43 protein-coding genes and 7 pseudogenes are annotated in these 44382 nt (G+C 66.6%); 17 read left to right on the top strand and 33 right to left on the bottom strand.

Features of this window, described 5'->3' with window-relative positions:
• Positions 1-319 (top strand): hypothetical protein (locus ACFPZ3_RS64690; RefSeq protein WP_379524316.1); only part of this gene is annotated, 319 nt, incomplete at its 5' end.
• Positions 312-2372 (top strand): NACHT domain-containing protein, encoded by a 2061-nt coding sequence (locus ACFPZ3_RS64685; RefSeq protein ID WP_379524315.1) that lies wholly within the window; start codon positions 312-314, stop codon positions 2370-2372. The genes ACFPZ3_RS64690 and ACFPZ3_RS64685, both read left to right, overlap by 8 nt.
• A 479-nt stretch (positions 2373-2851) precedes the next feature.
• Here ACFPZ3_RS64685 and ACFPZ3_RS64680 read toward each other — a convergent pair.
• The 3 genes and pseudogenes from ACFPZ3_RS64680 to ACFPZ3_RS64675 all read right to left on the bottom strand — a co-directional run.
• Positions 2852-4135, bottom strand: a pseudogene (locus ACFPZ3_RS64680) (DUF6603 domain-containing protein); the annotation flags it as partial.
• A 37-nt stretch (positions 4136-4172) separates the two neighbouring features.
• A pseudogene (locus ACFPZ3_RS70390) lies at positions 4173-4721 on the bottom strand (DUF6603 domain-containing protein); the annotation flags it as partial.
• A gap of 205 nt (positions 4722-4926) precedes the next feature.
• Positions 4927-5343 carry a hypothetical protein gene (locus tag ACFPZ3_RS64675; RefSeq protein ID WP_379524314.1) on the bottom strand — a complete coding sequence of 139 codons (417 nt, stop codon included), beginning with the start codon at positions 5341-5343 and terminating at the stop codon, positions 4927-4929.
• Positions 5344-5564: 221 nt separating this feature from the next.
• On the opposite strand from ACFPZ3_RS64675, the gene ACFPZ3_RS64670 reads away from it, so the two are divergent.
• Positions 5565-5744, top strand: a complete 180-nt coding sequence (locus ACFPZ3_RS64670; protein ID WP_379524313.1) for a hypothetical protein — start codon at positions 5565-5567, stop codon at positions 5742-5744.
• Positions 5745-5858: 114 nt separating this feature from the next.
• Here ACFPZ3_RS64670 and ACFPZ3_RS64665 read toward each other — a convergent pair whose 3' ends face one another.
• The 4 genes and pseudogenes from ACFPZ3_RS64665 to ACFPZ3_RS64650 all read right to left on the bottom strand — a co-directional run bounded on the left by ACFPZ3_RS64665 (position 5859) and on the right by ACFPZ3_RS64650 (position 7644).
• On the bottom strand, positions 5859-6416 hold the full coding sequence (locus ACFPZ3_RS64665) for a hypothetical protein (RefSeq protein WP_379524312.1): 558 nt from the start codon (positions 6414-6416) through the stop codon (positions 5859-5861).
• A 126-nt stretch (positions 6417-6542) separates the two neighbouring features.
• A complete protein-coding gene (locus ACFPZ3_RS64660; RefSeq protein WP_379524326.1) occupies positions 6543-6755 on the bottom strand; it encodes a phospholipase D-like domain-containing protein in 213 nt (70 codons plus the stop codon).
• A 50-nt stretch (positions 6756-6805) separates the two neighbouring features.
• Positions 6806-7093 (bottom strand): annotated as a pseudogene (locus ACFPZ3_RS64655) (transposase); the annotation flags it as partial.
• Between the two features lie 176 nt (positions 7094-7269).
• On the bottom strand, positions 7270-7644 hold the full coding sequence (locus tag ACFPZ3_RS64650) for a hypothetical protein (protein ID WP_379524311.1): 375 nt from the start codon (positions 7642-7644) through the stop codon (positions 7270-7272).
• Between the two features lie 152 nt (positions 7645-7796).
• Here ACFPZ3_RS64650 and ACFPZ3_RS64645 point away from each other — a divergent pair, with 152 nt between their 5' ends.
• Positions 7797-8036 carry a hypothetical protein gene (locus ACFPZ3_RS64645; RefSeq protein WP_379524310.1) on the top strand — a complete coding sequence of 80 codons (240 nt, stop codon included), beginning with the start codon at positions 7797-7799 and terminating at the stop codon, positions 8034-8036.
• A 163-nt stretch (positions 8037-8199) separates the two neighbouring features.
• Here ACFPZ3_RS64645 and ACFPZ3_RS64640 read toward each other — a convergent pair whose 3' ends face one another.
• From ACFPZ3_RS64640 to ACFPZ3_RS64630, 3 genes and pseudogenes are all read right to left on the bottom strand, one after another.
• Entirely contained in the window at positions 8200-8952 is a 753-nt protein-coding gene (locus ACFPZ3_RS64640) for an MFS transporter (protein ID WP_379524309.1), read from the bottom strand.
• A gap of 36 nt (positions 8953-8988) precedes the next feature.
• Positions 8989-9615 carry an AAA family ATPase gene (locus ACFPZ3_RS64635; protein WP_379524322.1) on the bottom strand — a complete coding sequence of 209 codons (627 nt, stop codon included), beginning with the start codon at positions 9613-9615 and terminating at the stop codon, positions 8989-8991.
• A 201-nt stretch (positions 9616-9816) separates the two neighbouring features.
• Positions 9817-9945, bottom strand: a pseudogene (locus ACFPZ3_RS64630) (hypothetical protein); the annotation flags it as partial.
• A 374-nt stretch (positions 9946-10319) separates the two neighbouring features.
• On the opposite strand from ACFPZ3_RS64630, the gene ACFPZ3_RS64625 reads away from it, so the two are divergent.
• Both ACFPZ3_RS64625 and ACFPZ3_RS64620 read left to right on the top strand, forming a co-directional pair.
• Positions 10320-10679, top strand: a complete 360-nt coding sequence (locus ACFPZ3_RS64625) for a hypothetical protein (protein ID WP_379524308.1) — start codon at positions 10320-10322, stop codon at positions 10677-10679.
• Between the two features lie 118 nt (positions 10680-10797).
• Positions 10798-11325, top strand: a complete 528-nt coding sequence (locus tag ACFPZ3_RS64620; protein ID WP_379524307.1) for a hypothetical protein — start codon at positions 10798-10800, stop codon at positions 11323-11325.
• 433 nt (positions 11326-11758) lie between these two features.
• Here ACFPZ3_RS64620 and ACFPZ3_RS64615 read toward each other — a convergent pair whose 3' ends face one another.
• Positions 11759-12052, bottom strand: a complete 294-nt coding sequence (locus ACFPZ3_RS64615) for a hypothetical protein (RefSeq protein ID WP_379524306.1) — start codon at positions 12050-12052, stop codon at positions 11759-11761.
• A gap of 9 nt (positions 12053-12061) precedes the next feature.
• Between ACFPZ3_RS64615 and ACFPZ3_RS64610 the strand changes: the two genes are divergently transcribed.
• Both ACFPZ3_RS64610 and ACFPZ3_RS64605 read left to right on the top strand, forming a co-directional pair.
• Positions 12062-12262: a hypothetical protein gene (locus ACFPZ3_RS64610; protein WP_379524305.1), complete on the top strand. Its 201-nt coding sequence runs from the start codon at positions 12062-12064 to the stop codon at positions 12260-12262.
• Positions 12263-12420: 158 nt separating this feature from the next.
• Positions 12421-12762, top strand: a complete 342-nt coding sequence (locus ACFPZ3_RS64605) for a hypothetical protein (RefSeq protein WP_379524304.1) — start codon at positions 12421-12423, stop codon at positions 12760-12762.
• On the opposite strand, the gene ACFPZ3_RS64600 is transcribed toward ACFPZ3_RS64605, so the two are convergent.
• The 5 genes from ACFPZ3_RS64600 to ACFPZ3_RS64580 form a co-directional block, all read right to left on the bottom strand.
• Positions 12746-13051 carry a hypothetical protein gene (locus ACFPZ3_RS64600; RefSeq protein WP_379524303.1) on the bottom strand — a complete coding sequence of 102 codons (306 nt, stop codon included), beginning with the start codon at positions 13049-13051 and terminating at the stop codon, positions 12746-12748. The genes ACFPZ3_RS64605 and ACFPZ3_RS64600 overlap by 17 nt on opposite strands.
• A gap of 110 nt (positions 13052-13161) precedes the next feature.
• Positions 13162-13842, bottom strand: a complete 681-nt coding sequence (locus tag ACFPZ3_RS64595; protein WP_379524302.1) for a DUF998 domain-containing protein — start codon at positions 13840-13842, stop codon at positions 13162-13164.
• Positions 13843-13888: 46 nt separating this feature from the next.
• The gene (locus ACFPZ3_RS64590; protein WP_379524301.1) at positions 13889-14131 is read right to left on the bottom strand and encodes an SRPBCC domain-containing protein; all 243 of its coding nucleotides are present in this window, start codon (positions 14129-14131) and stop codon (positions 13889-13891) included.
• Positions 14132-14708: 577 nt separating this feature from the next.
• Positions 14709-15329, bottom strand: coding sequence for a hypothetical protein (locus ACFPZ3_RS64585; RefSeq protein WP_379524300.1), 621 nt, complete (start codon positions 15327-15329; stop codon positions 14709-14711).
• Between the two features lie 178 nt (positions 15330-15507).
• The gene (locus ACFPZ3_RS64580) at positions 15508-16317 is read right to left on the bottom strand and encodes an endonuclease/exonuclease/phosphatase family protein (protein WP_379524299.1); all 810 of its coding nucleotides are present in this window, start codon (positions 16315-16317) and stop codon (positions 15508-15510) included.
• A gap of 295 nt (positions 16318-16612) precedes the next feature.
• On the opposite strand from ACFPZ3_RS64580, the gene ACFPZ3_RS64575 reads away from it, so the two are divergent.
• Positions 16613-17314: a helix-turn-helix domain-containing protein gene (locus ACFPZ3_RS64575; RefSeq protein ID WP_379524298.1), complete on the top strand. Its 702-nt coding sequence runs from the start codon at positions 16613-16615 to the stop codon at positions 17312-17314.
• A gap of 10 nt (positions 17315-17324) precedes the next feature.
• A complete protein-coding gene (locus ACFPZ3_RS64570) occupies positions 17325-17678 on the top strand; it encodes an integrase core domain-containing protein (RefSeq protein WP_379524297.1) in 354 nt (117 codons plus the stop codon).
• A gap of 51 nt (positions 17679-17729) precedes the next feature.
• On the opposite strand, the gene ACFPZ3_RS64565 is transcribed toward ACFPZ3_RS64570, so the two are convergent.
• On the bottom strand, positions 17730-18668 hold the full coding sequence (locus ACFPZ3_RS64565) for a hypothetical protein (RefSeq protein WP_379524296.1): 939 nt from the start codon (positions 18666-18668) through the stop codon (positions 17730-17732).
• Positions 18669-18733: 65 nt separating this feature from the next.
• A complete protein-coding gene (locus tag ACFPZ3_RS64560; RefSeq protein ID WP_379524295.1) occupies positions 18734-19882 on the bottom strand; it encodes a M48 family metalloprotease in 1149 nt (382 codons plus the stop codon).
• Positions 19883-20029: 147 nt separating this feature from the next.
• On the opposite strand from ACFPZ3_RS64560, the gene ACFPZ3_RS64555 reads away from it, so the two are divergent.
• Positions 20030-20536 (top strand): effector-associated constant component EACC1, encoded by a 507-nt coding sequence (locus ACFPZ3_RS64555; RefSeq protein ID WP_379524294.1) that lies wholly within the window; start codon positions 20030-20032, stop codon positions 20534-20536.
• Between the two features lie 114 nt (positions 20537-20650).
• Here the strand turns inward: ACFPZ3_RS64555 and ACFPZ3_RS64550 are convergent.
• Positions 20651-20698: pseudogene (locus tag ACFPZ3_RS64550) on the bottom strand (hypothetical protein); the annotation flags it as partial.
• A 1050-nt stretch (positions 20699-21748) separates the two neighbouring features.
• Between ACFPZ3_RS64550 and ACFPZ3_RS64545 the strand changes: the two are divergent.
• Both ACFPZ3_RS64545 and ACFPZ3_RS64540 read left to right on the top strand, forming a co-directional pair.
• Positions 21749-22189, top strand: a complete 441-nt coding sequence (locus tag ACFPZ3_RS64545) for a DUF2637 domain-containing protein (protein ID WP_379524293.1) — start codon at positions 21749-21751, stop codon at positions 22187-22189.
• Positions 22190-22366: 177 nt separating this feature from the next.
• Positions 22367-22507 carry an integrase core domain-containing protein gene (locus ACFPZ3_RS64540; protein ID WP_379524292.1) on the top strand — a complete coding sequence of 47 codons (141 nt, stop codon included), beginning with the start codon at positions 22367-22369 and terminating at the stop codon, positions 22505-22507.
• Positions 22508-23069: 562 nt separating this feature from the next.
• Here the strand turns inward: ACFPZ3_RS64540 and ACFPZ3_RS64535 are convergent.
• The 3 genes from ACFPZ3_RS64535 to ACFPZ3_RS64525 all read right to left on the bottom strand — a co-directional run bounded on the left by ACFPZ3_RS64535 (position 23070) and on the right by ACFPZ3_RS64525 (position 27162).
• Positions 23070-25334 carry a type IV secretory system conjugative DNA transfer family protein gene (locus tag ACFPZ3_RS64535; protein WP_379524291.1) on the bottom strand — a complete coding sequence of 755 codons (2265 nt, stop codon included), beginning with the start codon at positions 25332-25334 and terminating at the stop codon, positions 23070-23072.
• A gap of 131 nt (positions 25335-25465) precedes the next feature.
• Complete coding sequence (locus ACFPZ3_RS64530) at positions 25466-26236, bottom strand: hypothetical protein (RefSeq protein WP_379524290.1); 771 nt, start codon at positions 26234-26236, stop codon at positions 25466-25468.
• Positions 26224-27162 carry a hypothetical protein gene (locus ACFPZ3_RS64525; protein ID WP_379524289.1) on the bottom strand — a complete coding sequence of 313 codons (939 nt, stop codon included), beginning with the start codon at positions 27160-27162 and terminating at the stop codon, positions 26224-26226. Before ACFPZ3_RS64525 ends, ACFPZ3_RS64530 begins: the two co-directional genes overlap by 13 nt.
• A 565-nt stretch (positions 27163-27727) precedes the next feature.
• Here ACFPZ3_RS64525 and ACFPZ3_RS64520 point away from each other — a divergent pair.
• The 3 genes and pseudogenes from ACFPZ3_RS64520 to ACFPZ3_RS64510 all read left to right on the top strand — a co-directional run.
• Positions 27728-28126, top strand: coding sequence for a transposase (locus tag ACFPZ3_RS64520; RefSeq protein WP_379524288.1), 399 nt, complete (start codon positions 27728-27730; stop codon positions 28124-28126).
• Between the two features lie 228 nt (positions 28127-28354).
• Positions 28355-29104 carry a DUF4190 domain-containing protein gene (locus tag ACFPZ3_RS64515; protein WP_379524287.1) on the top strand — a complete coding sequence of 250 codons (750 nt, stop codon included), beginning with the start codon at positions 28355-28357 and terminating at the stop codon, positions 29102-29104.
• A gap of 370 nt (positions 29105-29474) precedes the next feature.
• Positions 29475-29747 (top strand): annotated as a pseudogene (locus ACFPZ3_RS64510) (helix-turn-helix domain-containing protein); the annotation flags it as partial.
• A 92-nt stretch (positions 29748-29839) separates the two neighbouring features.
• Here ACFPZ3_RS64510 and ACFPZ3_RS64505 read toward each other — a convergent pair.
• From ACFPZ3_RS64505 to ACFPZ3_RS64475, 7 genes are all read right to left on the bottom strand, one after another.
• Positions 29840-31126: a Gfo/Idh/MocA family oxidoreductase gene (locus tag ACFPZ3_RS64505; RefSeq protein ID WP_379524286.1), complete on the bottom strand. Its 1287-nt coding sequence runs from the start codon at positions 31124-31126 to the stop codon at positions 29840-29842.
• Positions 31127-31134: 8 nt separating this feature from the next.
• Positions 31135-31959, bottom strand: a complete 825-nt coding sequence (locus tag ACFPZ3_RS64500) for a carbohydrate ABC transporter permease (protein ID WP_379524285.1) — start codon at positions 31957-31959, stop codon at positions 31135-31137.
• Positions 31956-32936 (bottom strand): carbohydrate ABC transporter permease, encoded by a 981-nt coding sequence (locus tag ACFPZ3_RS64495; protein WP_379524284.1) that lies wholly within the window; start codon positions 32934-32936, stop codon positions 31956-31958. Before ACFPZ3_RS64495 ends, ACFPZ3_RS64500 begins: the two co-directional genes overlap by 4 nt.
• A gap of 4 nt (positions 32937-32940) precedes the next feature.
• On the bottom strand, positions 32941-34401 hold the full coding sequence (locus ACFPZ3_RS64490; RefSeq protein WP_379524283.1) for an ABC transporter substrate-binding protein: 1461 nt from the start codon (positions 34399-34401) through the stop codon (positions 32941-32943).
• 39 nt (positions 34402-34440) lie between these two features.
• Positions 34441-36246, bottom strand: coding sequence for an endo-1,4-beta-xylanase (locus ACFPZ3_RS64485; protein ID WP_379524282.1), 1806 nt, complete (start codon positions 36244-36246; stop codon positions 34441-34443).
• Between the two features lie 90 nt (positions 36247-36336).
• Positions 36337-37353, bottom strand: a complete 1017-nt coding sequence (locus ACFPZ3_RS64480; RefSeq protein WP_379524281.1) for a LacI family DNA-binding transcriptional regulator — start codon at positions 37351-37353, stop codon at positions 36337-36339.
• A gap of 193 nt (positions 37354-37546) precedes the next feature.
• Positions 37547-39529 carry an MGH1-like glycoside hydrolase domain-containing protein gene (locus tag ACFPZ3_RS64475; RefSeq protein ID WP_379524280.1) on the bottom strand — a complete coding sequence of 661 codons (1983 nt, stop codon included), beginning with the start codon at positions 39527-39529 and terminating at the stop codon, positions 37547-37549.
• 328 nt (positions 39530-39857) lie between these two features.
• Here ACFPZ3_RS64475 and ACFPZ3_RS64470 point away from each other — a divergent pair, with 328 nt between their 5' ends.
• Positions 39858-40637, top strand: a complete 780-nt coding sequence (locus ACFPZ3_RS64470; protein WP_379524279.1) for a phytanoyl-CoA dioxygenase family protein — start codon at positions 39858-39860, stop codon at positions 40635-40637.
• Positions 40638-40940: 303 nt separating this feature from the next.
• Here ACFPZ3_RS64470 and ACFPZ3_RS64465 read toward each other — a convergent pair whose 3' ends face one another.
• The 4 genes and pseudogenes from ACFPZ3_RS64465 to ACFPZ3_RS64450 form a co-directional block, all read right to left on the bottom strand.
• Entirely contained in the window at positions 40941-41342 is a 402-nt protein-coding gene (locus tag ACFPZ3_RS64465) for a nuclear transport factor 2 family protein (RefSeq protein WP_379524278.1), read from the bottom strand.
• 218 nt (positions 41343-41560) lie between these two features.
• Positions 41561-42556 (bottom strand): annotated as a pseudogene (locus ACFPZ3_RS64460) (cytochrome P450).
• A gap of 132 nt (positions 42557-42688) precedes the next feature.
• Positions 42689-43342, bottom strand: coding sequence for a TetR/AcrR family transcriptional regulator (locus ACFPZ3_RS64455; RefSeq protein WP_379524277.1), 654 nt, complete (start codon positions 43340-43342; stop codon positions 42689-42691).
• 9 nt (positions 43343-43351) lie between these two features.
• Positions 43352-44287, bottom strand: a complete 936-nt coding sequence (locus ACFPZ3_RS64450) for an alpha/beta fold hydrolase (RefSeq protein ID WP_379524276.1) — start codon at positions 44285-44287, stop codon at positions 43352-43354.
• Between the last annotated feature and the right edge of the window lie 95 nt (positions 44288-44382).

Here is a 44382-nt window from a genome sequence, read left to right as displayed (position 1 = left end):
ACGCCTGGCTACGGCCCAGCAACATCAACCAGCCGAACACCCGGAGCGTGATCAGATAGAGCAGGCGGACAAGCATAAGACGCGATCTTTCCTGTGGGAACGGACCCCGTTCAACCACAGGTCAGAGCCGTCGTTGCTGAATTTGACCCGATACAGGTTGCGGCAGACGATCTCGGACGGGATACGGACGCGGCTACTGGCGGTCGGCGGCCTGCTGGCAAGCACCTGGCATCGCGGTAGATGTGCAAGGCAGATGGTGATTGGCCGGACTTTGATGCGCGAGGGCGTACGCATGCCGATGATGGTCGATTATGGGTGAGGATCGCAGGTCTGGCCGGATGTGGATGTGGGCGTGCGGGCTGCTGCTCATGGTGGCCGTCGTATTCGCCTGGATGGGCTTGAAGGATGCGGGGTGGGGTGATGTCGACCCTGCCAGTCTCATGGTGTCGGCGCTGTCGCTGGCGGTGTCAATCTGGTCGGGATGGCAGACGGTCCGGGCCACGCAGATTACCGATACCGATGTGGACCTGTGGGCGCAGAAGCTCGAAGCAGCGATCGTGACCGCCGAGACCGCACAGCGGGGGCAACTGCTGGGCCGGCAGGACCGCACGATCGATGTAGCTTTCGTCCTCACCCCCGCGCCCGGCCACAATGCCGGCCGAGCCGCGTCCGAGGCAACGATGACGAACGTGGCGGAGTACTTCCGGAAGTTGAGACCGCAGCGGCTGGTGATCACCGGCGAGGCCGGGTCCGGCAAGACGGTGCTCGCGGTCGAGCTGATACTGGGCCTGCTGACAGACGACAATCGCAGACCCGACGATCCGATCCCGGTCCGCTTGCCCGCAGCGGCCTGGGATTCTCAGACGAGCGTGGAGGACTGGCTGGCGGCGCACCTGGTACGCACCTTCAACCTGTCCAAGGCCACCGCGCGAGCCCTGTTGCGGGCCGATCGGGTGCTCCCGGTCATCGACGGCCTGGACGAGATGGACGCCGAACCCGAGCCCGGCTACGGCTCACGCGCGGGCGAGGCGCTGCGGGCGCTGAACGCCTACCAGCGCGGGCGCGGGAAGGCGCGGCTGGTGCTGACCTGCCGGTCAACCGTCTACGACGCGCTCATCGCCGACGACACCTGGGCGCATGACGCGGCCCGCGTCACCCTGTCGGGAGTCACTGAGGACCAGACGTGGACCTTCATCGAGGCAGTCGCCGGGGCGCATCAGCGCACGCGCTGGCAGCCGGTGCTAGATGCTCTCACCCAGCCCGGCCATCCGCTGGCCGAGGCACTGGCCACACCCTGGAGACTCACGCTGGCCGTCACCGTCTACCAGCAACGATCCGACACCGGCGCCTACCTGCGCGACCCCGCCGAACTGGCGCACCTCGCCGGCCAGGCCGGCACCACCACAGGCCCTGATCAGATACGCGATCACCTGCTCAGTCTGTTCATTCCCGCCACCATCGTGGCCACCACCCCGCCAGGCGCGCAGACCCGCTACCGGCCTGGCCACGTCCACAAGTGGCTGGCGGTCCTGGCCCGCTATCTGGACACCAACATGCTCCGGCCCCCGTTGGACGGCCGCACCCTGTCCAGCACTGACCTCGTCCTGCACGAACTGTGGCCGCTGGCTGGGAACCGTTCGCGCGTCCTCGGCCTCGGTGTCATCGCGCTCATCACGGCGGTCATGGTGCCGACGCTCGCGCTGGCGATCGGACCCGACGGCTTCACGATCAGCGCCATAGCCGCGATAGGCCTAGGCGGGGGCGGCAGCCTCATCGCCTGGCTGGAGGTGTGGCCCCGCCTCACTCACATCGACCTGACCCAGATGAAGTCCCCCACTGCGATCATCGCCGGATACGTGGTCTGCCCCATATTCGGACTCTGGGGCGGAGCCACCAACGGGAACGGAGTGGCCGGCCTTACGGCAGGACTCCTGATCGGGTTACTTCTGAGCCTGGCGGGGTCGCTGATGATCCCCGGCCACAAACCCGTCCCCACTCCCCGTGGCATCGTCCGCGACGACCTCGCCAGCGGATCGGCGTTCCTGCTCCTGCTTGGACTGTCCGTAGGACTGGTGGCGGGCATCGCCAGTGAGCTAAGCCCGGGCGGCCTCGACGGGATCGAAACCGCCGCGACAGTCGGCCCTGCCGCGCTGGCTTTCGGGCTCTACCTGGTGGCTATTGGCGGTCCGGGCAACGCCGGACTGCGGTACCTGCTCCTGATGCTCTGCATGACACGGCGACTGCCGTGGAAGCTGGCCCGGTTTCTGCACTGGTGCTATACCGACACCGGACTGATCCGCATCGCCGGCATCGCCTACCAGTTTCGCCACCGCGAGCTTCAGGAGTACCTCATCCGGCACCCCCAGCCCTAATACGCTGAAGATCACGACCGTGCAACGCGAGAGGGATGGATCGGGGGCGCGGCCGGTTGGGTCGCTCCCACGGCGACCTTGTGGGTGCCAAGAACTCGGCCGCCCTATGCGACCTGCGCGTATTCGTGGAGCAGTCCGCCGAGGCGGTCACGTCGGATGGCTTTGATGTCGTCCTCGACCGGGTCGGGAAGGGGCTCTGCGCCTGCCGAACTACATCCATATAGTTCAAGCTGCATCTGAGTACTTGTGGGGAACTCCGCCGAGCCGGTCTCTTCGGCGTATGTTCAGGTCGGTGATTTCGCTTGAGGTCTGTGATCGGGTCCGGGGACAGGACGCAGCGGGGCGGCTTGGGGCGCGGTGCTGGTTGTAGAAGTGTTCGTATTCGCGTAGGGCGTGCCGCAGGCGGCGTTCGTTCCATACGAGGCAGCGGTCGAGGAGTTCGTGGTGGCACGACTGCACCCATCGCCCCATGATCGAGTTCATCCGGGCATCCGTATACCGGTGATTACGGTCTGGACGCAGTCCTCGGCGAGAATCTCCTCCATGAGGGCGGAGAACTTCCCATCCCGATCGCGGATCAGATAGCGCGCCCGGCAGCCCGCATCGTCGCAGGTCGAGGGGGATCGCCCGCTGCCGGACCGACAGCGTGCCGATCGGGTGCAGCACGAGGTCGTCCCCGCCCCCGCCGCCGGACGCAGGCTGACCAGCGACTTCGTCCCGGGCGCACGTGTCTGCCAGTTCTCGGGCCTGGCCAGCTCGGCCGCGACGATGGGGAGCACCCGGACCGGCGGCAGCAGGGTGTCGCGGTGCTCGCCCCAGGTGACGCCGAAGTCGGCGGAGATGTCGAAGAAGAACAGCGAGACGCCGCCCCGCCCGTGCGCCCGCCACGGCGTGGGCCCTTCGAGGGCGAAGCGCAGGTGGATGCTGAAGCAGCCCACCCCGAACGCCTTCAGCGAGACCGACGCGCTCACCTGGACGGCGAAGGCGAATGGCGAGAGCTGGAACAGCGAGTCGAACCCGACGTGACCCTTCACCCGGAAGGCGCTGAACCTGAAGTACAGCTCCGCGTGCGCGCCGAACTGCGCCGTGTTGCTGGTCACCGCGAAGTATCCGGAGACCCGGATGCGGGCGTCGGACTCGCTCAGGATGTCGCGGGACACCCGGCGCGGCACGGGGAAGGGCAGCGGCGGCGGCGTGTAGGAGGGGTGGAAGCCGCCCACGGTCAGCACGAGGTCGGGTTCGTCGCCCCACGCGGCCAGCACACCCATGTCGCCGTCGATGGTCAGATGCAGGATCCTGGACTCGAACAGGGTGGCCGAGAAGTAGAGCCGCCGCTGGTCGGGTTCGACGACTCCGGCGAAGTTGACCCGCAGCAGGAGCAGCGGTGTGTCCTCGGCGGGCAGGGCCACCTTGAGCACGCCGACGAAGGTGATGTTCCCGGGCACCTCGACGATCACCGCGAGGGACACGGTCAGCAGGGCGGGCGAGCCCCAGGCCAGCTTGGCCATGGGCCCGATCAGGAAACGGTCCCGATCCGGCGGGAAGAACTCGCGCAGATGGCTGAGGATGCGGGGCGCGTTGGCGATCACGTCTCGGGGGAACATGATCGACTCGATCGCGCCGGTCCGCACTCCCTCCATCAGCGCCTGGAGCCGTACGGTGCGGTTCAGCCCGAGCAGGCCGCCGACCGCCAGCAGCCGGAACCCGAACCCCAGCTGCAGGCCGGGCTCGGGGAACTCGCCGGTGAGGATGATCATCAGGGAATCCCCGGGAGCCGTCCGGCAGCCGGGTGGTGATCAGCCCGATGCCCTTTACCTCGAGGAAGCCGGCGAGCTCCAGCGCGCCCGCGTAATCGCCGCGGCGGTGGTCCAGGAACAGGAACCCACCGCCGGTCACCACCCTGGCGTCCAGCACCAGCCCGGCCCCGCTCGGCGGCTTGAACGCCGTGTCCAGTTGCGCGGGGCCCAGATTCCCGCCCTCCCGCGGGAAGGTGAGCTCACCTTGGACGCCCATCCGGTCCACACTCGCCCGTATCGGGCCGAGCCGCACGCCGAACGCGGCCGACAGCTCCACCTGGGCGCCGCCGGCCCCCAGACCGGCGCGCAGATAGACCGCCTGCAAGTCGACCGGGCCGAGCCGTTCGTGGACCGGAATCCGTGCCTCCAGCCCGCGCTGCCCCGGAAGCGCAGCCCGGCCGCCCGAACGACAGCGCGACGTCGAAACCGGCCTCCAGCCGCCGCCCGTCCAGGACCGTCGCCACGAACCCGTCGCCAGAGGACGGGTCGACGACCAAGCGGCCGCCCTCCAGGGCCAGCTCGACCGTCGCCTCTCCCGAGCGCACGCCCCCACCCGCCGACAGGGCGGCCGCGTCCAGCCGCCCGCCCCCAGGCAGCGCCAGGAGCGTGAACGGCACGCCCGGCGCGGCCTCCAGGCGCCCCACGGCGACGACGTCCGCCGCGGCCGCGGGATCGCCTGGGCCCGGGGTGATCAGCCCCTGTCCTGACCTGCGCCCCGGCGTCCGGCCGCAGCAGCAGGGCGATGCCGCCCTGGACGTCTACCGACGACTCGACGACGAGCGTCGTACGCTCGGCCAGCGGGAACCGCGCCTGCGTGGTGCCGTGCGCGTAGGGCGACAGTCCGAGGCCCCCGTCGGCACCCCGGGCCTGGTGGGACGCATCGGATACAGCGTCACCCCGACGTCCAGCGCGTCGTCGAGCCCTTTGAGCAGGCTGACGAACAACTGGAGCGCGGGTTCGGCGGCGGCCTCGGGAACCGGCCTGCCCGTCAGCCGCTCCTCGGCCTGCCGTGGCAGCGGCCGGATCCGGCTGTCGACCGCCGTGAACTTGAGCACGTTCGCGAGGTTGATGACCAGGGCGGCGGCGTCGAAGCCGGGCGTACCCCATCCGTACACCTCGCGGAAGAGCCGCCCGGGGTCGGTGAGTAGCGTCTCCAGGCGGTCCCACCGCACCACGTGCCGGATGTGAACAGGCTCGAAGATCGCTGGGTCAGCCTCGCGCGCCTCCAGCAGGAAGATCCCCCGCCAACTGCCCGGCGGCGAAGGCCGGGCGAGGCGAGCGCGCCCACCGACTGGATCACCAGCAGGTCGAGCAGCCTGCGGAAGAACTCGTCGGCGAGGTCCGTGCGTTCCAGGTAGTCCGGTGCGGCCGTGAAGCCCCGCGCCGCGTCGCGCAGGTGGGTCAGCGTGCGCGTGACCGAGACGACCACACCCGCGTACGCGGCCGCGATTTCCTCCTCCGTGCCTCCCGAGGCGCGGACAGCGTGCAGAGCGTCGAGCTGGTCGAGCGCTTCGGCGAGATCGAGCCCGGCCAGCCCGACGTCACCGGCTCCGGGCGGAAGGTCCCAGCCCAGTAGCCGCAGCAGATGCCCCGCCCCGCGCGGATCGTTGAGCAGCAGGTCGAGCCTGCGCAGCGCGCCGGCGAGCTGCTCGGCGGCCCGATCAAGGGTGGACGCCAAACCGGCCTCACCTCACATGAACTGGAATCGGGGGTCGGGGGGCACATCGAGCTCGGGCAGTCGCTCGTTGTACCGGCCTTCCTTGAAGGAGAAGGCCCGCACCCCTTTGAGCACGTCGATGCGGCTGGTGTCGACCCCGAGGACATCCAGGTGCTCGCGCGGATGGTGGAGCGTGCGGTCCACGTCCGGCCAGGGCAGGACATGGCCGGGCGCGACGTCGGCTGGATCGCGCTTGAGCCGCTCCAGTTTGCCGTCGGCGCGTTCCCGCCACAGCTTCAGCCACCCGCCCGCCGGTGGCGCGGCGAGGCGCTCGTGATCCGGGTCGGGCACGCCGGGAGAGCTCTCGAACCCGAGGAACTCCGCCCACAGCCGGCGGCGCAGCAGGTCGACCACGGGCGTGGGCGGCTGCCCCTCGACGCCGTTCAGGATCACGCAGTTGACCTCGGTGTTGCGTACCTCTCCCGGCAGCAGCTTGTGGAGGTGCTGGGTGAAGTCGAGCGACGCGCCGTCCAGGTTGGCCGAGCCGATGGTCGCCCAGGTGCCGTCCAACAGCGAGGTCTTGGAGTGCACGTACGTGGTGACGATCCGCGGCCGGGGCTGCCCGGGAGGCCGCGGCCCGAGGTGCGTCCACCGGGTGAAGACCCCGAACCGCTCACGTGCCGCGGGGGTCAGGCTCTTGCGGATCGTCTCGATGCGCTACCGCTGCCAGAGCGGGTAACTCGTCCACGCGCCGAGGAAATGGGCGTAGATGTCGGGATCGATCTGCAGCAGCAGGATCACCTCGAGCTCGTCCGTGGTGTTGAGAGCCCGAACCAGCGCTCGCGTGATCGCCTCGTTCGTGAAGTACTGGTTCTCGAAGTAGATGAGGCGCTCAGCCTTCGCGATGGCCCGCAGATATGCTTCCAGCACACCCTTCTCGCCCTCGTCGTCGGGCGCGGGGAACCGCCCGGCGACGGGAGGGCGGCCAGCGTCTGACGCAGCCGGTTGATCTCGACGCTTCCGTGATTGATCGCGTCGTACAACGCGCCGTGCCCACGCCGATGCTCGGGTACCAACGCCAGCCCGACCAGCGTCCGTACTGGTCCGTCGGCGCATAACACCGCCTCGGTCAGGTCGAACAGCTCGTCTCGTCGCGCGGTCAGGCAGGTGTGGAACTCCTCGCGGAACTCCGATAGCTCGCTCAGCGCCTCAAGGTGAGAGCCTTCCCCGTCAAGCGCTGGGACACCGGCCGCCGCGCGTGCCAGCATGGAAGTCACGGCCATCGTCTCCTCCTCGGTCTTCTCGCTCGAAGCGAAGATGAGGCGATGGCCGCCCGATGTCATGGAGACGCGCCGTCCCTGGATGGTGACAATCCGATATGCCGGATAGGCGGATCTCAGACCGAATCGCCACAAATGTCCAGGCCAGAGGTTAAACGTCAAGCTTAGCCGATGGGGGCGCAGATCACCGAAACCTCGACGGTGATCGTCTTGCTCTTGGGGTTGAGGAAGAACAGACTCCAGGCGTCGGCCACGCTCCCTGGCTTGTCGCTGGTGGCCTCGGGCGCGTTCACCTCGACAGTCACACGATTATCCAGCTCGTGGTCTCCGTAGTAGGCGTAACCGCCGCCGATGGCGCGCTGCTCCTCCGGGCACACCACATTCGTGGAGAGATAACCCTTGGGGACTTGCCTGCTCTCCTTCACGACGGTGACCGCGGGCCCCGACAGCCGGCCCGCCGCCGCGACCCCTCCCCAGGCGAGCGCGCCGCCCACTACCACGCCTGCGACGACGAGCCCGAACCGCGAAAGCCTACCCATGACCACTTCCCATCTCGATCGGTATGAGAGGAGGGTAGATCGGTCGTGTTGAGGATCTGTTGAGGATCTGTCAGACCGCTGAAGAGGCAACGGCGAATGTGGTGGCCAGGCCACCCTTTGCGCGCCCGGCCAGGCTGTGGAACATGGCCCGGATGGACAGCCCCGACCGTGCTGGGACCGGCAGTTGGTGGGCGGGATTGGCAGCCGCCGCGGTGGTGGCGCTGGCCGACACCGTCCAGCGCTGGCGGGTGCATTCGCCGACGGCGGCCTGGCGCAAGGGCGCGCGGGGGGAGCAGGCCACGGCGCGCCGTCTGCGCTCGCTGGAGCCAATAGCCGGGTACACGGTGCTGCATGACCGGCCGGCTGCCGCACTCGAAGGCGAATATCGGTAACTTCGGCTATTCGAGCGTGCGGAATAGGGGGAGCGCACCGGTCTGGTCTGATGACCTTGGGTGGACTATGCGGACTCGCGGTGCTATGCAAGCCGAGTCCCGGACGGTAAGACCGTGCTCATGCCCACGGAGTAGGGCGATCGCCTGGTTTGGCGGTCGAGCGTTAGGCCGACTCGTCGTGTGCGGGCAGTGGTGGGGCTTGCCGGACGGCCGGGCTGGCGGTGGCGATGACTGCGGTAACGAGCATCATTGTGGTCAGCACGAGTACGGAGCCGGTTGGTCCGACGCTGGACAGGAGGTAACCGGCGCCGAGAGAGGCCAGGGACATGACCCCCCAGGACAGGGTCATGGCCGCGCTGGTGACGCGCCCCAGCAGGTCGTTAGGAACAAGAACGGTTGCGTGGCTAACGATCACGACGTTCCACAGCGGTCCGATGAACGCGCACGCGGCACCGATGACGCCGATCAGCAGAGGGCTGGACGTGAGCGTGAACAGGGGCAGAAGCGCAGTCCAGATCCAGTGGACCCCGATGATGTCGGCCTCGCGCTGGCGCAGCCGGCGGATCTGCTCGCGGCCCTCGATGACCGTCTGGCGGGCCTGCTGCGGCCGGTGGGCGGCCTGCTCGGCGGCCTGGGCCTGGCGGGCCTGCTCGGCGAGCTGGGCGCGCCTCTGCTGCAGCGCCTGTTCGGCGGCCTCGATGGCGGCGGCCGCCGCGCCCGCGCGCTCTGTCAGCGACCGCACTCGGGCCTCCAGCTGGGCGTCGTCGAGCAGGCCGTACGGGCGCTGGGACAGGGCCAGCAGGGCGCTGGCCCGGCGCACGGCGGCCATCGCCTCGCGCTCGGCGTCCTGCAGGTCCTGGCGGGCCCGGCGCAGGCCCGCCGACGCCGACCGCGCGCAGCTGGACCGGGCCGACAATCATCACGATCTTCATCGAGGCCCGTTGCGCCTCGGTCAGCAGAGTGGCAGCCGCCGGTCATCCACGATCGCGCCTTCGTCGACCACCAGGACGTCGATGCCGTCCAGGCCGGCCCCGCCGGCGATGCGCTGCAGCCAGCTGGCGATGGTGCTGGAAGCGGTGCCGGATTCGGCGGCCAGCCCCATCGCGGCCACCGCGGCGGTGGCCGCGCCGACGATCACCAGACCGCGGCTCTCCCACGCCGAGCGGGCGGCGGCCATGATGGTGGTCTTGCCCGCGCCGGCCACCCCGATGACCGCCTCGACCGCGTGCCCGTCGCCCAGCAGCCGCCCCAGCACCGCCTGCTGGGAGTCCGACAGCTGGAGGCCGGTGCCGGCCTGGTAGGCGTCGACGGCCAGCGCGGCCGCCGCGGCGTCGATGACGACCAGGTCCTGGCCGTAGCCGTCCCGGGCGATCGTCAGCGCGCTCTGTTCGGCGTCGGTGATGTCGGTGGAGGTGTAGCGCTCCCCGTTGGACAAGGTGGTGGCGCTGGCGGGCGTGGCCAGCGCCACCACCGGGCCATGCTGCAGCACCTGATCGGTCAGCGCGTCGGCGTCGGCCAGGCCCTCGACGCCGTCCGGCAGCGCGTCCATCACTTCGGCCAGCACGTCGGCCCGGGACACGATTTTGGTGTATCCGGTCAGCCCGTCCTCCGGTCGCCATATCCACGCGGCGATCTCCTGCGGGCTGGGCCGTGCTGCGGGTCTTGGCGCCGGCGGCCTTGCGCTGCGCGCTGCTCGCCGCCGCGGCGTCCTCCAGCCCCATCTTGGCCAGCAGCTCGGCGCCGATGCCGCTGATCTCCCGCGCGCCGCTCTTGCCCTCGCCCTTCCGACCGCGGATGCCGTAGCCGGCCCGGCCTCGACCGCCGCCACGACATCGGTCACGGCTTCGGCGAAGGCGTCCTCAATGGCTTGGGCCACCTCCGGATCGGCCAGCCCGTACAGCACCGACACGCTCTTGGGGCAGGTCCAGGGTCAGGTCGCAGCCACGGTTGCCGACCTGCACTGCGAGTGGCGGTGGGCGCGAGCGGCCTCCAACCGGTCAGCGTCATACAGCGCGTCCAGGTGCAGTTCGGGGCGGCCGCGAGCCGCTCGGCGTGCCCCGATCGGGATCCGGTGCGCCGCGCCGTGCCGCTCCACCGCGCGTTCCAGCCGTCCGACACGCTTGACCGCCCAGGTGACACCGGACACCAGCGTCTCAGCCGTGCCCTCCCCGGCAATGGAACCGCCGACTCGTCCTGCACGGAATCTCAACAGAAACTCAACTTCCGCCGTCCTAACGTGCCCGCACAACATCCGGCACGACAAGGGAGGAAGAAGTCATGAAGATGATCATCAAGCTTGGGACAGTGGTCGCGGTGGGAGCGCTCACGCTGGCGCTGTCGGCGGGGACGCCAGCTACAGCGGCGGCGAGTGCCACCGTCTCCGCCGCCCCGGTCTCCGCGCAGACCGTCACGGCCGCGTGGACACAAGCCGGCAGCCCGCGTCCCAGCGTCCGGTGGCTGTGCGGCAAGCCGGTCGTCAAGAAGCTGATCCCGGCGTGCACGCACGGCAGGTGGGAGCCCGTCACGATCAAGAAGATGCGCTGCCTGCAGGGACACGGGCCCTACGTGGGGTTGACAGGGCCGTCCAAGCTCGCCTATTGGGCGATGAAGTGCTTCAAGACGAGCGAGTGGGAGAAGTGGTGACCATCTCAACCGAAGAAGGCGCTCGACGGATGCCAGCGACATTCGCTGGGCCTTCCGGTGCTGCTCCGCCAGCGGCGCGGTCCAGAATCTGCCCAACGGGCGTTACACGATGACGCCGATGCACTTGGCTCGCAATTCCCTCGTCCTGCCTTTCACCTGGACCGTCGGACTCGCCTCGCTCCTGACGCTCTTTGAGGTGAGCACTCCCGGCCTCTCCTACTGGGCATTAGCGCTGGCGTTATGCTGGCTGGCGCTCGCCATCTGGCTAGCATGGATGTTGGTCTCTGCCGTGCGCAAGCGGGCGTGGACACCCGGGATGTTCGTTCCGCTCGCTCTGATGCTGGGCACCGTGCTGCTGGTCAAGGTCGACGCGCCCCTTCACGCGCGCTTCGCCCTGTCGGAGTCGAGTCTGGAGCACCGCGCCCGGTCGGTGCGCAGCGACTTTGACAGTGATGGGTGGTGGGGCCTGTATTGGGCGCATCGCGTGGAGAAGATCCCCGGGGGAGCGAGGTTCCTGGTCACCTCGCTCACGATGGATTGGGCGAGCTACGGCTTCGCCTACAGCCCGGATCGGGTACCGGATCCAGATGAGGGCAGCTATGAGCACTTCAAGGGCCCTTGGTACATCTGGACCGAGGGAGTCTGAACGCTGTCGAGGTTTTGGCCCGCCTTGCACGCCCCGTTCACACGGCCCACGGGGTCCCACAACGGCCGCTCCCCCGAAGCATCAGCGGGAGGCCTCTGCGGAAGCGCCATACGCGAAGAGAAGCCCTCGACCCTCTCGCCCCCAGGAACAGGGCCGGGCCGGGAGCTCTCGGACCAGCTATGAGCTTTGGCGCAGGGGGTACCCGTCGGGTCCGAACTTCCCACTTGAAGCCTGTCGATCATGTTCTGGGCCTCACCTGGGTCGCCCAGCAGCTCGGCTTCTTCCACCTCGTAGCGGCGCTGTGCGGCGTGCAGTTCGGCTCTGGCTTCGTCCAGTCGGCGTCTCATCGGTCGCGCGCCCTCTCTCGCTTCGGGATCTTGTCCATGAATCAGTGGCGGCTGTGCTGACGTACGGGCTCGGACTCGGGCCCGGGTCAGCGGTCGCCGTCGTAGATAAACCGGGCGAGCGGATCGCTGAGCGCCCACATGGCGATGTGCCGGTCGACGGTGCGCCGGTAGGCGTCCTCTTCGGCGCCGGTGAGCACGTCGTCGTCGGGGCCGGCGGCCGCCAGGCGCTCGCGTAGTATGACGGTGTCGTCGGTGTCGGCCAGGTCCTGCAGCCCGGCCGGCTGGGCGGCGCGCTTGACCAGTTGGCCGGCGCGCGAGCCGGTGCGGCCGTCCTCCAGGCCGTCGCGCACGGCCTCGCGGGCGTGCGGGTCGCCGAGCACCCAACGTCGGTGCCGACATCGACCAGGCTGTCGGCGCGGGCGGTGATCAGCGGCAGCAGCCCCTCGCGGTCCAGGGCGTCGGTGAAGCCCAGGATCACCTGGGTGTGGGTCTCGTCGACGGAGATCACCTCGCAGATCCACTTGCGCGAGACCAGATCCATGATCGCCAGCGCGGCCATCCCGCACGCGGAGAAATGCGTCGTGTCGTAGATCCAGATCTGCAACGGCCGGTACTCCACCCAGTCCGGGAACGGCTTGCGCTGGGAGTGCCCCGGTCCTGGCCGGGCGCGCACGCGCAACCCATGGGCCTCCAGGACCCGGTGCACCGAGGACGGTGAGACCCAGAAGCGGCCCAGATAGGAACCGCGATGGGCGAGCTTGCGGTGCGAACGGTCCACCTCGCCCCACTCGTGAAACAGCGCGACGATCTGCTCGGCCTCGGCCGGCAGCAGGCCGTGCACCGCCCCGCCGCCCGGCGCCCGGTCGGCCAGTTGCCTACGCTCGCGGCGTTCGGCCCAGCGATAGACCCGCAGCGGGGTGATCTCCAGCACCCGGCAGGCATCCAGGAAACTCCAGCCCTCCCGCTGAGCGTGCTCGGCCAGATCCAGCAGCGCGTCCTTGACGACCGCCTCGACCCGGACCGGGACGGGACCATTCAGCCCCAGCCCTCTTTTCCCTCGATCAGCGTCAGCTTCACGCTATCTGCTTGACCGCCTCGGCCAACCGGGCATTGTCGGCCCGCAACGCCTCGATCTCCCAGTCCCGCTCGCGCGCCCGCGCACCGGGCTTGGACTCCGACAGCGCCGTCAGCGCGCCCTCCTTGGCCACCGCCTTGATCCGTGTGATCGTGGACGGGTCTACCTGCCAATTGATCGCCGCTCCGGCGACCGTGGTCTCCTGACGGATCAGCTGCAGCCAGACTTCGTACTTCTGCAAGGGCGTAAGTATCCGCTTGGCCCGCCGTCCCCTGCGGTCGGTGCCGCGGTCGAGATCGGTCATGATCAGAGCCTCCTTGACCTGCTGTTGAAGCAGTCCTCGGAGCACGCCGATCTTGTCTGATTCTTTCCGGGATCTGTATCACGAAGTCAGACGCAACCCACAGGCCACGGTCAGGCCGGTGCCGCCACACCCGGCCGAGTCAGCCGGTACGCGGCCAGGAGTGACGTCCATGCCAGGACGAGCGCGACGGCGAGGGCGAAGGCGACATTGGCCACCCGGGAGCCCTGCATCGCGAAGAGCGAGATCCAGGCCGTCAGGAAGAGCACGCCGGTCACCATGCTGAGGGCAGCCCAGCCGCGTCGGCCGCCCGCCGCGAACCGCCGGCCGAACGCGAAACACGCGGCGATCAGCGCGAGAAAGGCGACCCCGGAGACGAGGAAGTGCACCATCCCGTGCGTGCTCATGCTCGTGGGCGGGCCAACGGGTGTCCCCGGCGGGAAGCCGTCGGCAGGGTCGGCGGAGAAGAAGGCGGCGGCGACCATCCCGGCGCCGAAGACGCCGACCAGCCGCGGCCCCCAGGTGCTGCCCCAGCCCGCCGGACCGCGTGCCCGGTGCAGGCCGACCGCTCCCGCCATGAAGAGCAGGCCGCTGACCGCGAAGTTGGCGATCTGAATCCACCCTTGGTCACCGTTGCTCAGCATGCTGGCCGGGTACCGGCTGATGTCGAACCCGTCCCTGGTGAGCATCTGCAGCAGGACCACGACGATGTAGAGCGGGCCGGCGACGATGCCGCACATCAGCAGCGTCCGCGTCGCCCCGCCGGCCGCTGTGGCGGTGAGGTTCTCGGTCATCGGTCTGCTCCTCTCATGAGAACGGGACGATCCACCGCGCGGCGGGTCATCTGCCGCTGTCCCCGCCGGCGTTGTCGTTGAGATGGAACGTGCCGCCGAGCCGCAGGTCGCCGTCGATCGGGGTGAGCCATCGGCTGATCCGGTCGGGGTCGGTGCCGGCGCTCCACACGTCCTGGATTGAGGCGTTGTCCGTGCGCCGCAGCAGCGGTGAGCGTCCCGCGCCGGCGGCGACCGGCTGGGTGCCGATCTCCCGGTGGGTGGCGTTGATCTGGTTGACGATGTCGATCATTCGTCGTGTTCCTCCTCATCGTTGGAGCCTGCTCGTCCCTCTGCGGACGGCGTCTCAAGCGGGTGGTGGCGCTCGCACCGGGCGCGCGCGAGTTCGGTCCGTACTGGCGCCGAAGGTGCCGAGCATGTCGCGTGCGTGCACGAGCAACAATTTCACCCACGACTTATATAAGTCAAGGCTGAATAAACAGGTCAGAGCACGAAATCGTGTTTCCGAGCGGGAGACGATCGCGAGTTGGTGCGGTGGCCAGTTCCGTCTGAGTGGGGATCTCACCCGGAGCACGGGGATGGAGCGACATCTTGATCAGCCCTCACGATGCTGGTGGATGTGCTCATCGTGTGCCCGGGGGCAGATCGGCCAGGCCTCTTGGCGGATTCGCCAAAAGGTGTCCTCCGAGGACGCGACCATCCCGATCGCGAGTAGTGAGGAAGCTGAACCCCTCCGTACTGTTTCCGGGCCGTTCATGAGACGGCTGGAAGGCGGCGGTGAAGAGCGGGTCGCGATCGTGGATCAAGAATCGCAGCTCAGCGATGCGATTGCCCAGGTCCATCGCCAGGTTGCGGGCTTGCTGCATGGTCTATGCTCCGGTCGGGTGTGTGGTTGTTCCGGCCAGGTGTAGTTTCCGGGTGCCGTGTTCGATGAAGATCAGCACATACAGCCGTTTGAGCAGGACCGTCTCGACTACCAGGAAGTCGCAGGCGATGATCGCGTGGGCCTGGGCGGTCAGGAATTGCCGCCAGGTCGGCCCGGCCCGGCGGGGTGCGGGATCGATGCCGGCGGCGTGCAGGATCTCCCACACCGTGGAGGCCGCGATCGGGTAGCCCAGGCGCGCCAGCTCACCCTGGATTCTCCGGTGTCCCCAGGTCGGGTTCTGCTGCGCCATCCGCACGATCAGTGCCTTGACCGGCCGGCGGGTTCCGGGCCGCCCCGGGCGCCGCCTATCGGTGAAGGTCCACTTACGCGCCACGAGGTGACGATGCCAACGCAGGATCGCCGCCGGGGTGACCGGGAACACCTCCGCCCACCGGCAGCGGCGGATCAGCCGGGACAACGCCGTAAGCCAGAGCCGGTCGACGTGACCCCACTGCGGCTGACCACCAAGCTGACGGCGAAGCACCTGGTTCTCCTGACGGAGCACCAGCAGTTCAACATCCTTGGACAGATCAGAGCGGATCAGCACGGTCAGCAGGCCGAACAAGCCCCTCACCAACCGGGTAGACAAGCGATATCAACACCTCGTGATGGTCGCAGCCGCCGCTCTGATCGCGCAGTAAAACTCCAGCTCGCAGCACGAAACCGTGTTTTCGAGCGGGACAGGATGCGCAAATCCGCGTTTCGCTGGTAGGGCATGACGAACAACCTGGTGCTGGGCCAGCTCAACGTGGTGCAGGCGGCGTTGAGCCTGCTCTCACCCAGGCGTGCAGCGGGACGTGATCAGACCACGTGCTCCGGGCGTAATCGACGAAGCATTTCCGTACGCGGCCCTCACCGGCGAACACGTAATCAATCTTCCGCTTGCGGGTCACGTAGGTCCAGCGCCGGCGCGGGTCGCATTCGTCGCGGCCCTTGTAGGCCGCGGCGGCGTCGCGCGGCACAAGGTTGAGGTCGCCGCCGATCACACCCCGGCCGAGCTTGAACAGCTCGCGCAACTGGATGTGCCGGTAGGGCCTGCCCTTCTGCCTGTCGTCGTAGCTCGATCCCGACGAGAAGTGCGCGGTGCAGAACGCCCGGTCGGTCGTGCAGACGGCGTACCTGCGGGCTCCCCACGGCGGCGAGGTCAGCGCGTGCACGACGAGGCCGGTGTCCGCTCCGGCCACGGCCAGGGTGACGCTCAGCACCCCACGCGGCCTGCCGTTTCTGTCGGGCAGGCACTGGTACGGGGAACCGTCCGCGTACATCAGCCCGGCCGACCGGACGCTCCAATTCCGGCCGGTACGGCGTTCGAGCTCGTGTTCCAGGTCGGCGTCGGCGTCCGTGCAGAACTCCTGAAGGAAGACCACGTCCGCCTCGGTCGCCAGCACTGCCACGTGCCAGGCCAGCTCGGCGTTCGAGCGGCGAAAGAGCGCGCACCCGGCGTTGGTACCCGCACAGACGTTCCACGTCATCACGTGGAGGAGAGGGGGCTGTGCCTGTACGGACAGGTTCGGGAACAACAGCCCGGCGATCACGAGCTGGCTGATCATCATCACCGAGATCCCTCCACACATGATCCGAGCCGTCAAAAGACCGCTCAACCGGCACATCTGGCAACCAGGAGCCTATTGGTCTTCATGGGGTCAGACCCGGGCGTACGAGCTGCCGAGAGCCTCTTCTCATGCCAACCCGTCCCGGTTCTCTCCTGCTGATCAGCCCGATCAGGTTGGAAAAGCCTCAGTGCATGGTGGGCCAGTAGAGGCGCCTCGTGGGTGCCGAATATCGTGTCACAGGGTTTGATCTGGGGTTTTGCTGTGTTCGATAGACCAGCTCCGGCAGGATCGTGGGATGGCTCTGCGGCTGTTGTACTTGATCGTTTTGCGGGTATTCGGCTGGATCGCGCTGCTTGCCCGATCGCAGGCGTCCAAGGACGCGGAGATCTTGGTGTTGTGGCATCAGTTGGCTGTGCTCCGTCGCCAGGTGGCCGTTCCTCGGCCGTCGTGGGCGGATCGGGCGATCCTTTCCGCGCTTGCGCGGCTCCTTCCTCGATGCCGTCGATGTCATCTGTTCGTCACTCCGAGGACGCTGCTGCGTTGGCACGCCGACCTGGTGAAGCGACGCTGGACCTACCCCAAGCACGGGCCGGGACGACCACCGGTCCGACCCACTATTCGCGCCTTGGTGCTGCGCCTGGCCGCCGAAAATCCGGGCTGGGGGTATCGGCGCATCGCCGGGCAGATCGCCGGTCTGGGCCGGAAGGTGTCCCCGGCCACCGTGTGGGCGATCTTGAAGAGGGCCGGCTTCGATCCGGCGCCTCGGTGCAGCGGTCCGACCTGGGCTCAGTTCCTCCATGCTCAGACGTTCGGGATCTTGGCCTGCGACTTCTTCAGCGTGGAGACTGTCATGCTCACGCGGCTGTACTGCTTCGCCGTGGTCGAGCACGCCACCCGGCGGGTCCACGTGCGGGGGGTCACGGCGAACCCCACCGCCGGCTGGGTCGCCCAGCAAGCCCGCAACCTGCTACTCGACCTGGGCGATCGAAATCTGTGACTTCCGATTCTTGATCAGAGACCGGGACAGCAGGTTCACCGCTCTGTTCGATGAGGTGTTCACGACCGCGGGCATCCGCGTGGTGCTCGCCGCACCACAAGCTCCTCGGATGAACGCGATCATGGAGCTGTGGGTCGGCAGCGTACGCCGCGAGTTACTCGACCGGATCCTCATCATGAACGAACGTCACCTGCGCACAGTCCTCGCCGAGTACGAGACCTACTTCAACAGGCAACGTCCGGACCGAGCCCTGAACCAGGCCAGCCCGCTACGGGCGCTACCCGATCCAGTCGACGCTGACATCGAGGTTTCCCGACGAGACCGGCTCGGCGGCCTCTTACATGAGTACGCCCAGGTCGCGTGAGGCGACACGATATTCGGCACCCACAAGCTGGAAAGGCGACAACCACGATGATCACTGCGCCACGTACTGGAAGGTCACAGCGTTGTTCATGGTGGTGACGCCGCCCGAGACGGTGAATCCGGGGGTACTCTCGTCGACGCCGAAGAACGACGGCTGGCGAATCCTGATCTGGCCTGTCCCGCTGGCGGTGACCTGACCTCGGGAGACGGTGATCTCGCACTTGGGATAGCTGAGAACCTTGATCTTCACCCGGTCCGGGCTGGGATAGTTCGACCACGGGTACGGGCAGCTCTCGCGGGTGATCTCCGTCCCCTTCGAGCACCGGTCGAGAAATGTGCGCACCTGCCGATCGACCTCGTTCTGAACCGTGGCCTTGACCACGGGTTGCAACACGCCGAGTTCCGAATACCGGTCGGCGCCGGTGTACGCGATGACCGGCTCCGCCTCTAGGAGCGGCTGATCGGGCAGGGTGACCTGGTAGCCGCCGGGGTACCCGTAGGTTTGCAGCATGCCGGACTCGGAACTTGCTGGCGTGTCGGCCACCAGAACCGTGTCGGCCGTCTCGACCTGCACGTGCGCTTCGCCGATCGCGCCCTTGACGATCCGCCATTCACGAAACAGCCCTGCTACGCTCGCCTGCTCGTCGCGCTCTAGGGTCAGCTTCACCCGCTGCTCTCGCCCGCCGACCGAGTAGCTGACGCCGACGGTCGCCTGATCATCCTCGACGGGGATGACCGGCTCGAGCTTGACGGCCGTTGGCGGGGTGTAGCCGGACGATTTGAGCACGGCGCCGCCGCGTAGGTCCGTGCCGGTGAGGTCCTGCTTCGGGTCCGGTACGACGAGGACGCTGGCCGCGTCGGCGTTCCGGTCGCTCAGCGCCTGGAAGAACGCGCGGACCGTGTTCGCGGGCTGGAAGAGCACGCCCTCCACGACCTTCAACACGAACACCAGCAGTACCAGCGTCATAAAGACCGCGGCGCCGATGGCCACCGGTCGCCGTCTGGACCTGTAGTCGACCAGCGCCGTCGAGAGGTCGCCCTGCGGGTACGTGGTGGTCATGATTCGTCCTCCGGCAGGGGATAGGCGCGGTCGGGTTCCTCCAGCCGTTCCAGGCGCAGCTCAAACGGTGGATGCGAGGCGCAGATCGCCGCGGCCCAGCCGTTGCGCCCGCCCTCGAAAGAACGGCGGAAGCTGCTGAGCACCTGGCGCATGCCCGAGCGGTACCCGGCCAGCACGGCACCCTGGTCGGCGCGGTACTCCGCCTCCCGGGACTCGACCGCCTGCGTGGGAACGACGAGGTAGCGGACGGTGACGAAGACCGGCCAGAACACCGTCCAGATGAGGAAGCGCAGCAGGGAGTTGCGCGTCTGGTTGAGCAGGAATCCCGCCGCGGCCTGCACGAGGTACAGCGGCAGCGCCACGCCACGGATGAAGAGGGCGGAGACAGGGTCCCCGTTGTGCCAGTGCACGAGCTCGTGCGCGAGCACCGCGCGGATCGCCTCGCGGTCGTAGGCGAAGTGTTCGAGGAAGCCGCGGGTGATCACGATGTGCCTGGTGTAGGCGAACGCGCCGGGATCGTCGGTGTCGTCGATCAGCACGGGCGGATGGCCGGGCAGCTTCAGCCGGGCCGCGGCCTCCTCGACGAGCGGCAGGATCAGCTCCGCCTCCCTCCGGCTGAGCCGGCGCGCGCCCGAGATCTGCAGCAGCCGCCTCTCAAGGAGCACCCGGTACAGCGTGTAGAGCAGCCCCACGCCGATGCCCATGGCGATGGTCGCGAGGATGACCGCGAGCCCGTCGATCAGGCCGTCCTGAAAGGGCCCGATAAAGATCCAGAGAAGCCCGACAATGAGACCGACCGCCATTCCGGCCATCGCACCGGCCACGGCCGCGCCGACGCCGCTCGTTTTTGCCGATAAAGCTGCCATAGCGTCGCCGAAGAGTGGAATGTCCACTATCGAGGCGAAAATAGTGGCATCGCCGGAGACGACGGAAAAAAGGGTGGCGAGCAGGGCGCCGTACAGGCCGAGGGAGACCGCCGCAGCGAGTGCGGCGGGAATATAGAGCCAGGCCGCGACGAGCGCGGTCAGTACTCCATACGGGTTGCGCAGGATTCCCAGCTCCAGCCAGACCAGCAGGTTGGGGAAGCCGGTGGGACGTCCGCCCAGCAACCGTTCGATGAACGGCAAACTCGGCTTGATGGGCATGAGAGGTGACATTTCGGGTGACTGCATGATCTTTTAACCAAATTCCGGATGTGAGAGTTCCGAGCAATGCGGAAGTATGCCGTACCTGACGATGATGAGTCCGCTAGATTCCCCAAGACGTCTTGGCATGCGTGAGAGGAACTCAGGTTGAGAGTCACCGTCCGGGTACGAAGTATGGGCAAATCCGGCACTCTGATATCGGACCTGGCCCGATATCTGAACGGCCAGGAAAAGCTGCGCGGCAGAGTACGGCTGACCGGCGCGGCCAGGCCAGCACCCGGGATGAGCCAGCCTGTCTCCGCCATCGTGCTGGAGCTCCTGGGATCAACGGGCGTGGTCTTCGCCGCCGCCACGATCACCTGGCTCAGGCATCGAACCGCCGACACCAAAATCACGGTGCGGCGGGCGGACGGCATGGAGTTCGAGCTCTCGGCCCAGCGGGTGCGCAGGCTCGGGCCCAAGGAGCTGAGCGCGCTGGCCGAACAGATCGCTGAGCTGGCCGGGGAGCCGGGCCCGTCCCGGCCCGCCGAGGGGGCCGCTCGGCAGGACGACGCCCCGGCGGCGAACGATCCCGAAGCCGCCGAGATCACCTCGGACCAGGTCGGCGGTGCTCCGGAGCTGCTGGCGGAGCTGCGGCAGGTGGACAACGCCTGACCTGAGCGGCGCTCCTCCGGCGCCCTGGCTCGGTGAGGGTGTACTCGACGCGTGGCGGCACTGCCCGCTCGCCAGGTCGTTGCGCTCCAGCATGCGCAGGTTCTGGGTGAGCAGCTTGTGGCTGCTGCCCTCGACCTGATCGCGCAGCTCGCTGAAGCGCAACGTGCGCTCGCGTTGAACGACTCCGCGGCGGCACCACCGGAGATCACGCCAGCTACTACATGACCTCGACGAGGCGCAGGAGATCGCTCTTCACCTTCTCGTGCTCGTCTCGGCGGGATGCGACCGTTCCGCAGTTCCGGAACTGCCGTCGGTCATCAAGGAGAGGCCAGGCTGCCGACCATGGTGCACCCGCCATTGGCCAGAGGATGTATGTGACAGCGGCGCCATCGAAGGGGCATGGCTCACCCACGACGGTGATGATGCACAGATCTGGTTCCACGAATACGGCGACAACGGGACGGCGCTGCACGACGCCGAGCGGCTCGCGTGCGCGATCGTCCGCCTCGCTGTTATGGCCCGAGGCAGGTCAGCGACCGCGTAGGACATCGCTCGTGATCCATGGCGCCGGCTACCTGGCTTGGGTCGGTGATGGGGGAAGCGCTTCTCCGGGCAGACCGGTTGTGGTCTGCCCGGGGGCATCCGCACGGCGCGTCGGGGTGCGCGAGCACGCGCTGAGCACAGCGGCCGCTGTCCAATGCAGCGCTGGCGTAGTTTGGAGCACGGGATTCATCCTGCGGACCCGCGACGCAATGATCGGTTCGGGATCCACCGTGCTCGGTGCGTGCTCGCGCGCCCCGACACGCCACGTCAGGGTTCGGCACAGCTGGGCACGCAAAACACACGCAGACAGTACAGATCACCACCGAATGGCACGGCGCGGCATTTAAGGATCTTGCTTCTAATCCGATTGTCGCGTGCTTGAATGTCGTAATGATGGGTTGACAGGGCTCGGACCAGCGTCGGTGAGCGACGAGTTCGAGAACTCGTAATTGTTCAGGGTCTTCTGTGTGTCCCCGGAGCGGCACACTTTCGCGTGCCCCCTGCGAGGGACCCAGAACAAGGGAACACGTGAGATTCCCTCTGAGCAGGGCATTTCCTGCCGATGCAGAGCGAAGCCGATGTCGCCAGGCGACGATTGAGGCGGTGAGGCCGCTTCCGCGGCGTCAGGCAAGGGCGACGTCGCCGGTAGGTGGGCGATGACTCTCATAGATGCTTTGGCTGAGGAAGCTGGCCAGGCGGAAGTGCAGCAGGCCTCTGGCGAGCCGCCGACGACGAGAATGGGGACACACCTCGCGGGAGCGATGTCGTCGGATCGGTGGATTCGGTGGACGACCACGTGCGGCCGTTCTCGTGCTGGCCGCGATTGCCGCAGTGGTGTCCTTCCGGCACATGCGCAAGTTGGCCCTGACGCACGGGGAGGATGCGTTGGCTGCTGCGCTCATCCCGTTGGCCGTGGATGGGACGATCGTGGCGGCTTCGATGTCACTGCTGCGGGCGAGTCGGCATGGTTCGCGCGGTGGTCTGCTTCCATGGGTGTTGCTGATCATTAGCAGTCTCGCCAGCGTAGGAGCCAACGTGGCGGTGGCGGAGCCGAACGGTGATCGCTCGGTTGATCGCGGGGGAGGAGGGCGGTTCCGGCGGGAGAGGTGATCGCCCGGCAGCTCGAGCGTTCGCCGCGGTGGGGACGGCTGGTCAAGAAGGCGGGGTTGGCCAGAGAACTGGGGTGATCTCCTATGGGTGGGGCCGGTTTCATTGACCCCACAATCATCGGATTATGGGTCGGCTCGATTGGTTCCGCTTAGTGCCGCCGGGTGTTATTTTGTATTGTTGTGGCCGGGATTCTTCCTGAAGACGAACGCCATCTGCGAGCGGGTTATCGGCACCCTGCGCCGCGAACTCCGGGACCGGATCCTGATCCTCGATGAACGCCATCTGGCCCGCGTGCTGCAGGAGTATCTGAACCATTAGAACGGGCACCGTCCGCACCAGTCCCGGCGCCAACGGCCTCCGGACATCGCAACCCAGCCCTCCCGCGACGTGACCGACCTCAACGACCTGCAATCCATCCGCCGAAAACCCGTTGTTGCAGGCATGATCAGCGAATATCACCACGCTGCTTAACCGCCGCTCAGGACAATTAACGTAATATTCGAACGTTATAGGGTCTCGGTTACGTAGTTGAGCGAGATCAACGAGTGGCGGACCTCGCGGCTCGCCCCCGAACGGATGGACATCATGGTCAAGTGGAGGATACGACAGCCCGCAGGCCAGTGCGCGGCATTTCTGGGAGCGCTGGCGGACGGCCCGGCCTAGCCGGATGAACCTATAGGTGGTGTACGGCCTGGATGGCAGGCGGAAATGGCTTACCATCGTCGACCACACCAACTACCGGGGGATCAGGCGATTTAAACTATTCCCCAGGACACGCCTACTACCTCGATATGATCCACATTACTGTCACACAGTTGAGCAGCGGCGCTTGCCTCGGACGACAGTTCCTGCACCAATCCAAGGAATAGACAGAGAGCGGTCAGGCGTCGTTATCGCCATTCAGCTCGTCCTGATCACTATCTACTATCTGATCAGGTGGTCGAGCGAGCCATTCTTCGAGAAATGATGTAGCGACATCTTCCTCCTCAGCGGCATCTTGAGCGCCGACCCGGTCCCACGTTATACCTCTACCGCCACTGTCACCCATTGCCCGGAAAGCTGCGCGCATTTTCTCGGCTTGCGTGATTGATGCAGTGCGACTACTCGCGAGCGTTTGGCGGCTCTGCCGTATGATTGCGTTGGCATTTGTAGTACGCGTTCGCATGCGACTGTTCAGGTGGGTTTCATGGTCGATGAATATCGAGAAGGCCGGCTGGACCACGCCGTGCACAAGAATAGAAGAAGCCGCCATGAAGTTTTGCATGCGGCGCAGACTCGGGACATCAAACTCTGGCCCAAATCGGCCGACTAGACGTTCGGCATCCTCGACCCCGACACGAAGCGACAGCACGTTCCCTACGTTACCTTGTACAGAACTTACGAGCTCCTTGGACAATTGCTCGAAAAACTGGGTCGCCATGATTACCTGTAAGCCGAATTTCCTACCTTCAGCGAGGATAGCCGGCAGGCTGCCCATGGAGAAAGACTGAGCCTCGTCCACAAACAGCGTAAACGGCCTTCCTGACCGCCTTCTCAGAGCCGCACTCCAGTACCTTGCAAGATAGACGTAACCCAAGAGCTGGCAGATCGGACTGCCAATCTCTCCTTTGCTCAGGGACACAAGAACGATCCTTCCTGTATCCATGGCCTCTCGGGCGTCCAGAGCGTCTGCTCCGGATCCCAAAACTGCCTTCAAAACTGAGTTGGTGCGGAACGCGGTGAACTTACTGGAAAACCAGCCTAAAACCTCAGACTTGTGAAAGTCGGATGTCTGGGCCATCTGCTTGTCCCAGTATTCCAATACGACGTCGTCTTTGACGTAGCGTTTACACCTCCTCAGAAATTTGTCATCGACAAAGAGCGCGGGGACGTCCAGGAGCGAAGCCTTTGTGTCGAAGGTGGCCAGGAGGGTCAACATGCCCATACGGAACATGGTTTCCCAACGAGGGCCAACTATGCCCTGATGATGCGGGTCGAAAAGATCGTGAAACATGGCCGTAACGTTCTCCAACGCTGTATCACGCTGGAGAGCCTCACTCACACTAAAGGGATTGATCGCTGCTGGCATTTCTATGTCAGCCGCATCAATGAAGACAACGTCCTCTCTGCGCTTTCGAGGAATCTCTCCCAACAGATGCCGTACAGTCTCTCCATGAGGATCTATGAACAGTAGCCCGTCGCCTGTATCAGCAATGCCACAAGCCAAGGCACGAAGCAAAGTAGACTTCCCGGAACCGGTCTGGCCGGGTACAAACACATGGCGAGCGATATCGCCAATGGCAAGACATGCATTTGAGATATCGCCAGTCGGTCCTATTGCCCGGCCGAACCGGATTGAGGTGTCGGACAATTTTACTGCAGCACCAGCAGGCATTCTTACGGGCTGGAGCGGCTCGACCACGAACCCTGGGAAGGACGCAGCCCTTGCTACCGGGAAGCGAAATAGCGACCGCGCCGTAGGAAGGCTCACACGGATCGGATCCACGGAGGCGAGACCGGTCCTCGCAAACTCGTACCTGGCCCAAGCCCGCGAGAATCCTTGATTCATTTCTGCCGGTACGGCTCTGACCTCGGTCCCCCTCCCAAATTCGCGAAGTCCACTTTTCATTCGAGGGCTCAGAGTAGGTAAATCGGCGCGGACGATGAATTGAAGATCTACTAACGATTCTTCATGAGCTAGAAAATCAGTGATGTCGCGAGAGTTCGGCGCGCCCGCCGGCCTCCGGGCAGAGATGAACTTAGTAATCTCCGACGTAGTCAGGTCAACGGGGCCGATGAGTATTCGATGATGTATGCCTGGGTTCGCCAAGACCGCTGATGCGAATGTCTCCAAGTTGGCATCTCGGTAGCTGACGACGACCTCACGGTTGGAAATCTTTGATACGTTATCGATTCGGAACGGAGCCAAGCACCAGAAAACTCCTCGAAGTTTGTTGATCTGCCTTCTTGGATTCTCGATAATAGGGCGTGCCGTTACATGACTTCTGGAAATCATCACTGGTGAGTAGCGATTCGACAATAAGTCGACCAAATCGCCCTGGGCTTCGGACACTTCCTCGGGTTTGCATGTCATAGCGACTTGCACATTTAGTGTCTGGCTGTCAGCCGAAAAGTAGTCGATGCTCAGACCAGTGCCGATATCCATGGAAGAAACGTAGCCGAGAATTGTGTAATCGAATGACTCACGGTGCGCTTTCCATGCCCCGGACCAATCAGAGACAAGGGCCGTGATTTGCGCTGTAACGACGTACCGTGAATGATAATCCTGTGATGCCTTCAAAGCGTGCCTTCCATTGCGACTATACGTTCGGCCCAGAGTTCCGACGCGCCTAGATCAACCAGCTGCTTCGTGACTTTCTGGGCCGGCATCCCTGCAGAGATTAGCCTCCTTGCCACCTCCCGCAGTTCTTCAGGCGTTGCAGTGCCGTTTCGGCTCGATGGTTTCGGGATTGAGCTCGTCGAATCGTCGGTCCCGATCATCAGCCTGTCAAGACTCTGTTGCAATTGCCGCAGCCTGATCTCTGTCGCGATCTGAAAGATCCGCTCATTGCCGACCTGTTCCTCAAGCGCGTCCGGAGATGCCAGAAAGGAATCCATCAGTATCCCAGCGGGAAGCGACCGCAGCGGATCAGATCGCGTCTCCTTGATGGCCCGCGTGATAGCTGACTTCAGCGACGTTCCCCAAAAAGGGTCGATCTGCGAGTACGGGACGCATCGTCCCGCTCGCAGATCGAAGGGAAGGAGATCAACACTCTGGGCGACGAAAACAGTTGGCTTCTTCAATGCATGAGCCAGGCCTATTTCGTAGTAGACATTCGCGTTCATCAAGGACAGCTCGCCGAAAACGATCTCACATTCGCGTATAGCGCGCCAAATTTGCCCTAGTACGTCTCCTGCCGCAAATATGTCGTCGCCCTTGACGGGAATCAATCCCGCCTCGCGAATCCCAGGTTCGTAGATGGAATCATAGTAGCCAGTGAACGGCTCTCGAAATGGCATGACCACGAAGCAGGTTGATTCGCCTGATGAGACCGTCATGGCAACCAACCGGTAGAAGATTCAAACGTGAGGCCTTCGGTCAGGTTAGATAGAAAATTGGAGAGACAATGCCTTTGCAGGAAGTCGTTGATTGGTATGTCGTATCGACCGAAGAACGCGTCGAAATCTACGATCTCCCTTGGTGGCGCTTCGCTGCCTGCGGTTTCCCCGATGAACGAGAAGTCCAGCCATAAGGCTCCGTAGTCTCGGTTCGAGGGCGCCTCCATATTGAACACCTCTCTAACGATGCCTGCCGGAGAGCTATTCCATCGGCTAATCGAAATATCAACTCGACCAAGCTCGGGAAAGAGGTCCTCAGTGAACGAGACCAGATGCCCATCTTTTCCCGGCACTTTAGTGAGCAGAACGTTGAGCAAGCGAGAGTTTCGCTCCCTCTTTCGTCCGGCAGCTTTTTTGAATGTATGCAGCAGGAAACTGAATCCGTATGTCGCTCGGGTTGGGGTGACTCTGAGCTCGGAGCCATGACGTCTGTTGAGCGCTCCTTCGTATTCCTGTGTCACTGCTGCCACGAGGTCGTTCATGTGGGGCATAAACATCGTGTACCACCGATAGAATCTTTCCAGACTGGAGCCCGTGCGGCTTATCTTGAGAGTCCCGTCGGCAGAAATAACAATGACGAACCCGTGATCATCATCTGTGTAACGGATCGCGAGATCGTTATCCTCATTCAAGCGCTTCAACGAATCAAAACGATTCAGTTTTGCTGCGGCTAGTATTGCATACGTTTCTTCATACAGACGGTCGGCGATGCTCTCCTGAAGCGGCTTCGGATCTCCAAGAAAGTGCGGATATTGCGCAATGACTCGAAAGTCACGTATGTTTTGAAGATTAACGAAAATGTCGTCATTTGAGTATTCATGCCAAGGCAGTAGGAATCCATCGGCCCCGTGCTGGGAGAGAGTTGACTGTGGCATAGTGGTTTCCCGATCTTCGCAACTAATCGAATGAAAGGGCTGTGGTTCCGCACCTGCATCAGGCCTGGGTAGCCGCTGCATTGGGGCGGATGGAGTTATGCAAGCGATTTGATGGAACCATGCTCCCTAGATCGGTTTCTGGTGTTCTGGTAGTGGGAGTCACCGTACCGCCCGCCGTGACACGAACAAAAGGATTCGTGCTTACCATCAGGTCATAGTTCTCTTTCGCTGGTGGCCTGAGGTCTCCGCCGAAGCATTTCAAGATCGAGCTCTATCGGGTTCGATCGCTGATTTTGCTTGATTTGTTGGCAACGTCGCGGTGCGGGGGCGCGATTCATAGAGTCATCCGGTACGTCCGCGGCTGAAGCGAGGCGGGCTGCTCACGGCCGAACGCGAAACGCTATAGAGCGCACAGACAGGCAGCTACCGGTAGTCCGTTAGATCAAGATGTGGGCGCGGGTAGAAGCTTGGTGCGGGGGCTTCCGTCTGAAGGGTGTGTGAGGTGCTTCGCAGATTCCGGACAGTCGGCTACATAAGCTGACGGAAGTCTGGAAGGGGTAAGTGCGTGACGAGGCGTCGCAGGCGGTTCTCGCTGGAGTTCAAGGAAGAAGCCATCCGTATGGTGCTGGAGGGTGATCGGACGGTCGCGTTGGTGGCGCGGGAGTTCGACATCAACGCCGGCACCCTGGGCAGCTGGATGAACCGGCATCGGATCGCGAGTGCGCAGGAGGAGCAGCAGCCGGTGTCCGGGCCGGAGCGGGCCAGGATTCGGGAGTCGGAGTGGGAGAACGCCGAGCTGCGGGAGAAGCTGACGTTCTTGAAAAAGCGGCCGCCTTCTTCGCGGCGGACGGTCGATGACGCTCGCCAAGTACGAGCTGATCGATGCGGAGAAGGCTCGTCACGCGATCGCGAGGATGTGTGCCTGGCTGGGCGTGTCCTGCTCGGGCTTCTACGAGTGGCGTAGTCGGTCTCGGTGAACCCTTTGCGTTCGTTCTTGCGGCGCCGGTAGACCAGCATGCGGTAGATCAGCCGGGTCCGCTGTCCCGGCTTGAGGCAGATCAGCCCGGCCAGGATGACAGCTGGCGGCGGCGAGTCCATTGCGGTGTCCGGATGTGGACATCCGAATCGCGTCAACCAGAGGAATGCTTGGAACGTCCCACAGCGTCCGTTCACCGTCTCTGGAGCCGCTCCCATGGGCTACCCGCCTCAACCGCCACAGGATTCGTACGGCCAGCAGCCTTACGAGCACTCCGGCCCGCAGTATCAGCCGCAGTCGTACAGTCAGCCCGGCCCGCCGTATGGCCAGCCGCAGCGCAAGACCAACGGGCTCGCCATCGCGGCGCTCGTCACTGGGCTCACCGGGTTCATTACCTGCGGATTCACCAGTATCCTCGCCGTCATCTTCGGGCACGTCTCGTTGGCGCAGATCCGTCGCGACGGGACAGACGGGCGCGGCATGGCACTGGCCGGCACAATCCTGGGCTGGTTCCTTACGGGCGCGTGGCTGCTGTTCTGGGGCTTGTCGTGGGCGGGGTTCGTCTCGACCGCTCTGTACTCCGCCGCCGGTGGCGCCACTGTCCAGGCCGGGCCGGAGCGGACGCGGCTCGATGTGGACGAGCAGCCGGGCCAGGCCACCGACGCGCCGCCCGCGAGCGGCGAGCACAAGGTGGTACTCGAGGCCGTCGGTGCGGACGGGGCGACGTCCGCGGGCAACATCACCTACAGCCAGGATTTCAGTATCAAGCAGGAGCAGGGCGTCAAGCTCCCATACACCAAGGACCTCGCCTACGACGGCGATCAGCCGCACCTCTATTTGTGGGTGCAGAACGCGGGCACAGATGGCGTGGTGGAGTGCCGGATCAAAATCGACGGTGCGGTGGTGGGGGAGGCGAAGAGCAGCGGCCCTTACGGGGTGTGCACCGTGACGGCAGACAAGTCGTAGGACGACCTCGCGGGCTGAACCCGGAGTGCCGCCCGCGAGCATCCTCATCAGCGAGCGGCACCGGCAAGGGGTCGAGAAGGCGCACGTCCCGCTGAGCACATGCCCGGTTACGTGTTGTTGCAAAGTCTCTCTTCAAACGAGTAGCACTTGAGCTTGTTTCGCTTTGACGGATATCGGCAGCGTGATGGTGAGGCTGCCGCGACATCCTCGTGGTCAGCAGGGCTACACAGGATGAATGCGTAGAGTCTTAGCGTCGTGACGGATCGTTTCCGGTGCGGTACGACCGTGATATGCGCTACGGGCAAAGTGGCGGATACACGTCGCCTGAGCAAGAGCGGCGCGAGCGTGTACGACTGCAGCGGCCGAGTGGTTCGAGGCCGGGGAGTTGACCAGGGCGGTCGCTACACGATTACGGGTGCACGAGCGGTCGGTGACGCGCTGGCGTAAAGCGTGGAGCGAGGGTGGCGCTTCGGCGCTGCGCCGGTCTCGGTGGAGAAGCTGTCGGCCAAGCAATGGCAGCGGCTGGATACCGAGCTCCGGCGCGGGCCGCTGGCCTGGGGTTACGTCGAGGACCAGGGCTGGACTCTGGGCCGGGAGCCGCGTTGCGGCGCTCGGTCTCGTCGGCGTATGTTCAGGTCGCTGATCCATGAGCGGCGGGAACTTCCCATCCCTGTCTCGGATCAGATAGCGCGCCCGGCAGTCCGCATCGTCCAGGTCCATCACCAGACACTCCGTTCAATCGTGTCCTTCGCCGGGCAGGGTGATCGGTTCTCCGGTGGCGAACGATTCGTTGGCGGCCAGCCCGATGGCCAGGGCGCGGGCGCCGTCGCGCTCGTTCGCGAGCTCCACAGGGGAGGGCACGTCGTCGAACATCGCGGCGAGCATGCGTTGGTCGGCGCCGCCGTGACCTTCGTGGACGACCGTCACGGGGATGTCGCGCGGCGGCGCCCACAGGGGGCGCACGCGGATCCGCGCCCCGCCGGAATTGGGTGGGGCGACGTCGCCGTGCAGCGCCCCCGACCCGGCGGTGACCCCCGTGCCGGGATCGGCCCACTGGGTCTCCTCCACCTCCAGTTCCATACGTCCCCGGGTGCCGTTGAACATGACCCGGTACCCCTCCCAAGGGGAGTACGCCGTGAGGTGGTAGGTCATCGTGGCACCGCTCGCGTAGGTCACGAGGACCGCCATGTCGTCCTCGATCGTGATGCCGTCGCCGAACACGTTGAGGTCGCGGACGTAGCCGTCCTCGTGCTCGGCGTTCAGGTACAGCTCTCTGAGCTGGTCGTTCGCGGCGAGGTCGAGGGCGAAGGGATCACTCGCGGCCTCGGGCGAGCCATGTGCGCGCTCGTAGCCGCGCGCGTACGCGGACCCGCGCCCGTAGAAGGCGAGTCTGCCCTGGCCGTAGACGCGGCGCGGCACGCTGTCCAGCCACCAGTTCACCAGGTCGAAGTGATGTCCGGACTTGTGCACCATCAGGCCGCCGCTGTTGGCTCTGGAACGGTGCCAGCGCCGGAAGTAGTCGGCGCCGTGGCGGACGTCCAGAAGCCACTCGAAGTGCACCGACAGCACCTCGCCGATCTCGCCCGCGCGCAGGAGCTGATGGACCCTCTCATGCACCGGGTTGAACCGGTAGTTGAAGGCCACCGTGAGGCCGGAGCCGGTGCGGTCCACGGTGTCCAGGATCCTGCGGCAGCAGGCGGCATCGGTGGTCATGGGCTTCTCTGTGATCACTCGGCACCCCGCTTCGAGCGCGGGCACGATGTAGGCGTCGTGCAGGGCGTCGACGGTGGTCACCACCACGGTGTCGACCTCCTTGAGCAGCCCTGAGTACTCCTCCGGCCGCGCCATGGCAGCGGGAGGCCGGCCCAGCTCGGTGATGAGCCGGTTGTGCACCGTCATGCGGGTCCGGTTCGGGTCGCACAGGGCGACGAGGTCGACGTGCTCGCGCCGGGCGAGTGCCTGGGTGAAGAGCTGGGCGCGCAGGCCGGTGCCGACGATCGCGGCGCGCGAGGAACAGGACATGGAGCTCCTTATTGCTTGACGGCGCCGGCCAGCCCGTTCACGAAGAACCTCTGCAGCACCAGGAAGATGGCGATGATGGGGGCGAGGGTGATCACTGAGCCGGCGCACAGCAGCGTCCAGTCGGTGGAGTTCTCGCCGATGAAGGCGTACATCCCGACGCCCAAGGTGCGCAGTTCGGGGCGGGCGAGAGTGAACACGAGCGGGATGAAGAAGCTGTTCCACGCCGAGATGGCGGTGAACAGGCCGACCGTCGCGAGCATCGGGCCCGACAGCGGCAGCATGATCCGCCAGAAGACCTGGTGGAAGTTGGCGCCGTCCACGCGGGCGGCGTCCTCCAGCGAACGGTCGATCGCCCGGAAGTAGCCCATGAACAGGAACGTGCCGAAGACGATCCCGCCGGCGGACTGCATGATGATGATCGACCAGAGGCTGTTGAGCAGGCCGAGCCCGTTCATGATGTCGAAGACCGGGATGATGGTGTACCCGTGCGGCAGGAACACCGTCCCCGCCACCGCGACCAGGACGATCCCCTTGCCGGGGAACTCGGTGCGGGCCAGCGTGTAGCCGGCCATGGCGGTGACGAGCAGGGTGATGATCACCGTGCTGACCGTGATCGTGAGCGTGTTGAGGAAATACTGCCCGAAGGACGCCCCCTGCCAGGCCTCCCCGTAGTTGGACCACAGCGGCGTGCCGGGCAGCGGGTCCAGGCCACGCCCGAAGAACTCGTCGGTGCTCTTCAGCGAACTGCCGAGCGTCCACACGAACGGATAGAGCCAGGCCACCCCGCCGAGGAGCAGGAACACGTGGGTCAGCCACGGCGCGCGCCGGGTCATGCCCGACCTCCCCTGCGCTTGACCAGCACTCGCAGGACGAGAGCCTGGACCACGGCGAAGACGATGAGCAGCACCCCATAGAAGAACGAGGCCGCCGAGGCCAGGCCGATGTCCCGTTCGACGGTGGCGCCGCCGAACCCGCCGAACGCCAGATGGTAGATGTAGGTGTTGACGACCTCGGTGGCGAAGTACGGCCCCCCGTTGGTGAGCACCTGCACGAGGTCGAAGACCTGGAACGAGCCGATGATCGCCAGCAGCACGATGACGACCCCCACCGATCGCAGCATGGGGACGGTGATGTAGCGGAAGCTCGCGAAGCGGCCCGCCCCGTCCAGCCTGGCCGCCTCGTACAACTCCTCGGGGATCGTCTGCAGGCCCGCCAGGAAGTACACCAGGTTGTAGCCGAGCGTGTGCCAGATCCCGACCGCGATGATGATGATCATCGCGAAGCTCGGGTCGCCCAGCCAGTCGATGTAGTCGTCGGTGAGGCCGACCGACATCAGCAGGTCGTTGACGATGTCGCCGAAGTTGGAGAAGAGCAACTGCACGACGACGCCGACGACCGCGGCCGAGGTCACCACGGGGAGGAAGAACACGGTGCGGTAGAAGGTCCGCCCGCGCAGCCGCCGGTTGTTCAGCACCAGGGCGAGCGCGAGCGCGAGGACGAGCTGGACCGGCACCACGATCAGCACGTAGAGGAACGTGTTGCGCAGGGCTGCCCAGAAGATGGAGTCCGTCATCACGCGGGAGAAGTTGCCGAGCCCGACGAAGTCGCCCGGCTCGCCGATCCCGTCCCACCGGTAGAAGGTGTAGCCGAGTGAGGCGATGATCGGATAGATCACGAACGCCAGCAGCAGCACCAGCATCGGCAGGACGTACAGGTAGGACCAGCGGGCCGCGGCGATCCGCCGCCGCAGGCGGGACGTCCCGCCCGCGGCCAGGGCGCGTGGTCCGCCGGTCAGTTGAAGATCTGTCACCACATCATCCGCGCTTGGTCGTGTACGGCTTGGCGATGTCCCAGTCGGCGAAGACGTAGTCGTCCATGCTGACCTTGGCCCCTTGCCCGCGCGCCTTGGTCACGGCCTCGGTCATGGCCGCGTTGACCCGGTCTTCGAGCTCCTTGAGCGCCTGGGGCACGTTCTTGAGCTGACCGGTGTAGATGCCCGCTGCCACGTCGGGCAGGTCCGGCTGGACGGCCCCCACCTCGACCTTGGTGATCTCCGGGTTGCGGATCTCGGGCACCGGGCCGACCAGGGCGGTGCCGGCCATGGCGACGTACTGCTTGAACGTGGGCGAGGTCACCGTGGCCGCGTCGTTGTTCTCGGGGTAGACCGACAGGCCGTAGCCGCCCTGCACCCAGCGCTTGCCGGCGGCGGCACCGTAGAACCAGTCGAGCCAGGCCCACGCCCGGTCGGGGTCCTTGGCCTTGGCCGAGATGGCCATCAGGTAACCGCCAGGCGGTCCGTAGAAGAAGCCCCGCGGAGTGCCGGTCGGTGACGGGAGCGTCATGAGGCTGTAGTCCTTGAACCCGGCCTCCTCCCAGGGGGCCTGGTTCCACACCCCGCCGACGATCATGCCGAACCGGCCCTTGGAGAAGAACGCCCTGGCCTGCTCGTCGGAGATGCTCATCGAATTGGGGTAGAGGTAACCGTGGTTCTTCCAGTCGAGCAGCAGGGCGAGGAAGTCGGCGTAGTTGCGGTCGGTGCCGTACGTCCATTTGCCGGTGCGGTAGTCGACGCTCTGGGTGCCCCCGGGCGACCCGGCGGCCCGGCAGAACAGCTCGATCAGCCACGGCAGTGCTCCCTTCTGCGCGTTGCCGAAGCCGAGGCCGAAGACCTTGCCGCCGCTCCTGGAGGTGATCGCCTCGGCGGCCCGTGTGATGTCGTCCCAGGTCTTCGGGATGAAGACGGTCCCGTCGGGGTTGGTCAGGCCGGCCTCCTTGAAGACCCCGTTGTGGATGTAGAGCTGCAGCGCCGGCGCCAGGGCCTTGAAGGGCGCGGAGTAGACCTTCCCGCCGATGACGTTGACGCCCTCGACGAAGCTGTTGTCGGGGAAGCGTGATCGCCACTGCGGCGTGGCCCACTTGTCCAGGGGCATCAGCCACCCCTCGCCCACCGGGGCCTCCAGGTCCGGCGAGGTGGGCAGCAGGAAGACGTCCGGGGCGGTGCCGCTGCGGAAGGCCAGCGAGAGCAGGTCGAAGTACTTGTCGGTGACCTGGGTGGTCTTCTTGATCGTGGCCTTGCCGTTGGCCTGCTGGAAGAGCTTGATCTCGGTGTCGACCCACGGTGCCTGGCTGACGTACCAGTCCCAGTACGCGAGCGTGGCGCCCGACGCGGGACCGGCGTCCGGTTCCGGTGCGCCGCAGCCGGTGAGGAACGCGGCCCCGCCTGCGGCGACGGCCGCCCGCAGGAGGTCCCGGCGGCTGAGCTGAATGGCTGACATGGTCTTTCCTTTCGATGGGGCCCCTTCGATGGGCTGGGGTCAGCCGACGACCACGGTGATCGCCTTGCCTGTGATGGCCGACATCGAGACGGCGACCTCCTTGGTGACGCCGCCGGCGGTGACCTTCACGGTGTAGTCGCCGAGGAAGCCGCGTACGGTGGCCGATCCGGTCGTCCCGGTCGTGGCCGACGCGTTGGTCCACCACGTGCCGTAGATGAGGTCGCGCCAGGCCGTGGCGTTCGGCTTGGGACTCCAGTCGGTACGGAACAGCGCACGCTTGGGATCCCAGGTGTCGCCCTCCCAGAACCCGAAGGTGCTGACCCCCGTGACCTGCGGCATGCTGAACATCAGGGTGAGGAAGTCACGCGTGTAGTCGGCTTGGAGCTGCTCGTCGGTGGTGCCGACGTCGAACTCGGTGATGGCGATCGGCAGGCCGGGCGCTCCGGCCTTGTTGATCAGCGTGACCAGGTCCGCGGGCGGGGTGAGCTGCTCGCCGGCGAAGTGGCCCTGGATGCCGATCCCGCCGATGGGCGCGCCGCCGTCCTTCAGCGAGCGGACGAGAGCGGAGAACTGGTTCTGATGGCGGAGCTCCCAGCCGTTGTCCTCGATGATGTCGTAGTCGTTGAGGTAGAGCTTCGGGCCCGGGTCGGCCTGGCGGGTCAGCCGGAACCAGCGGCCGATCTCGCCGTCGCCGAGCACGTTCTGCACGTCGTGGTTGGCGTACGCCTCGTTGGCCACGTCCCACTCGTCGATCGTGCCGGCGAGCGTGCGCGCCTCGTCGGTGATGTGCGCGTCGATCCTGGCACGCAGCGCGGCGGGGTCGTTCCTCAGGCCGCAGACATCGGCGGGCATGTTCCCGCACGACGGCCAGATCAGGGTGTGGCCGCGGACGAACAGGCCGTGGTCACGTCCCCACTGCAGCGCGGGCAGGGTGTACGTGGCGCGCTCGGTCAGGTTCTCCCAGTGGTTCCATTTGAGGTTGTTGCCGAGCGTGAACTGGTTGAAATTGGCCAGCAGCGTGTCGCGGTACTTCTGCCCCGCGGTGTTCTGGGTCATCATTCGCACGCCGTCCGCGGCCGAGCCGAACTTGAAGGCGTGCCTGGTCATCTCCGCCCGGACGGTGGCTCCCGGGACGAGGTGCCCCTGGGAGTCCACGACCTTGACGTAGAGGTCGCCCTTACGGTTGCGCTCGATGCGGTCGGCCGCGGCGGCCCGCCACGCGGCGTCCGCCTCACGGCCGGCGTAGGTGGACTTCGGCCAGCCGGCCGGGGTCCCGGCCCCGTACCGCAGCACCGACACGCCCGCGATCTGCAGCACCTGAGGGCCGTAGCCGAGCCAGAAGTTGACGCGGACCTGCCCGGCCGCGTAGTCGGCGGCCATCCGGAACGGGAGCTGGAAACGCTGCCAGGCAGGCCCGAACTTCATCGCCGCCTGGGTGGACTTGCTGTAGCTCCCGCCGTTCTGCTCGAACACGAAATGGGCCAGGCCGGATCCGGAGGCGGTCGGGGTGACCGACCGCGCCCAGAACGTCGCCAGCATCGCCTCGTCCTTGACCGTGGGCTGGGCGGACGGGGCGCCCACCCCGAAGGAGTACTCGCCGTCCAGGCCGGTCGAGGACGGTTGCCCGGTCACCGTGACCTGGAGCGCCTGGTCGAAGCCGGGCTGGCCCTGAACGGGGACGATCTTGGTCTGTGGTGCCGGACTCCCGGTGAACTGGGTGAAGGCCGCCAGGGTGTCGGCCGGCATGATCTCGGTCGGGGTGTCCGCGGCGGCCGCGGGCGGGGTCAGTCCCAGTGCCGCGAGCAGCACCGCGGAGATGGCGTGGGCCATCATTGAGCGACCCATGAGGTGGGGTCCCTTCTGTCGACGGGCAGGGGGATTTCGACCGGCGCCCCCATGGGCGCCGGCCTTCGCTTCGTCGATGTGGAAGTACGGTCAGGCGGGAGCGGGGCCCGTGCTGTCCCGGACGATGAGGGTGGTGGGCAGGTGGACGCGGGCGGCCGCCTGGCCTTCCGCGCCCGGGGAGATGGTGGCCAGCAACATCCGGGCCGCCTGCGCGCCCATCTCCTCGAACGGCTGGCTGACCGTGGTGAGAGCCGGCTTGACGTGCGCCGACGACGGTATGTCGTCGAAGCCCACCACCGACAGGTCCTCGGGCACCCGCAGGCCGCGGTCGGCCGCGGCCTCCATGGCGGCGTAGGCGGTGACGTCGTTGTGCGCGAACACCGCCGTCGGCCGGTCGGGGTGGCCCAGCAGGTCGCGCATCAGCTCGCGGGCTTTGGGCGGCTCGAACTCACTCCGCGGCGTGAGCGTCGGGTCGAGCGGCACCCCGGCCTCGCTCAGGGCGTCCTCGTAACCGCGCTGCCGGTCCTGGCAGCACGGGTACGTCGCCGGCCCGGCGAGCGAGGCGATCCGCCGGTGGCCCAGGTCGAGCAGGTGGCGGACCGCGCCGTGGGCCCCCTCGTAGTTGTCGGCCTCGACCGACGGCAGGTCGAAGTCGGAGCCGAGGGTGTTGACCAGGACCACGGGCACACCGTGCTCGTGCAGGTCGAGCAGCGGTTTCATGGCCTGGTCCTGGCTGATCACCACAACGCCGGCCGACAGGCCCGAGGCGAGCATGCGCTCGATCACCGGCCCGTAGTCGCGGTCGTTGGTGCTCGTGTAGAGGATGATCTCGTACGGCGTGCGCTCGATGACGGACGCGACCCCGAAGTTGATCGGGGCCACCATCCGCCACGTCAGCCCGGGCACGATCATGCCGATGAACGGCAGCCGCCCCTTGGCCAGCGCGCTCGCCGTGGCGCTGGGCACGTAATTGTGCTCCCTGATGACCGCCAGCACCCGCCGCCTGGTCGCAGAATCGACCCGCGCACTGTTATTGATCACCAGTGACACCGTTGACTTCGATACGCCGGCCAAGCGTGCGATATCGCGGATCGTGACTTTCTCCATGCACGTTCCCCAGACTCCGCCCGGCCTTATGTCAAACCGGTCCAACACGTTTCCTGGACGGTAGCGCTGGACCGGTTCGATGGCAATACCCGAGTGAAAACCGGGCGTAACTCGCCGGAAACCTTCCCGGTCTCGGCGAACCAGCTGCTCTACAAGCCGCGGGCGTCCGCGCTGCCAGCGGCTGTGGCCGGCCTCACCTGATCACCTCGCCGGCCTCGCGGGGACGGCCGTCCACGGTGACGGTGCCGGAGACCGTTGAGACGTCGATCGTGTGCTCGCGGTAGACCAGCCCGGTGAGCTCCAGGCCCCCGTCGGGTAGAGCGGCGGGGAGGGCGACCAGGCCGCCGTCGGGCTGGAAGCGCACACCCGCCGCGCCGGTCAGGATCGCCTCCGCGCCGGCCAACCCGGCGACGATGTTGACCCGCCGGCCGGCGGGCGGCGCGGCCGGGCGGTCGCAGTAGTGCTCCTGGGGGAAGTAAGGAAAGTGCCGCCCCATCCAGAGCAGCCGTCGCATGACCTCCCAGCCCAGGGACGGCTCGCCGCGTTCCCAGAGCGCCAGGGCGAGCTGCGGGCCCTCCCCGGTGTACGCGCCGCCACCCGACCAGTCGGTGTCGCCGAGCTCGTAGTGCAGCCGGTCGTCGGCGGCCACGGCACTGACGCCGTACGGCGCGAGGAACGAGCCGTCACGCAGCCTGCTGAGCATGGCCCCGGCCATCTCCGGCGTGCAGGCGCCGTTCCGCATCGCGTCGAACGCCTGGACGTGCTGGACGAGCTCGGTGTGCCCGTCCGGGTAGCGGCAGCGGAACCAGCCTTCGCTCTCGTCCCACAGCTCGCGGGCGATCGCGCTCCTGATGTCACGGGCCCGGGAGCGGAGCTCGCCGGTCGGCAGCCGGGCGCCGGACAGCTCCGACAGCTCGGCCAGCCGGTCGAGGCACCAGGCGCGTTCGGCGTTGGGGCTGGCGACCACGTGCTCCCAGCCGGCGCCGCGCATTTCCAGCAGGTTGTGCTGGGTGCCGTAGTCGCGTAGCGCGCCGGCGGGGGTGAAGCGGGCGTCCAGCCCTTCCACCAGGTCGTGCAACTGGGTGACCAGGGCGGGGGAGAGGCCGTGGTGCGCGGCGACGGCGGTGGCGAGGGTGACCAGGGACCAGCCGCTGTAGGCGTACGGGACGCCCAGGCCCGTCCCGTCGGGGGCGAGCGCGTAGTGGTGGGTGAGATCCACCTTCATCAGGGATTCCAGGACGTCGGTGCCGGCCTCGCCGAGCATGAGCATGAGCAGGTGAGGGGCGTACCCGCCGGTGTCCCACGCGTAGGAGCACAGCGCTCCGCCGTCCAGCCCCGAGGTGGCCACGAAAGGCGAGGTGATGAAGCCGGGGTTGTCCCACAGGCAGACCAGCCCGCTGGCCAGAGAGCCGCGCCAGTACGGCTCCAGCCCCGGGATGTCGCTGGACAGCCGTGGCACGCGGGCGAGCGCCGAGGCCAGCCGCCGCCGCGTTTGCGCGCCTGACCGGGCGGCCAGCTCCCGGGGCCGCCCTGGCGCGGATCCGGCGCCCGCGCGGACGGCCAGCGCGAACACCGCAGTCCCACCCGCCGGGACGTCCTGGCGCAGCCCCTCGTGGGACAGCTCGACGGTGACGTCCCCGGCCCGCCAGGCCCACCGGCCGGTGCTCGCTGCCTTCGGTCCAGGCTCGGGCGGGACCCAGCCCCATTCGCCCAGCGGGACGCGGCGCGGTCCTCCCGGATCGGCCTGCGGGTGGAGGGCCACGGTGACCTCCCGCCCGGCCCGGTTGGTGATCTCCACCTCCAGGACGAACCCGGCCTGCCCGTACAGCGGGGTGAGGGTGCTCCGCACCTGGAACGACAGCAGTTCCCCCTGGTGACGGCGGTGGTACGTGCCCAGCCTGACGATCCGGCCCGGCTGCCAGGTGCCGCCGGCGTGGAGCAGGCCCACCCCGGCCACGCCGGGCGCCGCACCGTCGGCGATCCGGTGCCCGTCCGCCTCCAGCTCGACGGCGAGCCCGGCGTCGGGAGCCGCGTACGGCGGCGCGAACCACCCGCCGACCCCGCACACCGAGCCCGGCGGCGCGTGGACGGTGGTCCAGCCGCTGGAGACCCAGGTGTGGCCGGGCGCCACGCTCTGGCGCAGATCGAAGGCGAACTCGTCAACGGCATATGGCATGCGTCAATCCCTTGCCTGAGGATGGCTGGTTCGGCGGAAGGAGATCACTCGGAAGGGCGCGGACGACCGATGGCCCCGGCGCTACATGACCGATGCTGACATCGGCCCGTACTCGTCGCAAGAGTTACGTCCGAGTTGCTTCCGTTTTCGCTCGCGTATTGCTATCGAACCGGTCCAGCGTTATCTTGGCGAGAAAGATGCTGGACCGGTTCGATAAAAGGCTGAAGGCCACCGGACAACGTGCCTGGAAAATCGGGGTCCGTCGGTTTTCGAGGCGTCGTCATCCACTCAGGGGGTTCCGCCCCGCCGCGCATGTTGGGAGAGCCCGATGAGCGACATCCTCGAGCGATTCGACCGTGACGGCTACGCCGTCTTCCGCCACGTCATCGATCCGGAACTGGTGCGGGAGGCGGCGGGCCACGTTGATTGGCTGCAGCACCGGCACCCGGATCTGCGACCCGAGCAACTCGGCCACACACTGCTGCGCGACGACCCGTTCTGGCTGCGGTTGGTCTCCGATGACCGGCTGCTGGACATCGCGCAGACCTTCATCGGCCCGGACATCGCGCTGTTCGCCTCGCACTACATCAGCAAGCCGCCGTACTCAGGACAGGCGGTGCTCTGGCACCAGGACGCGGCGTTCTGGCCGCTGGATCCGATGCGGGTGGTCACGCTCTGGCTGGCCGTTGACCACTCAACGCCGGAGAATGGTTGCGTACGGCTCATCCCCGGCAGCCACCGCGGCGCCATCCAGGCGATGCGCTCCAACACGGCGGTGGACAACGTTCTCGGCGAGGAGATCGCGGCCGAGGTGGACGAGTCGGCGGCCATCGACATGGTGCTGGCGCCGGGCGACGTCGAGGTACACCACCCGAACATCGTGCACGGCAGCAGCGCCAACACCTCACCAAGGCGGCGGTGCGGGCTGACCATCCGCTACATTCCGACTTCGACCCGTATCACGGCCGACGAGCAGCCCTACCCGAGCGCCTTCCACCTGCGCGGCGAACCCGGCGTGAACGCCTATCAGCCTTGGCCTCATTTCGACCAGGCACGGCATTACCGTTTCACGGGGGCGGAGGGTCGCGCGGAGGCGGGAAGGGGGTGAGGAACCGTGGAGGAGCATGGGGCCGCGCCGAGCTCGCTGATCTCGGCGTCGCTGGTCCTCCCCGGCAGGCACCTGAGCCCAGTCGAACGGCACCCAAGCCGTCGCCATCCCCACCGGCAGCTCTTCGTCGATCGGATCCTCATCCAGCCACCCCACCATCTCACTGCAGTGGGGTCGAAGTCAGCACGAGCACGCACGTCACCCCTGTAGACACCGATGCGGGGTTACTTCATGACCCGTGCGCACTCGCGTGCCGAGCGACCGCAGCGGGCTTCGAGCAGGACGTCATCGGTCGAGCTCGTGTTACGAGCTTTCGTCGGGCCCGAATGTCTCCGTGACCAACTGGGTGTCCATGTACTCACGGACCTCCTGGATGAGTCCGTCCTGGAATCGGAAGACCCAGCAGTAGTTGTTGTCGTACCTGCGACCGTCGGCCAACTCGTTACGTCCCGAGTGTTCCACCACCACGAAGTCACCGTCGCCGTGGATGTAGTGCATCTCACTGCTCGACGAGGGGCTGAGCGTTTCCCGTGCTCCTCCGAACAGGGTGTCCACCACCAGCTGTTTGCCCTCAAACGTCCTGGACCACTGATTGACCCCCATCCAGCGCCAGGTGACGTCCTCGGCCATCGCGTCGAAGAGCGGCCCGACTCTGCCCTGCGACATCGACCTCATGATGTCGTGCATACGTTCCTTGGAATCCATGGGCCGACATGGTATCGACCAGCAGGGACCCGTCCCAGACGCCCCCCGCACGCCGGCCTGGCCTGTGCCCTGGTCGCGGGAGTCGATGTGGTGGCGCCCGAGCAGGTCACCGTGAGGATGCTCATTGCGGTGAGGCCAAAGGGACGCGATCGCCGCAGGTGAACGACCACAGCGGTGGCGGGCGGCCGTAGGCGACCTCGCCCGCCACCGGCCGGCGGTCACACGTCCCAGGTGACCGGGAGGCTCGTGACCCCGTAGATGTCCGCGGTCTCCGGGCGCAGGGCAACCTCTTCGGCCGGTACGGCCAGGCGCAGGGTGGGCAAGCGGCTGAGCAGCGCGGGCAAGGCGACCCGCATCTCGACGCGGGCCAGCTGCCGGCCCAGGCACTGATGGATACCGTGACCGAAGGCCAGGTGCCCGCCGTCCCGCCTGCGCAGGTCGAGCACGTGAGGATCGGCGAAGCGCTCGGGATCGCGGTTGGCGGTGTTGATGGACAGGACGACCATCGTTCCGGCCTTGATGGTCTGGCCGCCCACCTCGACGTCCTCCAGGCGGATCGACAGGGCGCCGCTGCTGCGTGTGGTCCGGCAGCCCGTCGCCGCCCGGCGGCCACTCGGCCTTCTGCGCGTAGACGGCCGCGTTGGGGTACTTGCGCAGCAGGTCGCCGCGGATCACCAGCACCAGGTCGTCCCGGCCGCGGGCGTTCGTGCCCAGCTCCTGAAAGCGCCCCCGGTCCTGAGCTGGCACGCCCAGCAGCTCACAGATCACGATGCGGGGGATGGGCTTGGCGTACGCGGTCACCAGGTCCGTCGGCGGACCTGCCTTCTCCATGGCGTCCAAGTGCTCGGCGGTGATCTGCTCGACGCGCTCGGTGAGCAGCCGCATCCGCCGGACGGTGAACCTGCCCACCAGCGGCTTGCGGTAGCGGCTGTGCTGCGGATCGTCCATCAGCAGGAACTCGCCGGGGGGAACCCCGCGCCACTGAGGTCGATCAGCGGGTGGTGGCGCATGAGCTCCTTGCGTGAGCTGAAGCGAGGGTCGGCCACGACCGACCTGAGCAGGTCGTAGCCGGTGATCAGCCAGCCCTCGTGTCCGTCGGGGAAGGGGAAACGGCTGATGGGGCTGTGCCGACGTGCCTCGATCAGCTCTGCCGGTGGGTCAAAGGGGCAGCCGGATCGACGTGCCGTCGGCAGCTTCGTGACGGTGTGTTCCATGGTCATTCCTCTTTCGGCTTGAGTTCTGCTCCCGATGGTTCGTGACCGTCTCTGCACTTCCAGAACAAGTCGGTAAAGGCGGCTAAAGATGGAGCGTGTCGTGCGGCGTCACCGGCCTGCGGCGATACCTGTTCATCGCGGGCGGGGAACGCCACCACCGTCACGGTGACGCCGCCCTGCTGAGCGATCAGGCATGAACAGGCGGTCCAGGTAGTAGTCGATGATCTTGGTGGCGGCGGCGCGGCTGCGCTGCCCGCTCAGGACGCTGGAGGTCAGGCCGTTGGCGAGAGCCAGCAGGCTGGCGACTTCGGTGCGCGGGTCACGATCGGCGGCGATGTCCCCGGCCTGCTGCGCGGCGGCAAGCCGTACGGTGAGGAAGTTTTCCAGTGCGTTGGGCAGAGTGACCCCGACCGCGGCGAGCGCCGGGTCGGTGAGGGCGGCGGTGTAGTAGGCGGTCCAGGCGATGGAGTCCAGACGGCTCTGCTCGTCGGAGGGAAGGGCCGCGTCAAAGACGGCGTCGAAAACGGCTCGCGGTGTCAGCTCGCCCGCGGCAGCGGCGGCCCGCTGCTTGACGCGGCGGTCCAGGCGGGCGCCCAGCTCGGTGAGGCCGGACTCGAGCAGGGCCTGCTTGTTGGTGAAGTAGTACTGCACGACGCGCAGCGAGACCCCGGCCTCGGCGGCGATCTCACGCATCGACACCGCCTGCAGGCCGCGGGTGCTGGCGATGCGCAGCAGCGCCTCGGTCAACTGGCGCCGCCGCGCATCATGATCCACCTGTCGGGGCATGCCCGTTTCCTACCTGTTGTCCGTGCTGTGCTTCGGCGTTGCGGTCCCGGGCCGCGCCTGGCCGGGAAAGGTGAGGATCCGCTCGGCGACCAGGTCCGGAGCTTCGACGGGCAGCGAGTGCCCGGTGCCGGGCACGATCTCCACCCGCCAGGACGGCGCGATGCCGGCCAGCCGTGCGGCCACCGCCCGCGCGTCGTGCAGCGTGCTGCGGGCACCCAGCAGCACCTGCACGGGCACGGACACCTCGCGTATCTGCTCGTCGGTGTAGGCGGGCGGGATGAGCACGTGCCGGCGGAAGGACCATCCGCCCGCCCTCGCCAGCCTGATCAGCCCATCCTCGCGCAGCACCCCGTTGCCCACGACGCCGGTCATGCGGTGGCGCAACGGACGCGGAAGCATGGAGGCTATGGCGCAGGCAAGGGCCCACCGGACGAACCGCCCGGTTATCGGCGCGAAGCCGCCCGGGTCCACCAGCGTCAGCGCCGCGACCCGGCCGCCCCCGCCGCGTTGCTGTTCAGCCGCGGCCCATACCGCGGTCCAGGCGCCGGCGGAGAAGCCCGCCACGTGTGCGCGCTCGGCTCCGACCGCGGCCAGGACGTCGGTGAGCCAGCCGCCGACCTCGGCACCGGTCGCGAGCGTCCGCCGCTGGACCGAGCGGCCCGGCTCGCCGAGCGGGTCGACGGCAAGGACCGGACGCGTGCGCGCCAGCGGCTCGATGTAGCGATACCAGCTCAGCGCGTTCCCGCCGGCGCCGGCCACGAGGACCACGGGGTCACCCGTGGCGGGCCCGGCCCGGTGGATCCGCACGGTGCCGGCGCGGGTCTCCACGTCGGTGGCGTCCACCGGCACCGGCCACAGCTCGCCGAGCACTCGGTCATAGACGGCGTAGTACTTGTCACGGGCAGAGTCGCTGGTGAAGGCGGAAGGCCGGTCAGGAATGCGCACGGTGACCCCATCTCCGGAATGGATACAGTCGTATCCTAATCCACCCCCCATAGCGCCGGGATCAGGGAGGGCGAAATGCCCACTGAGCACGGAAA

This window comes from Nonomuraea insulae (assembly GCF_042656245.1).
This window is presented reverse-complemented; position numbering and strand designations above follow the sequence as displayed.

Bases quoted from the DNA above. Each gene is read 5' to 3' on its own strand.
- ACFPZ3_RS64685 (WP_379524315.1), top strand. From the start codon at position 312: ATGGGTGAGGATCGCAGGTCTGGCCGGATGTGGATGTGGGCGTGCGGG.
- ACFPZ3_RS64650 (WP_379524311.1), bottom strand. From the start codon at position 7,644: ATGGGTAGGCTTTCGCGGTTCGGGCTCGTCGTCGCAGGCGTGGTAGTG.
- ACFPZ3_RS64645 (WP_379524310.1), top strand. From the start codon at position 7,797: ATGGACAGCCCCGACCGTGCTGGGACCGGCAGTTGGTGGGCGGGATTG.
- ACFPZ3_RS64625 (WP_379524308.1), top strand. From the start codon at position 10,320: ATGATCATCAAGCTTGGGACAGTGGTCGCGGTGGGAGCGCTCACGCTG.
- ACFPZ3_RS64620 (WP_379524307.1), top strand. From the start codon at position 10,798: ATGCACTTGGCTCGCAATTCCCTCGTCCTGCCTTTCACCTGGACCGTC.
- ACFPZ3_RS64605 (WP_379524304.1), top strand. From the start codon at position 12,421: ATGGGCGAGCTTGCGGTGCGAACGGTCCACCTCGCCCCACTCGTGAAA.
- ACFPZ3_RS64600 (WP_379524303.1), bottom strand. From the start codon at position 13,051: ATGACCGATCTCGACCGCGGCACCGACCGCAGGGGACGGCGGGCCAAG.
- ACFPZ3_RS64595 (WP_379524302.1), bottom strand. From the start codon at position 13,842: ATGACCGAGAACCTCACCGCCACAGCGGCCGGCGGGGCGACGCGGACG.
- ACFPZ3_RS64590 (WP_379524301.1), bottom strand. From the start codon at position 14,131: ATGATCGACATCGTCAACCAGATCAACGCCACCCACCGGGAGATCGGC.
- ACFPZ3_RS64580 (WP_379524299.1), bottom strand. From the start codon at position 16,317: ATGATGATCAGCCAGCTCGTGATCGCCGGGCTGTTGTTCCCGAACCTG.
- ACFPZ3_RS64575 (WP_379524298.1), top strand. From the start codon at position 16,613: ATGGCTCTGCGGCTGTTGTACTTGATCGTTTTGCGGGTATTCGGCTGG.
- ACFPZ3_RS64560 (WP_379524295.1), bottom strand. From the start codon at position 19,882: ATGCCCATCAAGCCGAGTTTGCCGTTCATCGAACGGTTGCTGGGCGGA.
- ACFPZ3_RS64545 (WP_379524293.1), top strand. From the start codon at position 21,749: ATGCTTTGGCTGAGGAAGCTGGCCAGGCGGAAGTGCAGCAGGCCTCTG.
- ACFPZ3_RS64535 (WP_379524291.1), bottom strand. From the start codon at position 25,334: ATGGATATCGGCACTGGTCTGAGCATCGACTACTTTTCGGCTGACAGC.
- ACFPZ3_RS64525 (WP_379524289.1), bottom strand. From the start codon at position 27,162: ATGCCACAGTCAACTCTCTCCCAGCACGGGGCCGATGGATTCCTACTG.
- ACFPZ3_RS64515 (WP_379524287.1), top strand. From the start codon at position 28,355: ATGGGCTACCCGCCTCAACCGCCACAGGATTCGTACGGCCAGCAGCCT.
- ACFPZ3_RS64505 (WP_379524286.1), bottom strand. From the start codon at position 31,126: ATGTCCTGTTCCTCGCGCGCCGCGATCGTCGGCACCGGCCTGCGCGCC.
- ACFPZ3_RS64500 (WP_379524285.1), bottom strand. From the start codon at position 31,959: ATGACCCGGCGCGCGCCGTGGCTGACCCACGTGTTCCTGCTCCTCGGC.
- ACFPZ3_RS64490 (WP_379524283.1), bottom strand. From the start codon at position 34,401: ATGTCAGCCATTCAGCTCAGCCGCCGGGACCTCCTGCGGGCGGCCGTC.
- ACFPZ3_RS64485 (WP_379524282.1), bottom strand. From the start codon at position 36,246: ATGGGTCGCTCAATGATGGCCCACGCCATCTCCGCGGTGCTGCTCGCG.
- ACFPZ3_RS64480 (WP_379524281.1), bottom strand. From the start codon at position 37,353: ATGGAGAAAGTCACGATCCGCGATATCGCACGCTTGGCCGGCGTATCG.
- ACFPZ3_RS64475 (WP_379524280.1), bottom strand. From the start codon at position 39,529: ATGCCATATGCCGTTGACGAGTTCGCCTTCGATCTGCGCCAGAGCGTG.
- ACFPZ3_RS64470 (WP_379524279.1), top strand. From the start codon at position 39,858: ATGAGCGACATCCTCGAGCGATTCGACCGTGACGGCTACGCCGTCTTC.
- ACFPZ3_RS64465 (WP_379524278.1), bottom strand. From the start codon at position 41,342: ATGGATTCCAAGGAACGTATGCACGACATCATGAGGTCGATGTCGCAG.
- ACFPZ3_RS64455 (WP_379524277.1), bottom strand. From the start codon at position 43,342: ATGCCCCGACAGGTGGATCATGATGCGCGGCGGCGCCAGTTGACCGAG.